This window comes from Novosphingobium clariflavum (genome assembly GCF_026420865.1).
GTDB lineage: Bacteria > Pseudomonadota > Alphaproteobacteria > Sphingomonadales > Sphingomonadaceae > Novosphingobium > Novosphingobium clariflavum.
In genome coordinates, this window is sequence record NZ_JAPCWC010000008.1 from 1 (window position 1) to 52,902 (window position 52,902).

The following is a 52,902-nucleotide window of genomic DNA, read 5'->3' on the forward strand; positions in this document are numbered from 1 at the left end:
AAAGGAAGTGGTTGTCAAAAAATGAGCGTTCAGCGAGTTAAACCCACTTCAAAGCGCGGAAGCAGTTCAATGCTCCGCGACAGGACATCGACCGGCCACTCCCCATAGGATTCTCCAACACTGCGTGGTGCGTGCCCTTGAAGGGCATCACGGACCTCCGGTTCAATACCTGCACGGCGAGCAAGCGTTTTGAACAGGTGCCGCCAACCGTGGTTCGGCTGCACATTCGGATCATCGACCCCAATCTCACGCACCCACGCCGCCAGCCTCTCCCCAACCTTCTTGCTATGTGCATTCCCCGCAGACCCACCGCGACCGCGAGCAGGATCGTAGAAGATTGGCCTATGGCCCGCACGCTGTGCAACCTTCAACACACCCTGCTCCAGCAAATGAGAATGCAATGGCACAATGCGGGCCTGCCCGCTCTTGGTCGATCCAGCCTCCGGGGTGATACGCATCGACCAGACACCCTCAATCACAGCGACATCAGAACCTCGCATCTGGGCGATCTCGCCAACGCGCGCGCCGCTATATGCGCATAGCCAAGGTATCCAACGCCGAGCGAGGGCATGTTCAGGGGCAATCCGGCCCTGATCATGCGAAAGCGATGCCAGCAATATCGTGCGTGCTTCAACCGAGGTGAAGCTGGCCCCCCGTGATCTCACACGCTTGGGCACCCGCACAGACACGCCAGCCGCCGGGTTGGTGCCGAGCTTCCGATTTTCGACAGCCCATGCGAAGACGACCTTAGAAGCGGCGAGGTAAACCTCCCGGATGGTGCGCCCACTGACGCCTTGATTCGCAAGAGCCTCTTTCCACCGGACGATGTCATCTGCACAGACACGCCCTCCGTCATCATGCCCGAGATGGCCGATGAGATGCGCGATTACAGGACGCCATCGCTTGATCGTAGAAGGTGCGGGCTGACGCTCGCGCACATAGCCATCGAATAGCTCCATGAGCTTTGACGACGATGAGCGACGCAAAGGTGAACTGACTGGCGTGATTGCACCGACGACGATAGCCGATGGTAGTGGAAGCATCTCATCCACCACCCCGAGCCTTGCCCGCTCGATCCGTGTCCGAAACTGATCAATGATGGGCGCAGCGAGACGATTGGCTTCGGACTTCGAAAGCCGCCCAAGGCGCTTCGTCAGACTCGATTTACCAATCGTGGATCGAAGCTTTTCAGGGACGATAATGCGGACTTCGAATCCGCCATCATTCGTCCTTCTGACATGCGTCATCAACCGCATTTTGTCGCACCACTTTGTCGCACCGGGGTGGTGAAAAGCGACGCTTTGTCAAAAGGTTGTGGTTCGACAATCCCTTAGGAAGTCGTGGCGGAGAGGGTGGAATTCGAATTCATGATCATTCACCGTCGGAAATGCGTGTAATTTGCATCCGGATTGCCCCCCGAATGCCCCCGTGGATGCCCCCGATTTCAGGAGCGAATTGACCTCGTCGACTTCCATTTTTCGATATCGGAGAGCGGCCACGCGACGCTGCGCCTCCCAATCCGCAGGGGTTTGGGAAACGTGTCTTCCTGCATGTATCGATAGATCGCGGACCGACTCAGGCCGGTTTCACGTTCGACCTCGGGGCGTCGCAACAGCGGGCCAATGCCCCCAGCCCGGGGAGCGGGTTGAGTGGTTTCAGCCATTGGCCTTCGATCCTTCTGATTTTGGAAAATGGTGCGCGACCAGGCCGCGCTTCAGGGGAGGCCGGTCGCAAGCGGCCTCCCCTTCCGCTTGAGGGCTCATTCCCTCAAACTCGAATTCTGTGTGGCACTCGCCCGTCATATCGCCGCCTTCGCCGGCACGGGCGCTTCGACGCGAACGAAGTCCATCACCAGCACTTCCGGGTTTGCGTCCCAGCTGCACGGCTTCTTCGAAAGCGAGAGGTTCTGGTTCCAGGCGCGCGCAAACGCGGTGGTATGGGTGAAGCCCTGGGCGCGGATCTCGTCGATCGTGATCGAATGCAGGCGCGCGCGGCCGACCCAAATCACCTGCAGATGCTGGCGGTGCCAATCGCGCAGGAGCTCGCGCGCGAATCGCCGGCGGCCGAGGCCGGGGCCGACACCTTCGACGTCGGTCACAAACGTCGGCCGCGCGCGCTTCAGCTGCGCCTGCGCCGACGAAATGTGATCGAACTCCAGCGGCAGGTGGAACGGCTCACGCACCCAAAGCAGTACGCCCGGCCGAATGTCGGCCAGGCGTCCGCCGATCGGGCGGTAAAGGCGAGAGAGGTAGCCATCAACGAGCCGCTCGATCTGGGGCTCGATGATGGTGAAGGGCTGGGCTTTCACTCAGCTACCTCCCTGCTTGCACTCTGTCCGGTTGCCCCGTCTTCGGGGGCGGTTGCGACACCGAAGGACAGCAGTGGATGAACCCAGCCCGGGTTCTGTTGAAGCGCGCCGGCCGTGGCGCCGGTCAGCACTTGATCGTTGAGCTTGTGCCACTCACGGAACGAGGCTTCCTCTACGTGCGGCTGTGCGAGCTCGAGGCGGCGCATCTTGGGAAACAGCGCCATGAACCTTGGCGTGGGCGACCAGTAACGGCGGATCTCGGCATCATCGACGCACGCGAGCTCCGCGATCGCGTCATGTGCGGCTACACGCCAGCCCGGCGTGTTTGCGGAGCGCAGAAGTGCAAGGCCCGCCAGCACAGCAGCGGCGCGCCGCTTCGTATGCTCAGGCGCCGAATGGAAGGCTGCGAGCGATTCCTCCGGCTGTTCCATCCGCATGAACGGCTCGGCCACGATGCGGTCGAGGGCATTTTCCCAGATGGCATGAGCCTCAGCATCTTCCACGAAGGGCGCTACGAAGTCCGCCGGCTCCTCCTCGTCGGATCCGCGCCAGGTCGAAGTCAGCCCCCGCGCACCGACATGGGTTTCGCCCACCGTCTTGCCGAGTTCGATACGCAGCTGGGCCCACACGATATAGTCGCGACCGATGGTGCCCGCTTCCTCGGCATCGTCCACCAGGATAGCGCGGAGGATCTCGCGACGAATCGAGCGCATGACATGCAGGCCCTCGGCCTTGACCCCATGCTCTTCCTTCGCGGCCGCCCGGGCAGCCATTGCATAGCCCGGGCTTGCCGAGGCATTGAATCCCGCTCCTGCAACAACCGTAGTGCTGATCGACGCCGCAGCCTTTGCCGCACTGGCGACCTGCCGTGGCTTTTGCTCGGCATCCCGCTTCGCCTTCCGGCTTGCCCACCAGTAGTGCGCTTCGGCCGCACCATCGTTGCCGATCTCGACGGTTGCAACGATGTCGCCGTCCGGAAGCTCAAGCTCCGAATCACTTTTCCCGGCGGCGGGAAAAAGCTCGAGGGCCGTATCTGCAAATCCATGGCTGCCCGGCGCGCTCGCCACGAAACGTAGCCCTGGCCGGCAAGTCATTGCCTTGATGCTCTCGCGGAAGTCCGCCAGCTTGCTCTCCGCGAGATCACGAAGAATGCCCTCGTCACTCACCCGGCCGCGCTCCGGACCATCGGCGAAAAGGTCGAGTTCGATCCGGCCGCCCTGCCCTTGGTAGATCTGGGGCCCGACGAACCGCAGAAGCCGCTCGAGCTCCGCATCGCCGACCTTCAGGTATGCGCGGATCCGCGACGGCGTGCGATCGTAGTCGCGCAGAGCAGAAAAGTGCTTCCAGGCCGCGCGCTGAAGATCCCGATCTTCGGTTGCCGCGTAAGCCTCTGCGACCTCGCTTGAAATGGTGCGATCGGCATAGGCAGCAAAAATCGCCGGCTCCAACTGCCCGAGGCGAAGCTGGCGCGCGACCCAGACCGCTTCCTGCCCGATGTTCGCAGCGATTGTCTCAACTGCAGCGCCTTCAACGTGCGCGCGCGCGATCGCCGCGTTGATTTCGTACGGCCGAAGATCCCGCCGCAGCAGGTTCTCGTGGAGAGACATCTGCGTGATCTGGGCCGGTGAAAGGTCCCGCAGGACGATATCGGTTTCGTGGTCTTCGGGCAGCGCGCCATCAGCGATCAGGCCTTGAAGCGCACGTAGCCGGCGGCCGCCCGCCAGCACACCATAATCGGCCTCGCTGCCTTCAGGCATGTGATGGGCGACCATGGGCAGCATCAAGCCGACAGTGCGAATCGACGCCTTCAGTGCGTCGACGCTCTCCGCGTCCTCCTGATTGGTGCGGACATTGGCAGGCGAAACAACCAGCTGACTCACTCGTACGGTAGCGTACGTCATTGCACGGCACTCCGGTGATTGGCCGCTTGGTCGCGCCTGGTGCGCTTGCGGCGGGGTTGGGGCTTCAGGGGAAAGGCGAGCTGCCTGCCCTCGCCCGGGAACTCGAGATCGAGCTCCGCGCATTCGGCGCAGGTGCAGAGGCGCTCGCGGCGCTTCACGGGCGGCGAACCTTCCGGCGCCGGTCCATTTCGTCCCAGAAGTAGCGATCCTCGGCCGACATGGGGCCGAGCGTGGTGCGGCGCGCGCGGCGCCGGCGGCCGATGATCTTCAAGACCATGGCCGCCGCGATCGCGCGGAGGATTGTCGAGCCGCCCCTGCGCATCAGTCGATGCCCAGCGCGGTTTTGTAGGTGTCCATGAGCATGTCCATTTCGCGGCGATCGTCCGGCTTCATCTTCCGGACGCGCACGATCTGGCGCATGATCTTCACGTCGTACCCGACGGCCTTGGCCTCGTTGTAGACGTCGCGGATATCGTCGCCGATGCCCTTCTTTTCTTCCTCCAAGCGCTCGACGCGCTCGATCAGAAGGCGGAGACGGTCGTTGGTGGTTTCAGCCATGAGCCGTCTCCACCGCGGGCAGATGGCGCACGTGCATCAGCTTTCCGAGAGAGCCGATCTTTCCATAAACGACATCGTCATTGATCGGATCGCCGTCGAAGCCTGACCGCATTGCGAATTCAAGGCAGGCTGGATTGCCCTCGCAATCCATCCAGGATTGCCCTGTAACCCGGTCCCACCAATCCTCGATCCAGTATGAAAAACCTTCGAATGAGCCGCTGGCGATCACGACCTTCTGACCCGCAAGCGGGTGCGCCTTCGAATGATGATGAGCGGCCCTCATGACTTGATCGTCACCACCGCGCCCATCTGCGGTGCGCCAAGGCCGGCACCGATCTTATGGGTCTTTTCAAATAGGTCCTGCATGCCAGCCATGGCGAGTTGCAGCGCAAGTTCAAACGACATCATCTTGATGCCGAAATCCGCCCCGTTGCTGGTCAGGCTCATGATCGTTTCCATCGCCTGCTCAGCGGCGTGGCAGGCAAGATCTGCAATTTGCGAAGCGCGATCAGCTGCAACGCCATTCTGAGTAAGCATGGCCCGCAGATCCCGCCGGGTCTGGTCAGTGTAAGTCGTCACGCAAATTCTCCCTGTCGGGTCGTGTGAACGTGGTCGTCGCCCAGGCAGCCGGTGCAGAGTGTTGGATCGCCCGCCACCCACCCGCAGGAGCCCGGGCAGGCGTCGTGCCAGGTGCAGCCGCAACTGCGGCAGATCTGCGGCTCAGGCAGACCGCTCGCCGGATCGAAGTGGTGGTGAAGCAGGAGGAGTTCGTAGACCTCGAGGTCGAACACCATGACCTGGCGAAGCAGGCGAGCCTGTTCGACCCGAAGGCAAGGCTCGTCGGCCTCAGCTGCGAACAGCCGTTCCTCGAGCTTCAGCAGATCGGCCGACGTGATCGTCCGGACGCGATCGCCGATAACGATCAACGCTGCCGCGACTTCGACCATATCGAGACCGGCCGCCTCGCGGCGCTTCCGGAGGTATGTTCCGGGTGACATCGGCATCGTAGACTCCGGACGCAGGAAAGCGCATCGAACAGCGAAGGCTGTACGAGCGCAGGGCTATTGGATTGCTTGCTTGGGGATCGCGCCGGTCAGCCGGGCGGCCCGGTCGCTTGCGTCATCATCTCGAGAAGGGTCAGGGCGCTGTGTAGCGCCTGGATAGCTTCCTCGACCTCTTGGATAGCCGCGCGCTTCTGACGCGGATCCACACCCGGTTGCGATGCCAGCACAAGCGCAGCGTGCGCTTCTCCGCCTTCCCGGATCGCATCAACAGCCAGACGGCCGAGAGCAACCTCGTTCGTAAAACGGAACATGCCGGCTTCATCGAGCAGATAGCCGTAGGTTTCGAAAAGCGGGGCTCCATCGCCACCGGCAGCCCGGTAGGCCAGATCCAGCTTAATAGCGTCGTCCAGCGGGATCTTCTCGCGCCGCAGCGGATCTCCCCAGGCGCGGACCATGCTCTCGCTGCGCGGCTTCCCATTCGGATTGCAGAGCAGTGCGGCCATAGCCGACCACCCGCCAGGGATCTCGCCGGCGATGCGCGCCAAAGCAGCATCGATAGTCAGCGGGGCGCGGCCTTTCGTCATGCCACTGCTCCGGGGCCGCCGAGAAGAGCGACGGCCCCTTCGGCTGACCAGCCTCGGGAAGTGGCGGAATCAGCAACGCTCAGCACAGCAGCGGCTGGAGCGACTGTGTGCAATTGCAGCATAAGCGACGGACGGATCGCGATAATTCCATGCCCCATGGTCGCAATCACCGTTCAAGCCCTCGAAGCGGATTATGGATGCCGTCAGCAGCGGCGGGGGTTTGCACTGCTGACGGCAATCCGCCCGACATGGGGACGGGCTTGGGTGAATCGGTTTCGAATAGCGCAGCAGCATCTGGGCGAAGTTCAGCCATCGGAATTCCGGTGGCTTCAGCCACCGTGGGGACATATTCCAATGGGAGAGGCTTTTCGCTCTTCAGCCATCCAAACACCACTGACTGGCGCTTTCCGATCAATCGCGCGAATGCGGATTGCGAGCCTATGGCTCTAACGGCGCGCGCCAAAGGCGTACTGGATGAGTGCTCTATCGGCATTCCGTTTACTAACGACATGCCGATAGATGAGTCAACGGAATACTTGCGTTGGCGCTATCGCGTTTTCGATAGATAGCGGTTCGATGGGCCTCGGCGAACGAATAAAAGACCAGCTTGCGGTCATCGGCATGTCGCAGTCGGAGCTGGCGCGCCGAATCGGCGTGAGACAGAGCACAATAAATGGACTGATTCGCGGCGAGCAGCGCTCCACGACGAAGCTCCACCTGATTGCACGTGAGTTGCAGACAACTTCCGCTTTCCTTTCTGGAGAGACGGACGATCCGGAAGCTGAAGGCTCGGACTCCGCAATCACCTCAGAAGATCGAGAAATTCTGGAATTGATGCGCGCCCTTCCCCCAAAGGAACGCGCTGCAGCCCTGGTATTGATTAGGTCACTGGCCACCAGCGCGAAGTCGCCGAGCGTCCATGGATAGGGGCATCATGCCATGGGGGTGGGGTACTACATGCTGAAATCTCGATCTGCGCTCTGCGGAGCTATAGGTTGCGCACTATTTTCAGTGGCTGTAACTGGCTGCAATTTTCTCGGCATGCCGGATGATCCTGCTGCGATTTGCTCAAATCCGCAGGTACTTCAAGACTTGGTAAAGCCGGGTCACGATCCAGAATTCAAACGCCCAGAGTTGGCGACCGCATGGGCGGAGGCCACAGAACGGATTGGCGCGAATGGCTTATCCAATATTCTTCTGGAGAAGTTCGATCCCCAGACGAAACGGGCCGAATGCTCGGCGTCTGTGAACCTGGCTGGTATTCCTGAAGATACCGCCAGACTACTCTTAGCGAGCGACTTCGCGAACAACCCCGCAATTCAAGTTGGTTCGTTGAGCGGAAAGCTGGATATCCGTGTTCACTATTCGGTCGCCCCACTGGCCAATGGCAGCAGTGCACTGATCGGCTTCGATGACCCTGAAGGCATGGCGAAACTTGCGCTTGATATGGCCATCCTGCTGGCTGGGCCGCTAAAGAAGCACGACTACCCTGAGCCGACTGATGGCGGGACCGAGGACACACCGACTGAGCCTGGATCGTTGTTAACGACGCCCCTAAGCACAGACGAACCCACCTTGTATCATTCTCCGACCGACGGAATCACGGAGAGCCCGACAATATGAACCGATACAAAGGCGTAGAACTTTCTAGCCGCTACGAGCTCGAAGCCGAATTCGCCGAGATGATGCGAGTGGTCGATGCATTGAGCCCACTCCTGTTAAGCCGTGTCCAGCAAATCTGGTGCGACTCCAAGGCTGGTGCCTGCTACGCAGTCACGATGCGCGCCGGCCCATGGGACGATAGTTTCGCCACCGGAATCCACGCCGTATTCATGACCCAAGGCGGGCACAACGGCATCGCCATTCAAGGCGGACCGCGAGAGATTTTCATCGAGCCGGAATGGGAAGGTGACGAGTTGGACGACCCAGATCGGTAGCACTATTTTCGTATAGTATGGGTTTACATCACCGTAAATCCATACTATACACTCCTCATGGAAATCGAAACCGTCTCGCACAAGAACCTTCGCAAGTTTCTCGAGACCGGGAAGGCGAAGGGCCTGATCGAGCCGGAGCGGATCACCGACATGATCGCCTTCATCGTTGCGGCCGCCACTTTCAACGAACTGACTGTCCCGCCGAACTTTGGTTTCCATGCCCTGACCGGCGATCGCGCTGGCACTTTCGCCATGACCGTAACGCGGAATTGGCGCCTGACATTCACCAAGGTCGACGAGCAGACAATCGCCGACCTCGATCTCGAGGACTATCACTGATGGCGATCAAGGTTCACCACTCGATCTTCGTCCACCCGGGCCCCTGGCTTCGGCGCCAGTTCATCGAGCCGTATCACCTGACCGTCCAGGCAACGGCGACCGCGCTGGGCGTGACCCGCGTGGCAATGAGCAACCTGCTCAACGGCAAGGCCGCCCTCTCCGCCGAGATGGCACTGCGTTTCGAAAAGGCATTCGGGATCTCGGCCGATACGCTGATGCGCATGCAAACCGCCTACGATCTTGCCCAGGTGCGAGAGCACGGGGACGAGCTCGTCGTCGAGCGCATTGCCAAGGCCGCCTGATACTGGTGAAAAGCGGGGGTACATCCCGGGGGTACCGGCCGTTTCCGGCTATCGCCGAAACCGCAGAACCCTGCGGCTTTGAGCCTTAGGCACGGCGGACGGACTATCCGCCGTTTCGGTCCTTGGGGCACGGTTCAGAGCGCCAGTTCAGTTACCCCAACTTCACACACCGATTCTGGAAGACCAGGCTCGAAAGGCACAACCAAGGCGCCGTGCGCAGACTGATGTGCGAAGTCGATATCGACCGCGCAGGTCCAGGTGCTCATTCGGTCGGCACTTAATGCGAACCCACCGCCGGGGCTTATCAGGCGAAATCGCCCGTCTGCCTTCTGCACCAACGCATATCCATCGCCACCATAAGCATCAACAACGGACGCGCGCCCCTCATTTGGGATATTCAGCACCCGAATGTTCTGCGAGGTTGCACTTACGCCTTCAATGATCAGCAGCGTCGTACTGCGCTCGGCTTGGAAAACTTGCTCGATCGAAATGTACGATGTGCTGTTACCCGGCTCACATTCGCTGCTGAGCGCGGGGATAGTTTTGCCCGCTAACTGATATTCGTATCGCCCTTCGTCGGCACCATTCTCAGGCTCGCAACTAACAGATAATTGCCCCCTCACAGTGTGAGATGAACTGGATTGAGCATGCGCAGGGACCGAGGCGCTCACCACTACTTGCGCGCACACTGTGAGCAACGCAGCGAGCAGCTTGAAATGCGCAGCATTCATGCAGTTTGGCTTTCCTCTGAGAACTGCGTCGAAGTCGAACTTTCCTGCGATTACTGGCGTGCGACGGGACTGAATGACGCCCTCAATCACTCGCCAACCCCTTTTCAACCAGTTCGCGGAGAGCGGCCGATCTCGGCTGGGATCGAAAAGCGGCATAGGCGTCTATTCGGGCCGTGAGGTCCGATGGTGAACGGAACGATAGCATGGGGTCGACGCCGGTTGCTGGGCGCCCCCTATTTTTCGTATTACGTTTATTCGTTGACGCCATAGATTAAACGTAATACGAAAAATGCGGAGCGACGCAAGGGGCCTAATCCTTGCGCCGCTCCTTACCAACACCGATCAACTGGAGATCGAGCATGGCTACCGCTGCCTCTACCATTCACGCCGTTTCCGCCAATGCCCAAACGTGGCTGCACCGTATACTTGCGCCATTCATCCACAGCGACACCCCGGCTGCACCCACATCAATCTCCACGACAATCGTCGACATGCGTCTGATTCTCCGGCGGATCGAGCATGCGCGCCGCGAGCACCCGCGCTGGGATAGCCGTTACCTGGCTCAGACTGTGCGTCGGGCCGTAATCGCACCGCTTGAGGAGTTGGACCTGGCCGACAATCTTCACCGGCTGCGGCACGGCGCTATCTTCGCGTTGGCACCGATCGCAGAGATTGGACGATCCCATGCGCGCGCTGCAGTCAATATCGAGCGAGAACTGGAAGAAGCTGCACAACTGGTGCGCGCTGCGATCGCCGACGCCGAAGCTTCGCGAGACTAGCCCCTGTAAATCCCCTGAATTCTTGCTATGTTCTGCTCTGCGGGGCCGGGGCAAACCACGATGACAACAGGGAAACATGGCGCCGATGCGCGAGGTGGCAACTGACGCCTCGCTTCGGCTGAGGCCTGAGATGACGAGCCGGCGCCTGCTGGTGTTGGCTTTCGTCCGGAACTACATCGAACGATGGGGCGAAAGCCCCTCCTACGGCGAGATCGCGAACGGTCTGGCCATCAGCGCCACGCGGGCGCGGCAACTTGTGAAGGCGCTGGTCAAATCCGGCCAGCTGCTCCGCAAGGCCGGCCCGCGTGGCCTTTCCCTTCCGACGCAAGTTGAGGACGCAATCCGCCAACTGCGCGAACTCGGCTGGCAGGTCGATGATGCGATTGGCCTTGCCCTGCCCCCCTGCGCAGATTCGTCTCTGCTCGCGCCACCAATGCTGGACTACCACCCTGATCCTTAGGCGGAGACACAGGGTAAATGGGGAAAGCAAAAACACGGCGCATACGTGAGCGGGCCAAAGAACCGGCGCACCTGCAATCCCCCGGTTACAGACGATGGGCAGAACGTCATCCGCGCCAGGCGCGCGCCGAGGAACAGCTTCAGCGCTACAACGCCTCGACGAAAAAGAACTGGGCGCACCAAACCAGCGGCACTCCGGAAACCCATGCAAAGGCCGCGGCAACGCGCCAAGGCGCCGTCGCCCGCCTGTTCGAAACCGGCGACATCGATGCATTCCAGCTGTCGGCCGCCGTTTCGATCGCCGCGACGCACGCGCGGATAACTGGCGATGTCACCGTCAGCACTGTGAGCTTCGAAACGCGTGTTGACCAAAGCGGACGAGCAGATGCCGCCTTCTTCGAAAAACTCGGCACCGTAAGGGCCGAAGTTGCGTACACAAATTGGCGTCGAAGCATCGAGCACCAGGCACTGGTGTTCGCGATCCTCATCGATGACGTCGGGATCTCTATCGCGGCCAAGCGCTTCGGAATGCGCAATTCGCGGGCCAAGAGGATCCTGATCGACGCGCTCAACGCATGGGAGCGATTTTCGATCGAAGCCTGCAAGGCCATCGACAACGCAACCTTGGCCGCTGCCCAAGCGGGAATTCTCTAACCTTCAGCCCGGCGTTGCCACATTGCGCGGGAGGCGCACTCACCATGAAGTTTGCGAAATCCATTATGTCCGCGCTTGCCGTCGCGGTCCTTACTGTTCCACTTGCGGCATGTGACACGGATCGCTGCCAAACAGCCAGCAACCCCGCAGAATGCCGGCAGTGGAGCGACGCCGGCGGAGACATCGACGATTACTTGATCGGTGGCATGGCCGGCTACGCTATCGGCCGCATCACATCTGGCGGCCAACAGCAGACGTATCTGTATCGTGATCCGGGGTATCATGGCACCTACCGCCCGATGCATTCGCCGATCGGCGGACGCGATCTGCAGATCAGGCGCCTGGAGAGCAAGGTGCGAGCGCAACGGGCTGAACTGACCCGCCAACAGGCGGCCAACGCCGCAAAAAAGCGCGAGATCAACAATCTTCGGTCCGCGAAGGCATCGAGTTGGAGATTCAAGCCTAGCCGGTCTTCCCCCTCCTCCCGATCATCGTTCCGGAAAAAATAGGCCCCTGCGCAAAAACGACCCTGCCATTTCGTCACCTGAAGCGGCAAATCCGACCCCGCGATAGCTGCGTCCATCCTCGGTGGGCGGCAGTCTGAAGCCCGAGAAAGCCCGTCGACCATCTGGTTGGCGGGCTTTTTGCGTCAACAGGGGAAGTACATGACGAAGAAGGCCCATATCCTCGACAAGCGTGCGAGGCAGCGTGCCTCCGTCGGCTTCTCGCCGGTCCCGAACGTGCGCGTCGCGCAGGCCCTGCAGATCGCCTACCTGGAGCAGATCAAACTGGGCCTGACGCCGACCCAGGCGATGGAAGAAGCAGAGCGCGCCGTTGCGCGCCAACTGCCGCCAGTGCCGTTCGGGCGCCGCAGCTATCGCCTTCCCAAGCCTTCCCGCAGCGATGATCCGGCCTATCGCAAGCCGATCCGCGTCAAGCGTCACCTGTCGTGCTCCGCCGCGTAGACGCCCGGCCGAGCCTTGCGGCTCAGCTAGATGAGCAGCGCTGCCAGCTCGACGAGATCCTTTCGGAGCTTCAACTGGGCGTACGCAGCGCTGGCCATTACGACGCGCTCGAGGAGCGCGCCAGTTCAGTAGCACGCGGCATCACCGCGGCATTTCGAAGCAATCGGAGTTCTCCGACATGATCGACCTTCAACGCGCCGCGCTGCTTGCCAAAGGCGATGACAAATTCGCCGTCACCGTATCCCGCAGCTGGCTACGGGAAGTTGTTGCCGAGCTTGCTGCGAGCCGCGCTGATGCAGCGCGCCGGCAGCCGATCGTGCCTCACCTCGATGTTGTCCCGCTCGCCGCAGCCCTCACCCAGTAGTCGTGTCGGCCGTCCTTTCGTATGTGACCGATCTGGCCGGCCCTGCCGGCAACGTCACGTTCCATCGTGAGCGCCAATGGGGACACGGCACCTTCAGGGGACATCGGCACACAATAGCGCTGGAGTTTGTCGGGGGTGCAAAAGTTACCGCCGCCGAAGCGTTCATCGTGGCGTTCCCCGCCCATGAGTTTGGCCTCGCCGACGTACTCGTTGCCGAAGCGGCAGTCGTTCATGTCGATCGTGACCTTCGGCCGGCGCCCAGCACTCTCGTCACGATCTGCATTCTCACGCTTGAGACTGCCTGAATTCCGCCGCCCACAATTTCGAGGAACCCGCACGTGAGCGACCAGGACAAGCAATTACCCGGCCGCCGATCCATCGACGGCCATACCTACTTTGTCGCTGGCGACGGCTCCCTCATCCCGGAGGGTACCGTCAAGACGGCTGACAAACTGCAAGACGAGATCGTTCGACGGATCATCGGTGGCGCGCTGCCGCTCTCGACGTTGGTATCCGACTTCCGCCAGAAGACGCTGGACGAGGTCGACGAGTTCGTTGTTCTTCTCGAACAGGAATACGGCGCACGCCGCGGTGGGTCGAAGGGCAACCTGACCTTCACCAGCTTCGATGGCCTCCTGAAAATCTGCGTGCAGGTGAGCGAGAACGTCGTGTTCGGACCGGAACTGCAGGTCGCCAAGGGCTTGGTCGATCAATGCCTTCGCGAATGGTCCGCCGGCAGCCGTGATGAGATCCGCGCGATCATCAACCGCGCATTCGATGTCGACAACCAGGGCCGGATCAACCGCAACGATCTCTTCAGCCTGCTTCGGCTCGAAATCGAAGATGCCCGCTGGCAGGACGCCATGCGCGCCATCCGTGACAGCATCCGCGTGGTTGGCTCCAAGCGCTACGTTCGGATGTATCAGCGTACCGACCCGAAAGCAGGCTGGTCCGCGATCTCGATCGACGTTGCCGCGGGATAGGAAGACCGGATGACCGTCATCCGTGCTGATTTCGATCTGTCCGTGCTGCAGCGCGCCGCTCGCGCATTCGGCACCGAGCAGATGCCTTTCGCCGAGGCGCTCGCGCTGACGCGGCTCGCCAAGGGTGTTTCGGCAGAGGAAAGCCGGGCTGTCGTCGACACATTCGACAATCCGACGCCCTTCACCCAGAAGGCGTTTACCGTCCGCGCAGCGACCAAGGCAGTGCCCATCGCCTATGTCAGCGCCAAGGACATAGCAGCACAGTACCTCGCGCCCTATGTCTTCGGCGGCGAACGCTCCCTCGGGGCAAAGCGCACTATGCTCGTTCCCAAGGCGTCCGGCACGAACCAATACGGGAACCTGCCGCGCAACAAGCTCAAGACCCTCAAGGGCAAGCCTAACGTGTTCGTAGGTACGGTCGCGACGAAAGGCGGGCAGCAGATCGCCGGCGTGTGGCAACGTCCCAGCGCCAGCGCCGGCCGGGGTAAACGGAACTCTGGGCGCGCTGCCCAGTCCGGACTGAAGCTGCTCATCCGCTTCAGCGACACGACTGAGGCTCCCAAGCACCTTCCATTCTTTGAGCGCGCCAGGGCGTATGTGGCACGGCACGCTGCCGACGAGTTCCGCGCGGCCCTCCGACAAGCGCTCGCATCATCTCGGAGACGTTCATGATCCCTTGGTTTATCGTCAACCTCATCGGAAGTGTTGCCAATCTGTTCGGTTACAACGTGTATTGCCGGGCAACGGGCAACAGCTGGCAGTGGGGAGCCGATCGCGTCTACTTCTTGAAGCGCGAGCCTGGCGAACCACGCCCCTCCTTGATGCCCAGGTCCGACAAGGGACGGTCCCGATGATCCATCGCCTCCCTCCATGGCTCGTGGCCCTTCTCGACCTGCTCGCACTGGTCTGGGCCCTGAAGGCCGCGGGCTGACACCCCCGACCATGCCCAGCCCTTCGGGACCATCCCCATGCCTTTTGGGTCCCTCCCGGGGGTCTGACTACGTGGGTATTGCGCGACCGCGTTGTGTGCCCAGCTACGGGTTCAAAAAGTTGGTTGCGGGGGCAACCTGATCCTCACGGGGCGCTATGACGACGGTATCGCTGACCGCTTACGCCGCCATGCACGGCGCAAGCCGCCAAGCTGCGGCGAAGTGGAAATCCCGCGGCGTTCTGGTCTTTTCCGGAGAGAGCATCGACATTGCAGCATCCGATGAGAGGATGCGTAAGGCTGGCCTAGGCCGGTTCAAGGACGGGGCGCAGACGGCGCAACCGACACCCGCAACCGCAACCCGCAACCGCAACCCGGTTGCGTCTGAGGTTGCGGTTGCGGTTGACGAGGTGGTCGACGACCTGCGCGCCGCCGCTGACGGTGGAGAGATCGACGAAGACATCGCCGGCGGCTTCATCGAGCAGCTGCTCGCCGGCCAGTTCAGAACCAAGGTTCAGGCCAGCGCGATCAAGGAAAACGCGCTCGCGCTGAAGCATCTCCTCGTGGCCCAAAAGGAGGCCAGCAAGCTTATCGAGATCGAGGTCGCAGAGTCGGTCATCTTCGAAGACCGGCGCGCGGCGCGCGATGCCTGGATGGCATGGCCCGGCCGCTTCGCTCCGCTGCTGGCCGCAGACCTCGACATCGATAGCGCCAAGCTCACGGAAGCGCTGAAGCCGTATGTCCATCAGCAGCTCGACGAGCTCGGCGAGCCGCTGCTCGACTTCACCGGAGACGGAGAAGGCTGAACGGCTGCGCCGGGCAGCGCGCCGAGGCTGGACGCCGCCTCCCCGCATCAGTCTGCCAGAGTGGGCGGACCGCTTCCGCGTCCTGGCGCGCGAAGCCGGCAGCACATCGGGTAAATACCGAACTGGGCGCGTGGAAATTGCGCGCGGACCGATGCTCGCAGCCACCGAGCCCGGGGTTCGTAAGATTTCGGCGATGGTCGCCACGCAGCTGCTGAAGACCACGCTGATCGAGAACATCGTGGGCTTTCATGTCCACCTCGATCCCTGCCCCATGCTGATCGTGCAGCCAAAGGATGCGGCAGCAGAGCAGTTTTCGAAGGAACGCGTAGGACCATTCATCAAAGCCACGCCGGCTCTCCGCAAGCTGGTAGGCCAGACCAAAAGCCGCGATGCCGGCGACACGATCGACTACAAGGCCTTTCCCGGTGGCTTCCTGGGCATCGTCGGCGCCGGCAGTCCGGACAACCTTGCACGCCGCCCCGTCCGCATCGTGCTTTGCGACGAGGTCGACAAATACCTTCCGCTGAAGGAGGGCGATCCCCTCGCGATCGTCGAGGAACGTCAGGCCACCTTTGATTCGAACTCGCTCAACGTTGCGGTCTGCTCGCCGACCGTTACCGGCGAGAGCAAGATCGAGGTTCGCTACCTTGCTTCGGACCAGCGCCGCGCTTCGGTCGAATGTCCGGAGTGCGGGCACCGTCAGTTCCCCGACTTTTTCACCCACGTTCACTGGGACAAGGGCGCTGACGACAACTCACACCGGCCGGAAACGGCGCGGGTCTACTGCGAGAAGTGCGGCGTTGGCTGGACTGAAGGGCAACGCCTCCGCGCGTTGACAACGATCCGCTGGCACCAAACGCGGCCGTTCCAATGCTGCGACCAGTGGCAGGTGCCGCAAGAGGCCTACACAGCTGCCGTAACCGAAGGGCATCCGGATCCGCTCGGCCTGGTCTGGGATTGGTGGGAAAGCCCCCGCCACGCGGTTTATCGGGCCCGATGCCGCGAATGTGGCGACTGGGCAGTTTCGAACGAGCACGCGGGCTTCCAGGCCGGCAAACTGTTCAGTCCTTGGGCAAACGATGCCCCGCCGCGCCAAGCGGCAAAATGGCTGGCAGCGACCGACGAGGACGGAAAGCAGACCTTTTACAACACGCAGCTTGCGCGGACCTACCGGCAGAACGTCGGCAAGGCCATGAACCCGGATACGCTCACTGCAAGGCGCGAGATCTGGGCCGCTCAGGTTCCCGACGGCGTTGCCGTCATCACCTGCGGCATCGACGTCCAGGACTACCGTGTAGAGCTTGAAACCGTCGGTTGGGGGCGCGACGAGGAAAGCTGGTCGATCGACTACGAGATCTTCGACGGCGAGTTCGACGATCCTCGGCTCCAGGCCCGCCTGGACGAGTACCTGCAGAAGAAGTTCTACCGTGCTGACGGTCGCCCTTTCGCGATCCATGCAGCGTGCATCGATACCGGCGGCCACCATACCAACGCCGTCTACGAATTCGCAAAAGCTCGCCTGGGCCGCTTCATCTGGGGCGTAAAAGGCGAGAGCGCGCGAACAGGACAGCGTAACCCGGTCTGGCCTACCAAGCGGCCATCGTCCCGGAGCAAAAAGACCTACCGGCCGATCATCGTCGGCGTGAACGCGGCAAAGGACACGATCCGCAACTATCTCGGCAAGGACCAACCCGGGCCGGGGTACATGCATTTCAACGTCGATCGAGATGCGATCTACTTCGCCCAGCTGACAGCCGAACAGATCGTCCTGAAAGTCATCGGCGGCCAGAAGTTCCGGATCTGGGAACTTCCAGGCGGCCGCGCGAACGAAGCGCTCGACTGTCGTGTCTACGCCTACGCGGCACTGCACGGCCTGATGCACCGCAATTTCAAGCTGAACCGCGAGGCTGATCGGGTCGGCGCAACCGTCGAGGGTCAGACCATCTTGCCGCCGCCGGACACGCCGGCCGTCGCCACGAACACCGAAGCCACCGGCCCAACAATCACCGCTGCCCCAGCAGAGCGGCCGAAGAAGCGATCACTGGGCGCGATGCTTGCCCGAGGAGCATAGAATGAGCGTATTTGCGGGCATGCCGCGCGAGCAGCTGCAAGCCGCTCTCACCGCCGCGCAGCAGGCGCTGATCGAGCTTCAGACCGGCAAGGCCTTCGCCTCCGTCTCGTACTCGCAGGGCGACGGCGCGAAGGCAGTGACCAGGCGCGTTACTACCGTGGCCGAATGCACGGCCCTCATCGCCCAGCTGCAATCGGCCCTCGGCATGCGCCAACGCCGACGCGCCTTCAGGTTTGTCTTCTGATGGAGGCTCCTGTGAGGATCCTCGATGCGCAGGGGAACCCGATGGCGCCTGCCCGCCGGCCGGCCATGGGTCTCGCCGGCGGCGGCCGCAGCGTACCCTACGACGCGGCAGATCTGCTCGGTTCCCATACCCGGGAGTGGCAGCCCTATCTGTGGTCGCCGGATGGCGAGCTCAATCCGTGGCGCGACACCATCGTCGCCCGCATGCGCGACCTGGTGCGAAACGATGGCTGGGCATCCGGCGCGGTAACCCGCATCTTGGACAATGCCGTCGGCGCCAACTTCCGGCCGATCGCAAAGCCAGACTATCGCGCGCTCGCCATTCTGACGGGCATCAAGGGCTTCGACGAACAGTGGGCCTATGAATACTCGAAAGCGCTCGATGCCAGCTACCGCACCTGGGCGAACAGCCGGGGCCGGTGGTGCGATGTTCAGCGGCGGCAGTCGGCATCGCAGCTTTTCAGGCTCGGCTTCCGTCACAAGCTGATCGACGGCGACGCGCTGGCGATGCTCCAGTGGCGACCGGAGCGTCTCGGCCGCGGTCGAGCGCGCTACGCCACCGCGCTGCAGATGATCGATCCGGATCGGCTGTCCAACCCGAACTACAAGTTCGACGATCAGCTGATGCGCGGCGGCTGCGAAGTCGACGACGATGGCGTTACCGTTGGCTACCACGTGCGCCGGGCTCATCAGGGGGATTGGTTCTCGGCGGCAGACAGTCTGCGTTGGGACCGCATCGAGCGTGAGACCGAGTGGGGCCGCCCCGTCATGGTCCACGATTTCGACACGGAACGCTCCAACCAGCACCGTGGCGGCGTAGGGATCCTCGGCCCCGTCATGACCCGCCTGAAGATGCTCTACCGCTACGATATCGCGGAGCTGGATTCGGCGATCCTCAATGCAATTCTCGGGGCTTGGCTTGAAAGCCCCTTTGACCAGGAGTTCGCTCAGGAAGCGCTGGAAGGTGGCGACAAAATTGGCGCGTACCAAGACGCACGTCTGGACTATCACGAACAGGCGAATATCCGCGTTCCTGGCACCGGCTCGATCCTTCCCAAGCTGTTCCCGGGCGAAGGCATCAAAACACTTGATGCCAAACGGCCCTCAACCAACTTCGCCACTTTCGAAAAAGCGGTGCTTCGCAACGTAGCGTCGGCCGCCGGCATGTCCGCGCAGCAGGTCAGCAATGACTGGAGCGACGTGAACTATAGTTCGGCGCGCGGTGCCATGCTCGAGTTCTGGAAAACGATGACCCGCCGGCGCGACGATTTCGCCGCCGGCTTCTGCCAGCCCATTTTCGGCGCAGTCGTCGAGGAAGCGCACGAGGTCGACGATCTCCCCCTGCCCGCAGGCGCGCCGGAATTCCTCGAACATCCCGAGGCCTATTCCCGAGCCAAGTGGATCGGTCCCGGCCGAGGCTGGATCGATCCGGTGAATGAGGTGAAGGGCGCCATCCTCGGCATGGATGCCGCCGTCATGGATTACGACGAGATCTGCGCCGAGCAAGGCGTTGACGGCGACGACATGATCCTCGCGCGCAAGAACACCATCCGCCGGTTCAAGGAAGCCGGGCTCGAGCCGCCCAGCTGGGCCGGCATGGGCCTCAACGACGTCCCGGCCAACAAGACGATCGAGGATCCGTCCCCGCAATGACCCGCTTCGCCAACCTCGCCACCCGTCTGTTCAACACGCCGCTCGCCATCCACCCTCGCAAGGCCGAGGTTGTGATGGCGGGTCTGGCCGAGCGCCTCGGCATCACCAGTATCGCCCACCTCGACGGCGCGCCGGTGCGGCCGCAAGCGTGGTTCGACGACGATGATGATTTCTTCACCGGCGGCCGCGAAACGCGTGCAGACCCGGGCTATGACGTCTTCAACGGCGTTGCCGTGCTGCCGGTTTCAGGCACGCTGGTCCACAAACTGGGCTCGCTCCGCCCATGGTCGGGCATGACCGGCTATGACGGCATTCGCCAGGCGTTCCTTACAGCGCACGATGATCCGGACGTTTCGGCGATCGCCTGTGTCTATGATTCCGGTGGCGGTGAAGTCGCAGGATGCGCCGACCTCTTCGAAACCATGCTCGACATGCGTGGCAACAAGCCCTGCTGGTCGATCCTGTCTGAAAGTGCCTATTCGGCTGCCTACTGGCTTGCCTCGACCGCGGACAAGGTCATCGTGCCCCGCACCGGCGGTACCGGCTCGATCGGTGTGATCTGCATGCACGTCGACTGGTCCGAAGCGCTTTCGAAGGCCGGTATGAAGGTCACCTTCATCACGCCGGAGTGGGCCGAACGCAAAGCCGACGGGCACGCTGAGATCCCACTCAGCGCCGAAGCCCTGGCCAACTTCCAGGCGGAGATATCCGCCATGGGCGAGATATTCGCGGACTCGATTGCACGTGCCCGCGATCTCACAACAGACAAGGTCAAGGCCCTGAAGGCCGGGACTTTCATGGGCGCACTCGGCGTCACCCACGGCCTGGCCGATGCGGTGATGGCGCCCGAGCAGGCCTTCGCAGCCCTGCTGGCCGAGGCCGCCTGACCACCAGTACTTACCGGAGACACCCGATGTCGAAGAAAACCCTGGCGACGGGAACGTCCCCGTTCGCCCACCTGCTTTCCGGCTTCCGCGGCGCCAAGCGCGCGGAGGACGATGAACCCGAAATCCCCGGGGGCGAAGAGACCGAAGAGGAACGCGAAGCCTCGGAAGACGACGAGCAGCCCGACGACGAGGCCAAGAAGGCCCGTCGTGCCCGCAAGGCCAAGCGCGCTGAAGACGATGACGAAGATCAGGATCCCGAAGCCGACGACGGCGACGAGGACGAGATCGGCGCCGAGGAAGACATGGACGAGGACGAGCGCAAGGCATTCCGTCAGGGCGTTGCCCTCGGCCGTGCGCGCGAGAATTCGCGATGCGCCCGCATCTTCGGCCATCAGGGCGCCGGCCCGCGTCCGGATCTCGCTGCCACCCTCGCCTTCGGCACCCGCAACAGCAGCGCTGAAGCGGGCCGCATCCTCGGCACCGTGGGCGAAGGCAAGCAGCCACGCGGCTCCGGCCTCGATGCCCGCATGAACGCCCGCCGCGAGGCACGCCCCGGCGCCGACGTGTCTTCGTCGACGTCCTCCAAGCCCAATTTCGGCGAGCGCGTTGCCGCGGCCGTGAAGAAGGCCGGCCGCTAAGGCTGGCCCCTCAGGAGTAACACCATGGTCACCCCCACCAACTACGGGAACAACCCGTTCCAGCCCGGCATGCAGCAGGACGTGTTCGTCCCCGACCAGCTGATCGCTGGCGATCTGAAGGTCGTTACCAAGACCGGGACGATCGCGGCCGGCGCCGGCGTGCTGAAGCGCGGTACCGTGCTCGGCCAGATCTCGTCCGACGGCACCTACAAGACTGCCCTGCTGGCCTCGAGCGATGGCTCGCAGACGCCGGTAGTCATTCTTGCCGACGACGTTGACGCCAGCGGCGCTGCCGTCCTGGCCGGCCTCTATCAGATGGGCGAATTCAACGGCAATGCGGTCACCCTGGGCACGGGCATCACCCTTGCCGCCGCAACGGCCGCGCTCGAACTGAAGAACATCTATCTGAAGACTTCGGTCTCGGCCGCCGACCCGACCTGATCGGGCCTTTCATCCCAACACCATTGTAGGGCGCCTCCGGGCGCCCTTTTCTATTTCAGGAGGGCTGAATGGCCGACTCTCTCTCGTATACGACCGCGGAAATCGTCCAGGTCGTTCCCAACCTCAAGGTTGCGCAGAACTTTCTGCTCGACCGCTTCTTCCCCAATCTCGTCGAATTCGACACCGAGGAAGTCGCGATCGACGTCGATGTCGGTCTGCGCCGCATGTCTCCGTTTTGCTCTCCCCTGGTCGAAGGCAAGCTGGTCGAACAGCGTCGCTACCAGACCAACAAGTTCAAGCCGGCCTACATCAAGGACAAGCGCGCACCGGATCTTCGCAAGCCGGTCCGTCGCCAGATCGGTGAACGCATCGGCGGCGAGCTCTCCGGCGAAGAGCGCATGATGGCAAATCTCAACTTCGAGATGAGCGATCAGGTCGACATGGTGAACCGCCGCCTCGAGTGGATGGCCGCCAGCGCCCTCACCTCCGGCACCATCACGATTTCGGGCGATGGCTTCCCCACCACCGTCATCGACTTCGGCCGCGCATCCATTCTGACCGTCGCACTCACCGGCGCCGCGCGCTGGGGCCAGACCCTGAACCCCGCCGGCCGTGACACGAACATCGTCGGCCAGATCGACGGTTGGGCTGCCGCGATCCTGAAATCGTCGGGCGCTGTGGTCACGGACCTCGTGTTCACCACCACGCCCTGGTCGAAGTTCACCATGGCGGAAGGTGTCCAGGGCGCGATCTACTACCCTGCCCTTGCCAGCCAGGGTAACGAGATCAACCCGGGCTCGCAGGTCAAGGCCGGCGCCGTCTACAAAGGCCGCTGGGGCCAGTATGACCTCTGGGTCTACAACGACTGGTACATCGACGCGAACGGCGTTGAGCAGCCGATGCTTGCCGACGGTACCGTCATCATGTCGGGTGGCGATGCCCTTATGGGCACCCGCGCCTTCGGCATGATCATCGATCCGCGCTTTGCCTATGGTGCCATGGCTTACGCGCCGAAGACCTGGATCCAGGAAGATCCCGCACAGCAGATGCTGATGATGCAGTCGGCTCCGATCGTCATCCCGAGCCGCGTCAACGCCTGCCTTTGCGCAACCGTGCTCTGAGCCCGGCCCACCACCTCCCTCGCATCTGAAGGAACACCACTATGGCAACTGCCAAGAGCACTTCCGCGACCTCGGAAGACGATACCGCCGCCGATACGGCCGAATTCACCGTGGCACCCCGCCGCACCGTCCATATCGACGGTAAGGATTTCGGCCCGGGCCAGACCGTCTCGCTCGATCCGACCGAAGGCGAATATCTGCGCGCCCGCGGCTTCTTCACCGAGGATGACGGCACCGTTGCGGTTTCGGCCTCCGGCCCGGCCGTGAATCAGGAAGACGGCGTCCGCAAGGACGAGGCCTGATCCGTGTCGATCGACTGGGATGACCTTGTCCTCGGCCCGGCGATGGGCCTCTTCGGAGAAAAGGTCATCTACACACCGCGCGGGGGCGCCCCTGTGACGATCCCCGACGCGGTGTTCGACGAGGAAGCGATCGAGCTTCAGCTGGACCAGGATGGCCAAACGACCACCCAACGCCGTCCCGTTCTGGGAATTCGCGCAAGCGCCCTGCCCGTCGAGCCGAAACAGGGCGACCGGGTGCAAATCGTGAAGACCGGCAAGGTCTACGTGGTGCGCGAGCCCATCCCCGATGGCCACGGCCACGTACACCTCAAGCTGATGGCCACCGCATGACAACCTCCCTGGACCTCCTCGATCTCGTCCACGCCGCCATTTTGGCTGCCGGTACCGACGCAGATGACCGGATTTACCGACCGGGCGACTGGCCGTCGCAGCAGTCAACAGCGCCGCAGATCAAACTGCGGTTGCTGAGCGAGAACCGTGCATCGATTTCGCGCAGCGGTGCACCACAGTTCACCACGACTGCAACGATCCGTGCGTTTCTTGAGCTCCAAGAACCGGCTTCGGAGGATGACGCCGGCGCCGGCATCGCTGAAGCCGCCGTCTGGAAGCTGAAGCGGCAGGCCGAGGTCGCAGTGGTCAACTCCTATCCGTTGATGCTGCAGATCCAGCAGATCGCCAGCATCCGCGCGCAGTTCGCATTCAAGGCCGAAGCCGCGATGCACCTGGCCATGGTCGTCCTCGATCTGGATCTCGAGTTCTACGAAGGCCCCGACAACTTCGCGCCAGTGCTTGCCGAGGATCTCGATGAGATCTCGCTCACCGCCACCAATTACCCGCCCGTCACCCTGACCGCGGGGCTCACCGAGTAAACAGGAGACCGCCATGCGCGTAGTCAGCGTGCCGGGACGACGCATCGTCGACCCGGTGACCCGCCGCGTCGTCGACGAGCGAGGAATCGTCGTCAATCCCCACGATCCGCACTGGACCCGCCTCATCGATGACGGTGACGTCGCGATCGGCGCCGACGAACCCGTCAGCACCGCCGATGCCGAGGGCGAGAAGGAGTAAGCCCCCATGAGCATCAACTTCTCAAACATCCCGTCGAACCTGCGCGTCCCGCTCTTTTATGCCGAGCTCGATCCGCGGTTCGCCAACACCACTCCAATCGCCCAGCGCGGCTTGCTCGTCGGCCAGATGACCGCAGCCGGGACCTATACGCCCGGCGTGCCCGTCCAGCTGACCTCGGTCGCTGACGGCATCGCTGGCGCAGGCGCAGGCTCGGTGCTTGCCGGCATGATCCAGGCCTGGCGTGAGAATGACAAAACCGGCGAGGTATGGGTACTCCCAATCTCGGACGCCGGCGCCGCTACCGCTGCAGCCGGGACGCTTACCATCACCGGCACCGCCACCGGCAGCGGGACGATCCCGCTCTACATCGCCGGGACGAAGGTTTCGGTAGCCGTCGCGGTGGGCGACACCATCGCGGCGATCGCCACGAACGTTGCCGCGCAGATCAATGCCGCCCTGGTACCTGTGACGGCAACGGCCGCCGCCGGCGTCGTGACCCTCACCGCGCGCAACAAGGGCCTGGTCGGCAATGAAATCGACGTTCGCCTGTCCTATCTTGGCAGTGCCGGCGGCGAGACGCTTCCGGCAGGTGTCGCGGTCGCGATCGTTGCCCTGACGGGCGGCGCGACGAACCCGACAATCACGACGCAGCTTGCTGCACTGGGCGACAAGACGTTCGACTTCATCGTCTCCGGACTGAATGACGCGACCTCGCTCGATGCACTGAAGGCCCTGCAGCTTGATACGACCGGACGCTGGTCGCCGATGCAGCAGCTTTACGGGCACGTCTTCACGGCGGCGCGTGGCACTGCTGGCACGCTGGCGACACTCGGCGTGGGTCGGAACGATCAGCACCTCTCGATCATCGGCTTCAACGACAGCCCCTCCCCGTTCTGGGTCTGGGCAGCTGCAATTGTCGGTCAGGCCGCGGTCAGCCTCCGGGGCGACCCCGCCTTGCCGCTGCAGTACCTGACTGTCTCGGGTGTCCTGGCGCCGCCGATCGCATCGCGCTTCTCGATCGGCGTTCGCAACTCCACGCTGCTCTACAGCGGAATCTCGACGTGGCAGGTCGATGCCAGCGGCAACATCGTGATCGAGAACATCATCACGACCTACGTCACGAACTCGCAGGGCAACAACGACAACTCGTACCTCGAGGTCGAGACGATGTTCACCCTGATGTACGTCCTGCGTTTCATGCGATCGCGCATCGAGACGAAGTTCGGCCGCATGAAGCTGGCGGCGGATGGCACGCGCCTCATCGCCGGCAGCAAGGTGGTCACGCCCTCTTCGATCCGCGCTGACCAGATCGCCGCATATCGAGAGCTCGAGGAAGGCGGCTACGTCCAGAAGTCCGACGAATTCGCGGCGAACCTGATCGTCGAGAAGGACGCCAACACCCCCAACCGCGTGAACGTGCTCTGGCCGGGCACCCTGATCGAACAGCTGCGCGTCTTCGCGATGCTGGTCCAGTTCCGCCTGACCTGAGGAGCCCACCATGGCCACCAACAACCTTATCGCCGGCTTCGCCTTCATCACGATCGACGGCACCTCTTACGCGATCGCCGGCGAAGGCACCTACCGGATCTCGACCAACAAGCGCGAGACGCTGATCGGTCAGGACGGCGTTCACGGTTACTCCGAAACGCCCACCGCCGGCATGATCAGCTGGCAGGGCCGCGACAGCGGCGCTCTCAGCATTACCGACCTGAACGATGCCGTCGACGTCACCGTCCAACTGGAGCTCGCCAACGGCAAGAACGTGATCGCCCGCAATGCCTGGCGCGCCGGCGATCCCGTCGAAGTCAGCAGCGAGAACGCAACATTCAACGTCGTGTTCGAATCTGCCGACGTGAAGGAGGTCAAGTGACATGAGCGCCGAAACTGAAACCCTGGACGAACTTGTTCTGACGCTCCGGAAGCCCGTTGAACACGGTGGCATGACGTACACCCAGCTGACGCTGAAGGAACCCACGGCCGCCCAGTGGAACGAATGGGACGGAAAGAAGGGCGTCGACGCGGATATCACTGCGATCTCCGTAATCGCCGGCGTCCCGAGCCAGGCCGTCGCTAAAATCGGTGCTCGCGACATCATCACCGCTTCGAGGTTCATCGCCCGTTTTTTGGAGTGAAGCCGCCGGACTGGCGCCGGCGCTTGATCCTGATCGGCCGCATGTTCGGTAAACTTCCCGACGAGGTCGCTAACCGGCCCTGGTCGGTCCTGAATGCATGGCTGGAATGGGCTGATGACTGACGAAGTTGCCAAGATCGGCGTCGCGATCGTCGCCAACGATCGCAGTGAAGCGGGCTGGAAATCGGCAGAAAAACGGGCCGAACAGTCGCAGAAGCGTGTCGGCAGCCTCAACCGCAAGGCCTTCAACGACAACGATCGCGCAACTGCCCGCAGCACGAAGTCGATGGTCAGTTCGCTCGCCAGGATCGAGCAGGCCGCTGCTCGGGCCCTCGGCGGCCGATCGCTGACTGCAGGCCTTGCTGGCCGGTTCGGCGCGGCCGGCCAGGCCGCCTCCGCCATGGGCGAAGGACTGGCCAGTGCATCTGCCGCCGGTGGCCTCCTCGAAACGGCTGCCGGCGGCGTGACGATGGCTGTCGGCGGCACGATCGCGGTCCTCGGCGCCGCGGCCTATGCGGCATTCAAGTTCACGGACAGCTGGGCACAGGGCGCCGCTCAGCTGGCCCGTACGGCCGAGATCATCGGCATTTCGACGAAGGCTCTTACGGAGTTTTCGTCTGCTGCCGAGCGCGCCGGCGTGGACAAGGGCGCTGCGGTGGGTGCGGTCGGCAGTCTGTCTCAGACGCTGAACGATGCGCGCTATGGCCGGAACACGCAGGCGCTCGAAGTACTTCGGCGGCTCAATGTCGGCATGAAGCTGAACAAGGATGGTACCGTCGACACGGCCGCCATGCTGCCGGCGATCGCTGACGCCATCCAGCGTCAGAATTCCAGCGGCCGCCGCACCGTCGCACGCCTTCTCGGAATTCCTGAATCGACCCTCCCTGCCTTCAGCCAAGGCGGCAAAGCGCTGAGCGCTGACATGAAGGATTCCGATGGCACCGGCGTAGTCATTGACGATACGGTCGGCGACCTGGCGAAGAAGGCCGCCCGAAAGAGCGTGCTGCTCGGACAGGCCAAAGACCGCATGCTCGATTACGCCGGTCGCAAAGCGGCCGAGCAGCTGAGCGGTCGCGCGGCGGATGCGGCCGTTGATGCCGCCCAGGCGATCGACGAGGCGGTTCATGGGAACTTTGCGCCGGCGGTAGATAAGTTCGGCCGTGCCGTGGACAACCTCGTCGACGGTGCCCGCAACCTGTTTGGCGGTAGCGGCGGCGGCGCTCCAACCGTCGGGGGCATTGCAACGCGCATCGAGAAGCTGGGCGAACGTTCCCGGCAAAACCAGATCAGCCCCAAGGGCGCGATTGGGGTCATGCAGGTGATGCCGGGCACGGCGCGGGCGACCGCGTCGCGGCTAGGCATCCCATTCGATGAAAGCCGGTACCGCAAGGACGAAGGCTACAACCGGATGCTCGGCCAGCAGCATTTGGGCTTTTTACTTCGCCGGTACGGCGGAAACGAAACCCTCGCCACAGCGGCCTACAACGCCGGCGAAGGCCGCGTGGACAAGTGGCTGCAGTCGATCGGGGACCCCCGCAAAGGTGGGATTTCCGAGCAGCAATTCGCGGCGCGTATCCCGTTCAAGGAAACTCGCAATTACGTCCAGCGCGTCATGGAAGGCCATTACGGCGAGCGTGGCCAAATCCCAGTGAAGGTCGACATTCAGGTCAACCAGCACGGCAAGGTCACCGGCGTAAAGACCACCCAGGGCAACGGGAACGCCCCGGCTGTCAGCCACTCCATGAACGTCGGCGCCTACCGCTACTGAACCCGGCCATCGGGCCAACGAGATTTTCCTATGCTGCTTCCGGCATCCTTCCGCGGCGTTCCGTTCGCGGTGACCGAATCTGACGCGCTGGGCGGGCGCCGGATCGCGCTTCACCAGTATCCCGGGCGCGACAAGCCGTGGGCAGAAGACATGGGCCGCGCTCCACGCCGGTTCCGGCTGCGCGGCTTCGTTCTCGACGGCGATGTTCGCCTGGGCGGCCTTCCCGTTGTTCTGCTCCGCGCAACACTCATCAGCGCTATCGAGAAGAAGGGTTCCGGCACTCTCATCCATCCCACCCTCGGCTCGATGGAGGTGGTAGTCGAGCGTGCGTCCATCAGCGAAGGCCTAGGCGCGAACAGCTATTCCGAAGTCGAACTCGAATTCGTTGAATCTGGTGCCCAGACCTTCCCGACAACCTCGGTCACCGCCAAGCTAAACGAAATCGCGGCAATCGCGCTGAAGGCCGCTTCGGCCGTCGAAACGGCGGCGCTTCTTTACAGCACCTACCTCTCCGGCGGATCCCGCGACGAAGCCGTCACTGCCGCAGCGAACTGGTCAGGCACTGTTAGTTCCGCCGCAGTTGATGCGACTGCAATGCACCGAATCGTTGCCCAACTCAGCGGGAATTACGGGCGATATTCCGCAGGTGCCAACGCCGGTCTTTCGGGCAGCAATTCCTCTCCCTACACCTCCGGTACCTCGGTAGCGGACATCATCCCAATTGCTTCGGCAAATCGGCAGGCAACGATCGATGCCGCAGCGACGTTCGTTGAGGCTGCAACCGAGGTGGACCTGTCGGCCGCCTCCAGCGTGATCAATGCGGCCGACAGCATGTTCGATGCTCTGGTCACCTCCTGCGCTGACCCGGCGGATGCCATTCGCCTGCTGCTCGGCATCATGGGTACGGCGACGCTCGGCCTTGGAAACGCCATGTCCGACGCCATCGCACAGGTTGTCCTACGCTCGGCAGCTGCAGCCTTGACCACCGCAGCGGCAAGCTATCAGCCGCAGAGCGTAGACGATGCCGCAACCCGTATTTCGGAAATCGGTTCGGTACTCGATGCTTTGATGCTAACCGCTGCCGACGCCCGCGCCGATGCCTGTTCCGCAGCGCTCCGTCAGTGCCGAGGCGCGATCGCCACGGATCTGAGGAACCGTGGCGGTACGCTCGCTCAGATGCGGACATTCAAGTTTGCAGCCGCTCTGCCCTCGCTTGTTCTGGCGCAGTCGATCTACGCGGATGCCACTCGCGCCGCCCAGTTGGTCACGCAGGCAAACCCTCCGCATCCATTGTTCATGCCCGCCAGCTTCCAGGCCCTCGCATCATGAGCGATACAGAGATCATCATCAGCGGCCGTGATAAGAACGAACTTCGGCTTCAGGTCGCGGGCTTGCTCTTCGAAGGGTGGGAGCAGGTCGAAGTCACACTGCGGGCTGAAGGCTTCCCAAATTCATTCGATATCCGGGCAAGCATCCCTCCCAATCAGAAAAACCCGTGCAGTGCTGGCGACGAATGCGTTGTCCTGATGGGTGCCGACACAGTGATATCCGGCTACGTCGATCGTGTTATCAACGCAGGCGACTCTGACAGTCACACTATCAGTATCGTCGGTCGCGGGCGCACGCAGGATCTGGTCGATTGCGGAGCGGAATGGCCCTCTCACCAGCAGATTGGCGGCAATGCCCTCACAATCGCATCCAAACTTGCTGAGCCTTACGGCATCAAAGTTGCGATGGGCGAGGACGCGTCACCCGGTGCTGATGTTCCGCAATGGGTTCTGAACTACGGGGAAAGCCCGGCGGAAATCATCCAGCGTGTGGCTCGTAATGCCGGCCTGCTGGCGTACGAGAATTACGAGGGGAAGGTCCTGCTTTCATCCGTAGGAGACACGGAAGCATCAAGCGGCATCGAATTTGGCACAAACGTCGAAAGCTGGAGTGTCGAGCGTTCGATGGATCAGCGGTACTCTCATTACGTCTGCTGCTCCGCATCCATGGATGCCATGATGGAACTTGGCGGAAGCGACTTCTTCCACACCGAAACCGACCCCAATGTGCCCCGCCACAGGCTTACCTATCTGATCGTGGAGAACGTTGCGACTGACCCGCAGGCGTTCACGATTCAGCGCGCAAAGTGGGAAGCGCAACGGCGCGCCGGCCGATCGTTCGTACTGCGAGCAACTATCGATAGCTGGCGCGATAGCGAAGGAACGCTTTGGACCCCGAATACTTTGGTGCCCGTCAATCTGCCGGGAACAACTGGTGGCATCCAAATGGTCCTTTCAGAAGTCACTTACCGGCGCGACGAAGAACGCGGCACGACGGCCGAGCTCTTATGCATGCCTAAGGAAGCGTTCACACCGGAGCCCATCACGCTGGTGCCGGTCAACCTTGCCGACGTCGATACAGGGGCGAGCCAATGATCCCGCAATTCCTGGCCAACCTCATGGGCATCGGCCGCGCCACCACCATCGACGACAGCGGCGAACTTCAGTTGATGCAGGTAACGGAGGGCGCAGCGGGATCCGGTTTTGCCGATCGGGTGACGGACAACGTTCGCCGGGTGACGGAATTCGGATTCGGATCAGTGCCGCCGATCGACAGCGAGGTTGTGATGCTCCGCCGCGGCGCCGATCGCTCCTGCTCCCTCATCATGGGTACGAGCCATCGACCATCCCGACCGCGCGATCTGCAGCCCGGTGATACCATCATCTACGACGTCCGCGGCGCAAAGGTAAAACTCTCCGCCGATGGCATCGAGGTCGACGCGGCGGGGCTCGAAATCATGGTTTCGAATGCCAGTAAGGCGACGCTCGACGTGCCTGACGTCTATCTGACCGGTAACCTTCACGTCGCTGGCGACATCGATACCGAAGGCGACTTTGCCGCCGCTGGCGCCATCACTGGCCTAACTGGCGGTACCGCGATCGAACTCGGCGCGCTCCGCGACGCATACAACGATCATGGGCACACCGGCATCAGCACCGGTACCGCGACCTCTGGCAAGACCGATCACGCCGTATGACCGACATCCTCACCTCCTGGGATACCCAGACAGGATCCGGCGACTGGCTGTTCACGCCCGAGTATCCGATGCTCTGGACGGACGAGAACGGAGATCCGATCGTCGACGAGAACGGCGGCCTCATCAATGCCGTGGTCGCCCCGACCTTGCCGTCATCGCACGACCTGGCCACGGCCGTCCTTATCAGCCTGTTCAGCGATGCGCTTGCCAGCGACGACGACACGCTACCAGATCAGTCTGGCGATCGGCGTGGGTGGTGGGCAGGCGAAATCGGCTCCAAACTCTGGTTGCGCCAGCGCTCAAAGCAAAGCGAAACACTGCTCCAGCTAGTCAAGGACGACATCAAAGCTGGCCTTGCATGGATGATCGAGGATGGCGTTGCCGCCTCGATCAACGTTGAAGCCGAATTCACGAAACCAGGAATGCTTGGAACTCGGGTTGTGATCCACCGCCCTGACGGAACGAACGTTGCCCTGCGCTTCGCCAATCTCTGGGACCTGATCTGATGGTTTTTTCCCGTCCCACGCTCACCAGCTTGCGCAGCCAGGTAGCGGCCGACATTGCCGCCGGCCTCCCGGGGTTGAACGCGCTGCTCCGCTACAACAACCTGACCATCCTCGGCGACGTCGAGGCCGGACTGGTCGATGGCTGCTATGGCTATCTCGACTGGATCACCAAGCAATCTGTGCCTTTCACCTCAGAGGACGAGTTCCTCGAGGGTTGGTCGGCCCTGAAGGGCGTCACGCGCAAGCCGGCCGTCGCCGCTACAGGAAAGGTCACATTGAACGGTACTGGCGGGACTGTGCCTGCCGGAACGGCGCTCACGCGCTCGGATGGCGCCAGTTTCACCGTCGACGCTGACATAGCGCTGATTGGCGGCGTCGCGGTCGTGCCCGTCACCGCCGCCGCGACAGGGTCTTCGTCTAACACGATCCTCGGCACGACATTGTCGCTGGCCTCGGCTATTTCCGGCGTGAACTCGCTGGGTACGGTCAGCGTGGCGATCGCCGGCGGCACCGATGTCGAACGTGACGATGATCTACGGTCACGGATGATCACGGAATACTCCCGGCCGGCTTCGGGCGGCTCAGCTAATGACTATGTAAATTGGGCGCTAGGCATCCCAGGTGTGACGCGGGCATGGTGCGAACGCACCGTGTTCGGCGCCGGTACCGTGGGCGTCCTTTTTATGATGGACGAATCGCGCGCTGACTACGGGGGCTTCCCGCAGGGAACCAACGGGGTCGCCACCGCCGAGAGTCGAGCCACGGCCGCCAGCGGCGATCAGCTGATCGTCGCAAACGCGCTGTTCGAGCTTCAGCCCGTTGGCCCCATTGTCTTCGCCCGGGCTTGTACCGCCAACACGATCGACCTTACGATCGCCGGGATCTCGGACGCAACGGATACCACCAAAGCCGCAATCGCCGCCGCGTTCGCGGCGGCCCTCCTTGCAACGGCCGTCCCGGGCGCCAGCACACCGCTCAGCGCAATCGAAGGCAAAATCGCGGCCGTGTCCGGAGCCACAGGTTTCGTCATCACTGAGATTTTCGCTTCAGCCGGCGCTGTCAGCCCAGGTCCTACCGGCAACATCTCGTCCAACGTCGGCGCTTTGCCCGTTGCCGGCAACATCACGTACATCTGATGGCACGAACTTCTGAAGATTATGCTGGCGCAATCCGCGCCCTACTCCCGCGCGGCCGCGTGTGGCAGGCCGAAACAGGTGGCGGCCAACAGAGCCTTATTCTCGCGCTTGCGCAGCAATGGGCTCGCCTAGATGCCGATGCGACCGAAGTTCTCGATCAATCGCTTCCGGGTAGCAATCTCGACCTGATCACCGAGTGGGAGGAATCACTCGGCCTTCCGGATCCATGCGCCGGCGAGGACGCCACGATCGAGCAACGTGCTGCGCAGGTGCTGGCCCGCTTCGTCGGTGGCGGCGGCCAAAGCCGATCATTCTTCACCAGTTACGCCGCGGCACTGGGCTTCGAAATCTCGATCACCGCGATTTCGCCCTTCAGGGTGGAAACCAGCACCGTTGAAACCCCGCTTTACGACGAAGATTGGCTCTTCGTCTGGGTGGTGACCGTGCTGTCGAACACCGGCGGCCTCAGCACCGATGTGCTCGTCTGCGAGTTCGAGGCGCTCAAGCCCGCTCACACTTACGTCCTCTTCCAGTAACGAGGTCCCTCCGTGTTTCGTATCGACAACGCCAGTGCCGTTTCGGCGCTTCCGGCGGCGCTTGCCGCTGGCACACCCGGCTTCTTCGGCCGCGGTGACCCCGCAACCGGACAGATCCCGACCATTCTGACGGCCGACTGGGCAAACATGGTTCAGGAGGAGATTGTAGCGGTCATCGCCGCCGCCGGCATCGCGCTCGACAAGGCAAGCCACGTACAACTGCTCGCAGCGCTTCAGCAGATGTTCCAGGCCAAGGACGGGACTACAGTCAAAATTGTTTCCGCCAGTCTGACGTTGAACGGCCATATCGTTCTTTCGGACGGGTCCCGGTCATTCATGGTGGCATGGGGGAGATTCACCGCGACAGCGAACGGTGCGACCTCCGTTACCTTCCCTCTGGCATTCGCGTCAGCTTGTTTTTCGGTCGTTGTAAGCGGCGTGATCAATGCTGGAACCGGTTCGCAGGACAATACGCCTGCAGTGGTAGCTTCCACGATCACCGCGACCGGTTTCTCAGTGTTCAACGCCGACGATGAGAATGACCCGACCTGCTACATCGCCGTGGGATCCTAATCATGACATTCTTCTATTCCGCTATGACAGGCGGCTTCTATAGCGATGCCGTTCATCCAACGCGTCCTGAAGACTGCGTCGAGATCTCCGACGCTGAGCGTCTTTCCCTCCTCGATGGGCAAGCGAACGGCGGAACAATTTCGGCATGCACGACCACCGGCATGCCAGAGGTCGTCGCCCCGGTGAACGATCCCGCAACGACCCGCGCGCGTCTGCTCGCCTCGGTCAAGCGCGAGGCGTCCAGGCGGATCCTGATCATCAGTCCGGAATGGCGCCAGTTGAACGACCTGCGATCGCCGAGCGATGCAGCGACCAATCGGTTCGCGGCGATCGACGCGGTTCGAAGCGCCAGCAACGCAGTCGAACTGCAGATCGGCGAAACTGCTGACGAGGACCTCGGCGACTTTGACGTCGGCAAGAACCCGCTGTGGCCTGAATCCGTCGCCGCATCCTGACGGCTGACACCTGGCGATCGCCAGCACTCGATTGCGAGAATTTCCAATGACGACTCTCCCCAATTACCCGCCTGCGGTTGAGCTGGCGGGCACCGACATGATTCCTGTCTGGCAGGGCGGAAGCCAGAAATCGGCAACCACAGACCAGGTGCTGAAGCCCGGCCTCGATCTGATGCAGGAATACGTTGGCGCCGACATCCAGTTGAGTTGGGCAGCCCTCGAAACCGTGATTGGCTCGGCTGACCGCAACGCGGTGGTGCCGGTTGATGTGGGCAACCACACTGACCCCGTCACCGCGGAGCTCGTTCCCAATGCCGGCTTCTACAAGTGGGACGTTACGGCGCTCGCTTGGCAGTGGATTTCCGACACGCAGGCAGGAAACGCCGCGACCAGCGCAACCAAGGCTCAAGCATGGGCTGAAGGCGTGGAGCCGGGTGGTTCGGGCACGAGTAGCGCTCTTGAATGGGCCGGTATCGCACAAGAGGCCAGCAATCAGGCGGCAGACCTTGTCCGCGCAGAAAACATCTTTGTGGATGTACCTCTCGCAACCGCCGAAGCATCGGTCGTAGCGGGAACCTATTTCAAGCTAGTGGACAGCGCTGGCGGCACCGCGGAAGTCCGCCTGCGCAATGCTGTCGGCTCCGATTTGCTTTATGTGGAGAATACCGCTTCCGCCTTGCGTTCATCCGATCCGTTGAAGGGGGCGGCGCTTATCGGTCTGCCCGACGGCAGCACCGCGCAGGACGCCATTCCGCGCAAGGTACGTACCCTCAAGCAGATGGGGGTGAACTACGCCAGCACGGCCGACCAGCAGACCGCGCTGATGAATGCGCTGACCATCGCTAGCGAAGACATGCTCAACCTCGTGGCCGAACCGCATTCGATCTACAAGCACGGCGACATGCTGGCGTTCGACGGGGTTGAGTTCGACGGGCAGGGCTGCAATTTCCAAGCGATCAATCCAGCGCGCGCGCGCATCCAGCTGACCGGAGCGCGGCCGATCCTGCGCAACCTGCACAAGTCATCGCTCAACGTCACCGGCCGCACCTCGGCCTATGATGCGATCGGCGTGCTTGTCCGCGACGCCACCGACTTGCTGCTGGAAAACATCATCATCGACAGCGGCGGGAACGCCGGGATCCTGCTCGACAACGTGCAGCGCTTCGAATCGCGCGGCACGCTGGTGATGGATACCAAGGCCGATGCCTATCACTGCACCAACGGGACGCGCGACGGTTCGGTTTACGGCCACACCGCCATCCGCCCGGGCGATGACGGCTTCGCGGTCGTAACCTACGGCGGCAGCGAACTTTGCGAGAATATCCGCGTCTACGGCGCCCGTGTGAGGCAGGGCAATCAGCGCGGCATGACCGTGGTGGGCGGCCGCGACGTCTGGTTCATGCAGCCGGACATCGACGAGACCGAATGCGCGGGCATCTACTTCTCGTCCGAAAGCTCCTACGGCACCTTTGGCGTGCGCAATTGCGGCGTGATCGGCGGTACCATCAAGAACGCGGTGTCGCGCGCGGGCATCTCCCAGGGCGCGATCCACTGCAACGGCCGCTCGGGTTCGCTCACCACGCCCAGTGGCGAAGTGCTGACCAACACGGTCGAAGACATCGTGCTGTTGGCGCCGAAGATCCGCGGTGCCGCGGGTGGCATCCGCGCCGGCATCACTTTCGATGAGTACACGAACGGCCTTGATGCGATCGACGTCGACATGAAAGACGTTCGTGTCAGCTCCACCTATCAACCGCGCGCCTTTGCCTTGGGCGGCAAGAACATCAATATCCAGGGCGGCCGCTTCACGAACATCGGCGGCCAGTTCGTCACTACGGTGGCCGCGCTGGCGGGGTATGTGCGCATCAACGACGCGATTATCGATGCCCCGTGCATCGATAATCCTGATGCAAAAAATGTGTTCCTGTTCAACAGCGCCGCGCCTGCTCTCGAAGTGGTTGAGATCGAGCGCGTCCACATGTGGAAGCACGGCGTCACCATCACGGCGCCTTTCAACTATACGAACCTGACGCCGGGGCAGCGCCGCATCCGCAATAACCTGCTGGATGGTGTGAAAGCGCCGGAGCCGCCCACGCTCGTCCAGTCGGTCAAGACCTATCAGATCGATCTGGAGGGCGGCGGATACGCGGAGGGATCGACCGGCGTATCCGCTGCCGAGGCGACGACGATCGCGGCGGACGAAATGCTGGCCATCATCGTCAAGCCGGGGCGCAACATTCGCTACACGTGGATGGCCAATCGGCAATCGGACTATTCCAAGCTGGCGGACGTCACGATCTCGGGGGGCTATACCTACTCGGCGCCTGGCGGGACCGCTGGCGTCGATTACGTGGCGATCGGCACCGGTTACTACAAGCTCACGGTCGTCAACGGGTCGCTCAATTCCGCCAACGTCGCCTCGCAAGCCATTGCTTACGATGCCGGCACCGGGCGGGTCACCATTACCTACACGCCGCTGGGCGCGCTCAACGCGCGCATGCAGGTCGCCGGGGTCGGCTGATGGCCACCCCCTCCTTTTCCAGAGATCGCAAGGAGCCAGCCAATGGCCGTGAGTGAAAACGGGTTCGTTCTGGTCCTCGTTCCCGAGGGCACCCTTCATTTCAGGGACAGGCTGGCCTCGGGCGAGGCTCTGCGCACCTGGGATGCTGAACCGGGCGACACGGCCGCGCTCTTGTCGGCGGTCGCGGAGGCGCGCCCTGTCGTGGAAGACTATCACTCGCTGCTGCCGTTCGTCGCGGAATGCCTGGGCTGCAATGAAGACGTCGCGCAGGCGCTTGGCATTACGCTTGATCGGCTCTCCATCGATCTTGGCTACGCGGTCGAGATCCCCGCTGAAGACGTCGAAATCCCTGACGAAGACGTCGAACCATGACCCCCCAGGAGGAAACCCGCAGCGCGATGACGAAACTCGAATGGGGCGTGGTCTTCTCTGTCCTGGCCAGCGCCTGCTCGATCGTGTTCTCGGCCGGCGTCGTCTGGTCGAAGCTGCAGATGCACGAGGCCGCGATCGCGGAGCTCAAGGGCAAGGACGGGGCCACCACGGATCGCCTCGCCCGCATCGAAACCAAGCTGGATATCATGCTGGCCGATCGGGAGGCCAAGCAGAATTCACCTTCAAGCCAATGAAAGGACTTGGGCAGTGAAGATCATCGCAGCCATCCGCGCCCGGCTGATCGCCGACTGGCGCCTGTTCTTCCGCTTCTGGTCGGTGCGCCTCAATGGCCTTGGCCTGCTGCTGCTGACCGGCTGCCAGATCGCGACTGACGCCTGGAACTCCATGCCGGCCGACCTGCGCCACGCCATTCCCTACGCCCAGGGCATCTCGATCGCGCTGCTCGTCGGCGGCCTGATCGCGCGGCTCTTCGTCCAGCCCAAGCTCGAGGAGAAGCGCAATGGCAACCAGTGACCAGAACTCCGCTCGCAAGCCCCTCGCGGCGCTAATCGGCACCGGCGCCGCGGCGGCGCTGGTCGCGCTGGTCGGCGCGTGGGAGGGCAAGAGCAATGATCCGTACCGCGACATCGTCGGCGTCTGGACGGTCTGCTACGGCGAGACGCAGGCGCCCATGCGCCGCTATACCGACAAGGAATGCTCGGACATGCTCGCCGCCCGGCTGGCTGACTATGCCGGGCCGGTCCTGCAGCGGAACCCAGAACTGGCCGGCCACGACAACCAGGTCATCGCCGCCAGTTCGCTCGCCTACAACATCGGCGCGGCCAACTATGCGAAGTCCACGGTCGCCCGGCGCTTCTCCGCGCGCGACTGGCGCGGCGCCTGCGACGCCTTCCTGATGTGGAACCGTGCCGGAGGCCGGGTGGTCAAGGGCCTCGACAATCGCCGCCGCGCCGAGCGCGCCGTCTGCCTCAAGGGGCTGTGAGATGAACCCGATCCCGATCGGCTGGTGCCTCACCGGTGCCGGCGCCGCGGCGCTGCTCGGCGCCTGGGGCGGCTGGACCGTCAACGACTGGCGCCACGACAGCAAGGCACTGGCCGCCGTGGAGACGGCCGCCAAGCAGCTGGACGCGGCCCGCGCCACGGTCGACCGCGCCGCTACCGCCTACGAACAGGAGAAGCCCATTGCAGCCGCTCAATCCTCTGTGCGCGAAAGCACGATCCGCGAGATCTACAAGGATCGCCCTGTTCCTGCTGACTGCGCCGTGCCTGATGCTGCTCGTAGCGTGCTCGACAACGCGGTCGACGCCGCCAACGCCCGAGCTTCAGGCCAACCTGCGCCAGGCGTGCCCGCCGCTCCCTAAACCGCCGGCACCGCTCAATGATCCGGAGCGGGGCGTCTGGGAAAACACGATGATCGCGATGTACGGCGATTGCGCGGCAAGGCATTTTCGGAGCGTGGAAGCGCGGCCTTAACTGGGTGAGTTGGAGCAGTCTAGGATCCCCGCGAGATGGGCTGCCTCCCAGTATTCCTCGGTGATTTGGCATCCGGTTGCCGCCTTGACCGCAGCCTTGAGTCGTTGCCCTGCCTCGGGAGAGCGCTTTGTGAAGGCTGACTTGTCAAAGACCTCCACCGTCCTGCCCTTCACCTCCACACGGTAGGTTTTTCCATCGATCTCAACCTTGTGATTCACGGTCGCAGTAGCCGCCGCTGCCGCAAGGATTATGATCAATTTCATTTCGGTCTCCTGCAGCCAGTTCCCAAGTTAGATGGAACGGCAATAGCACAATGAGCGGGGGTATCACGCGGGGGTACCGACCAGATGCCTACCCCGATAACACCCCAGAATTTGGCCAGTGTTTTCGCCATGACGGCGGAGGGATCATCCGCCGTGTTCGTCCTCATTGATCTCTAGAAGCCTCCGGCCCTCTTGCTTCAACTCGATAAGCGCTTGGCCTACGAGCGCCCCTTCCTCGAGATGTATGCTACCGTCCGATGGCCCCCTGACCCGCGATGTTCTGTCAAACCAGCGTTGAAGATCATTGAGAACATTTTGCGAGCGGCTGGGCATGATCAGCCATCCCACCGCTAGGGCATCACGCACTCTGCGGCGTGCCGAAGTGTAGGAAGCAATTTGCTCCTGGGTTGTCTCTTCATCAAATGTGGAGCCAAGCGCCTCCTCGAACCACAGCTCATTGAGCCTTTCAAGTTCTGCAACGGCACTGATGACGTCTGCATACGCAGCAAGTCGCCTGTCCCACAGTTTCTCAGACTTATAGCGAGCGAGTGCCCAACGCACTGCCAGCCAAGCAATCAACACCGCTCCGCCAAACTGGAAGAGCAGCTTCGCGAACTCGAACACCATCTGCGCGCACGTCATAAATCTCGCCTTTTTGAACGCGCCAGGTTCGCGTTCGCCATTACTCGACAGGAAGTAATATGTTGACAATCGGCGCAGTGAAAGCCGCCGCCGCCCAAACTCGCGCCTACAAGATGAGCGATGCTGGCGGCCTGTACCTCTATGTCACCGCACGCGGCACGAAGTCCTGGCGACTGAAGTATCGTTGGCAAGGCCGCGAAAAGCTGCTCGTGATCGGTCGCTTCCCGGAAATCTCGCTCGCCATGGCTCGAGCCTATCGCGACGAGGCAAAGGCGAAGCTGCGCCAGGGCGAAGATCCATCGTCGATCGACGAGAAGCTCGACACTTTCGAACAGGTTGCCCGCGCTTGGTATCGACATAACGAGAACAGCTGGTCGCCGGCGCACGCGGCCGACGTCATGGCCAGCCTGCAGCGCGACGTCTTTCCGGCGATCGGCGCGCGGCCGATCGCGTCGATCGAACCGCCGGAAATCCTCGAAGTACTTCGCCAGGTGGAAGACCGGGGCCGGATCGAAACTGCCCGCCGGCAGCGCCAACGCCTATCTGCGATCTTCGGCTACGGCATCGCCAATGGCCTGACCGACAAAGATCCTGCACTTCACGTCGGTCGCGCCATGACCGCTGCACGCCCGGTGCGACCGCAGCCGGCGCTGACCACGGCCGCCGAGTGCCGTGATCTGCTCGACGCAGCCGATCGACAGCCTGGACGGGCCAGCACGCGCCTCGCCTCACGTTTCCTCGCTCTCACCGCCGTTCGCCTCGAGGCGGTGCGCGGCATGCGCTGGAGCGAAGTGGAGCAGCTGGACGGCGCCGAGCCGCTGTGGCGCGTGCCGGCGGCGCGTATGAAGCTGAAGCGCTCGAAAAAAGGCGATGATCGTTTCGCCCACGCGGTGCCCCTCTCACGCGCGGCAATCGCTGTACTGCGCCTGGCCGCGCACGAGTTCGGGTATGATGCCCTTTCCTCCTGCCCCGATGAGCTCGTTTTCCCTGGGCGAGATCGGGGCAAGCCGATCGGCGAAAGCGCGATCGGCGCGCTGTACGATCGCGCCGGCTTTTCTGGCCGGCATGTACCCCACGGCTGGCGATCAAGCTTTTCGACGATCCTCAACGAAACGCTGGGCCCGGACGCAGCGAGCGATATCGACCGGGCGCTTGCCCACACACCAAAGGACAAGGTCGAAGCCGCATACAACAGGGCCCAGCTGCTGGGCCGACGCCGCGCCTTGTTCGATACATGGGGCGATCTTCTAGCCCCGCCCGCTGCCTAAAGCCGGCGGAGGGCGGGGGTTTCCGGGATGCACCCCGGCCACCGACGAGTATTGGCTCGCCACGACACAGCTGGCCTGCCGGCCGCCCCGCACCCGCTCGCGGGTGGGGTCTTGGATACCAATACAAAAATCATGTCAATACAGAGTGTTAAACCAGTTTCCCCAGCAGCTGGTTACCAAGGTGGCAAGCGCAATCTCGCTCGCCGAATCTGCGCCCTGATCGATCGCACTGCGCACGAAACCTACGCCGAGCCGTTTGTCGGAATGGGCGGGATCTTCCTACGCCGGTCCAGGCGGCCAAAGGCCGAGGTCATCAATGATATCTCGGGCGATGTCGCGAGTTTCTTCCGAGTGCTGCAGGAGCACTACCCGTATTTCATCGACATGCTGAAGTGGCGAGTTTCAAGCCGCGCCGAATTCGAGCGGCTGCGTGGGATGGACCCCGATCGCATGACGGATCTGCAACGCGCTGCGCGATTCCTGTACCTTCAACGCTTGGCATTCGGCGGCAAAATCGTGGGCCGGACCTTCGGCGTGGACGCGGCCAATGGCGCGCGCTTCAACCTCACTAAGCTCGAGCCGCTCCTCGCCGAAATCCATGAGCGGCTCGCCGGCGTTGTGATCGAGCAGTTGCCCTATGAGAAGTTCATTCCGCGCTACGATCGGCCGGGCGCCCTATTCTATCTCGATCCGCCCTACTTTGGCTGCGAGACCGACTACGGCGCCGGCGCATTCGATCGTGCCGACTTCGAACGCCTAGCCGCGATCCTCGGCGCCGCGCGCGGCAAGTTCCTTCTCTCGATCAACGATACGCCTGAAGTGCGGGAGATCTTCTCGGCCTTCGACATCAAGGACATCGAGACGACGTGGTCCCTGTCGACCGCCTCGACCGGCGGTGCAAAACGCGTGAACGAACTGATCATCAGCAATTTCGCGCCCGTTTGACAGAGCGCCAGTAGATGCCGGGGCAAGGCCGCAGCTTGGCACGGCTTTCGCTCCCGGCCCCCTGGACACCCCTGGGCGGCGCAGCCGCCCTCACGCGCCGGTGCGACCGGCGCTACGTATAGATACGGATATGACCTAGAGGCCTCGGGGGACGGAACAAACCGGGGCGAAGCCGGAGCATTAGGGCGCCGAAGCGCCCTAATTCGTCATTGGATCAGTATGATCCCCCGGTCTCTCCGTTGGTGGACGATTCGCCCCTGCGGAGATCACGCGCGTCGAGGGAGGCCGCCAGCCTCCTCAGCGTCTCGCCCAGCAGGCTGTCGCCGTTCCAGGTCGTCACGTGGCGCTCCTCGGCCGTCAGGCCCACAAGCATCGCCTCGTAGGCTTCCTTGTCGCTTTTGCGGCGGTCCTCTTCACAGCCCGGCGTAGGCGCCTTTCTGAGAAGCGATGCCAGCCACGACTTCATGCCTTGCGGGATCAGCAACGCATAGGCGTTCTGTATCTGTTCCACCTGCTGGCCGCCCGGCTCCGGATTGTCGACCGGACGCGAACGCCGCATCCAGTGGATGAAGCCTTCCTTGCGCAAACGACACAACCCCTTGTGGACGGCCGAATAGGAACGACCGATGTCGTCGGCGATACGCTGGATGGAAGGCTCAAGCCGCCCGGTTGCATAGTCGACCAGTTCGTAGAGATACTCGAGCACGGCAATACCAACTTCGCCCAGGGCGCCGTTGCGCACGCCGGGCTCCTTTTCGCGGCGCTCACGGCGCGTGCGGTTCTCGAAATCCTTCGCCGCCTTGAGCAGCGCTTTGGTCCAGCGCTTGCCTCCGCGCTTCGACCCATCGTGAATCGGCTTCCAAACCCGATCCTCGATCGTTCCTTCGGTGTACGAGTTGCGCCAGACCCTTTCGCCGGAACGCGGACTGTCGCCCCGCTCGAGCAGGGCGCGCGCCTTCCTACAAAGCGTTGTCTTGGCTACGCGGGCGGCGACCAGGCCAAACGGCGACGCGTCGTGCCGGGGAGTGGCGGCCGTCATGCGCGGCCGTCCTTCGTCAGCGCACGCGGCGCTTGATATCGATCAGCACCGCGGCTGGCTGCATTCCATCCATGAGCAGATCCGCCCACTCCTGTGCGAGCTCGCGCCGGCGAACCATGTACGCCGCTCGGTTGTAGGTGGCCTCCACCCCTTCGCGCTGATGGGCGAGCATCAGATCGATGATCGCCCGATCGGCCGGACGATCGAGATCGACGGCACGCTCGTTCATGATCGTGGAAAAGCTGGACCGCCACCCGTGCGGAACATGCCGGCCGGCGAATAGCGGCAAGCGCCGATACGCGACATTCAACGTGTTCTCGGTCATCGGCCGATGCGAATGCCTGGCAGACGGGAACAAGTACTTCCGGTTGCCGGCGAACTCGGCCGACACTTTGATCGTCTCCACTGCCTGCCGTGATAGCGGAACGATGAACTCGAATTCCTCGCGCTCGGACTTCGCCCGCGAGAGCTTCATCTTCTGCGCCGGTATCCGCCAGATTGGCGATTCGCCGTCGAGATCCTCGAACTCGTCCAGTTCGGCCATATGCACCGTCCCCGGCCGCGCGGCCGTCAGCGCCAGTAGCCGCGAGGCCAGCTTCGTCTGCGGATGGCCGGGTTCCTGTTCGAACGCCCGAATGAAGCCCTTGCAGGCCTTCAGCTTCAACAGCGCCGGTTGCTTCCCCTTGACCACGGGCTGAAGCGCATCGCTGATTGCTGACGCCGGATCGCTCTCGGCCAGGTCGTGCGCGATCGCGTACCTGAAGATCGCCGAAATCCGCTGGCGAAGGCGATGCGCCGATTCGATTGCGCCCTTGGCCTGAACGGCCTGGAGCAATTCGCGAATCTGCGGTGCACGAATGTCGCCGATCGGTATGTGCCCGATCACAGGGAACACTTCCCGCTCCAGGCTTAGCAGCACGTCGTTGAAGTGCACCGGCTTCCACAAAGGCTTCTGGAGCTCGTGCCAGCGCAGCGCCATCACCTTGAACGCCGTCGATTCGTCCGGCGCCGTCGTTCGGCGTGCGGATCTGCGCTTGTACTCGTCCCCCGGATCGCGTCCCTCGCGCAGATCCCGGCGCGCGTCGTCCTTGAGCTCCCGCGCCTGCTTCAGCGAGATTTCCGGGTACGCCCCGAAGACGATCCGCCGTTCCTTGCCGCCGAACCGATACTTGAGGCGCCAGCTTTTGTAGCCGGACTTCGTAACGTACAGATGCAAGCCCTGTGCGTCGGCGAGCTTCAGGTCCTTGCCATCCGCCTTCGCATTCTTGCACTGCTGATCGGTTAGCACCCGATGCCCCCACTCGTCGGTTCCGGTGCCCCAACAATGCCCCCGGATTGCTGTCGCACTCCTGGGTATTACTGGGAACAACTCCACCCGCCAAATCCGCTGAAATCAGCGCTTTGTAAAGGGGTTGAGGAACTTCTGGGAACTTGTGGGAAAGGCTCTTGGCGGAGAGGGTGGGATTCGAACCCACGGTACGGTTGCCCGTACACTGCATTTCGAGTGCAGCGCATTCGACCACTCTGCCACCTCTCCGCTAGAGATGCGATAGCGATGGAAGGTCTCCATCGGGTCGGGAAGCGCGCCTCTAGCTGGCGCAATCGCTCTTGCCAAGCCCTCTTTTTTCAAAAAATGGGGAACAATCCACAGGCAAACTTGTGAGCCCCCACCCCCACCTCTATATTGTGTCCATGAACAGGGCGTCGTTTTTCTCACCACAGGCCGGCAAAATCATCGACGCACCGCGCCAGACGAAGGCGCGTTTTGCGATCGGCGACGTCGTCCGCCACCGCAGTCACGACTTTCGCGGCGTCATCTTCGACATCGATCCGGTCTTCGCCAATAGCGAGGAATGGTACGAATCGATCCCCGCAGACATTCGTCCCGAGCGTGACCAGCCTTATTACCACCTGCTCGCCGAGAACGAGGAATCGAGCTACGTAGCCTATGTCAGCCAGCAGAACCTGACCGGCGATGCCGAGGGCGGCCCGGTGGACCATCCGACGGTCCCGCAATTGTTCGAGGCCTTCAAGAACGGGCGCTACCGCCTGCGCCACGGTCTCGCGCACTAGAGCGTTTTCCGATCTGATTGAATCAGATCGGGCTCTCCAGATTATTTGTTTTCCGCGTTTTTCCGAGTCACTGCGTGTTCCACTCCGTTCGAAAAACGCTCTAGTGGTTCGATTCTGACATTTGCCACCCTATCGGCAAGGGCGCGCTCAAATGTCGGAATCAATCCACGCCGCCGAGCCACTGACACAAAAAAAGCCCCGGACGCTGCCTGCGTCCGGGGCTTTTTTCTGCCCAAACGAGCGGCAGGATCAGCCCTTCAGCTTCCAGCCCGAACGCAGCACCCGGTAGACCGCAAAGGCGAACAGGGCATTGACGACACCCAGGCCGATCGCGCTGTGCAGCACGGCCTCGTTGGAATTGCCGATGTCGCTCTGCCCCAGGAAACCGAATCGGAAGCCCGAGATCACGTAGAAGAACGGGTTGAAGCGGCTGACCGCCTGGAATGCGGGCGACAGGTTGTCGATCACGTAGAACGTGCCCGACAGCAGCGAGAGCGGGGCGATGACAAAGTTGGTGACGGCAGCGTTGTGGTCGAACTTCTCCGCCCAGATCGACGAGAGCAGGCCCAGCAGCGCCAGGAACACCGAACCGCACAGGCCGAACCACACCACCGCCCAGGGGTGATGCACGGTCAGGTCGACCCCCGGCCACAGCAGCATGGCGGCACAAAGCGCAAGGCCGACCAGCACCGCGCGGGTGACGGAAGCACCGACCAGCGCCAGCATCAGTTCGCCCTCGCTCAGCGGCGGCATCAGGTAATCGATGATGGTGCCCTGGATCTTGCCTGCCAGGAACGAGAAGCTGGAATTTGCAAAAGCGTTCTGCATCATCCCCATGACGATGAGGCCCGGCGCCACGAACGTCGCGAAATTGACACCCAGCACTTCACGCCCGCCGCGGCCCAGCGCCACCGTGAAGATCACCAGAAACAGCAGCGTGGTGATCGCCGGTGCCCAGATCGTCTGGGTCTGGACCTTGAAGAAGCGTCGCACCTCCTTCATATAAAGGGTCTTGAGCCCCTCCCAGTTCACCTGGTGTATCAGGGGTTCTCCCTTTGCCGGGAAGTGGCGTGGCTGCACGATGCCCTCTGGGGTCTGCAGATCGGACGAATTCGTTTGATCGACCATGGAGCGGCGAGTATCGGCTGCGACTTCCCAACGCAAGTCGTGGCTAGGAATTTCGGGGCGATTCTCGCGTATCGCCCCTGACGAACGAGATGGAACAGGAATGAGCTGGACGGACGAGCGGATCGATAAGCTGACCAAGATGTGGGAAGGCGGTGCCACCGCCAGCCAGATCGCGGACGAGCTTGGCGGCGTCAGCCGCAACGCGGTGATCGGCAAGGCCCATCGCCTCGGCCTCAAGGCCCGCCCTTCGCCGGTGAAGGCGAACGAGAAGCCGGCGCGCCCTGCCGCACCGAAAAAGGTGAAGCCCGCTGAAGAGCGAGCACCCGCTCCGGCCCCGCAGGCCGCGGCGCCCGTCGTGCGCGCCGCCCCCGCAGCCCCGGCAACCCCCGCGCCAACCCCGGCGCCGCGCGCGCCCGAACCGGCACCGGCAGCTCCGCAGGCCGCCGATGCGCCGCCGCCGGCGCCCACCGGCCCGCGCGTCGTTTCGGTCGGCCCCGGCGGCTTCCTGCGCCAGGGCCCCGGCGATCAGCAGCAGCCGATCCCGCCGGCCCCGCCGCGCCGTCTGGTTCCGGCCAAGCCGAGCCCGGAAATCGCCGACAAGACCAGCCTGCTTGACCTTAGCGACCGCGTCTGCCGCTGGCCGATGGGCCACCCGGGCGAACCGGACTTCCACTTCTGCGGCGAGAAAGTGAACCCCGGGTTCCCCTATTGCGTCGAGCATTGCGGCCGTGCCTATCAGGCCCAGCTGCCGCGCGGTGCGCGCCGTCCCCCTCCGCCGCTGCCGTTCGGCGGACCGCGGGTACGCTGATCCGATGACCACGACGGCACGGCCAGGCGCCCGCTTCCACCGGCGTCTTGCCGTGCCCGTCATGGCCGCCGCGCTGGCCATGACACTTGCCGCAGTGGCTCCGGCCATGGCGCAACCGGCCGCGACGACGCCTGCGACAACAACGACAACGACAGGGGCCACGCCGCCTGCCCCGGCGGCAACGCCGATCGAATACGCCTATGTCGCGATGGTCACCAGCCAGGGCACGATCCTGCTGGCGCTCGACAAGACTCACGCGCCGCTCACCACCGCCAATTTCCTGAAGTACGTCGACGCGAAGAAGTTCGACGGAACCACGTTCTACCGCGCCATGCATCTCGACTGGGGCGATGAGCCCTCAGGCCTGCTGCAGGGCGGCCTCCAGGGCATCAAGGTACTTGCCCCCGTCGCGCACGAGCCGACCAACGTGACCGGCCTGCACCACACTTCGGGTACGATCTCGATGGCGCGTTATGCCCCCGGCACCGCCACCGCCGACTTCACGATCATGATCGGCGACGTGCTGTCACTCGACGCCAGCCCCGCGTCCGAAAATCCCGACCTGCGCCCCGGCTTTGCCGCGTTCGGCCATGTCGTCTCGGGCATGGATGTCGTCCGCAAGATCTGGGACGCGCCGCGCTCGGCCACCAAGGGCGAAGGCGTGATGCGCGGCCAGATGCTGGAGCCGCCGGTGAAAATCCTCAGCGCCCGCCGCGCGCCTGCCCCCGCACAATAGCCCCTTTCCTGTCCCGGCCAGCAGGATCCGGGATTATCCGGACTTAATTTCACGCGTTCACGGCCGTTGACGCATGGGATGACCGCCTACGATCCCTCCATGGCCCGCAGCGGCCTGCGCCGCTGGTTCGGACTGGGCGGCGCCGGCTCCCGCCCGGTCCATGCCCCCGAGGACCAGGCCCCGGCGCCGCTATTCCACGAAACCTCGCGCGACAAGCGGCGGCGCCAGACGCTGGAAGACATCGCCCGCTTCCTGCTCACCCACCGCCTGCCGGTCACGCCCTTCACGCTCGAAGCTGCCCACGACATCATCACCGGCGCCGACCCCTGCCTGGGCAAGGACGTGGCGGAGCGGGTCGGTCAGCGCGAACCGGTGACGCTCTACTGGCTGGAGGACCGTATCAGCGAACTCGGCCGCCGCGACGGTATCGAGCAGATCCACGTCCTGATCCATCGGCTGGAAGCCACGCTGTGCGAATTCGCCGCCACCGCCAGCGCCGCACGCAGCGCCACCAGCGATTACAACTCCGCGCTCGAGGCTCATGCCGATCACGTCGGCCTCCACGGCGCCTCGGCCCGGCGCGGCGCGGCGCGCAGTGACGAGGAGGCCCAGCGCACGATCCTCGAACTCACCGCGCTCGCCAAGGACATGATCACCCGCACCCGCGACATCGAGCGCGCACTGACTCGCTCGGAACGCGAAACCCAGGTCCTGCAGAAGAACCTGATCGACGCGCGCCGCGAGGCCGAGATCGATCACCTCACCGGCCTGCCCAACCGCCGCGCCTTCGAGGCCGTGCTCAAGCAGCAACACGCCGAATGCCATGCCTCCGGCGAGCCGCTCTGCGTCGCCTTCTGCGACATCGACCACTTCAAGCGGATCAACGACATGCATGGCCACGATGCCGGCGACCGGGTACTTCGCACGGTCGCCCAGACCCTCGCCAGGATTTCCAGCGACACCTGCCATGTCGCCCGCCACGGCGGCGAGGAATTCGTCGCCTTGCTGCGCGGCAAACGCCTGGACGAAGCCTTCGCCACGCTCGACGCCCTGCGCGAGGACATGGCCGCCCGCAAACTGGTCAATCGCTGGACCGACACGCCGTTCGGCCGCGTCAGCTTCTCCGCGGGCCTCGCCGATGTCCACGCCTACGACAGCCCCCGCGCCGCCCTGCGCGCCGCCGACGAAGCGCTGATCCGGGCCAAGGATGCCGGGCGCAACCGCGTGTTCATTGCCAGCCTCGAGGATCCGGGCGAAGGCATTGCAACTTGAACATGGTTAACATCAGTATTTTGCAAGACCGCCCTCACCATATGCAAGTGTCGAAAATGTAATCCGAAAATCCCGTTTCGAAAGTTACTGTTTATTAGCGACTCCTACCTAGGCTTGCCTTGAAACGAACCTGGGTGAACGATCGTGCAGCACGAAAGTATCCTGTCGCCAAAGGAAAGGACCGCCTCGGCCCGGCGTTTCACGCTCCACCTCGTGCAGGCCGTCTGCACTGCCTGCGCTCTCACCGCCATGTTCGCTCAGGGCGAAACCGCCCGCGCCCTTGCCACCGTCGCCGCCGCCTGTTCGCTCTTCACGCTCTTCGTGGGGGTGCTCATGGGGCGCCGCGCGGTCGCCGAACTGGACGACCACATCCGGCTGGTCGACGAGGCGCGCAACGCCCACAGCCAGGTCGAGGAGCTGTTCGCGATGACCGACATGCTCCAGGCCGCAGAGGACTACGACGACGCCGGTGCCGTGCTGATGGCCACGGCCTTGCGCCTGCTGCCGGAATTCGGCGGCGCCCTCTACGTCTTCAACAATTCGCGCGACCGGCTGGACCTTGCCAAGTCCTGGGGACACTCCGATTCGTTCCAGCCCGCCGCCAGCCTGCTGCCCGGTAACTGCTGGGCGCTCAAGCGCGGCAAAGCCCACGTCAATGCGCCCGCCCACGGCACCCTGAGCTGCATGCATGCGGTCGGCTCGGGCACCACGATCGAAAAACCGATGATGGCGCGCGGCCAGGTGGTCGGCCTGCTGATGCTGGCAAGCGCGGCGGTGGATGCCATGGAACGCAACACCGACATCCACCGCATCGCCCGCGCCCTGGCCGATTCGATGTCGCTCGCGCTTTCCAACATCGCCCTGCGCGAAAAGCTGCGCACCCAGTCGCTGCGCGATCCGCTGACCGGGCTCTACAACCGCCGCTACATGGAAGACGCGCTCGAACGCTACATCAGCCTTGCCGAGCGCACCGGCACCGCCACCTCGGTGGTCATGGTCGATCTCGACAACTTCAAGCGCGTCAACGACGAGTACGGCCATGCCAAGGGCGATGCTGTTCTGCGCGACGTCGCCGCACAGCTCGTCGGAGCACTGCGTCCCTCCGATGTCGTTGCCCGCTACGGCGGCGAGGAACTCGTCCTGATCCTTCCCAAGTGCAGTCTCGACAACGCGGCAACCAAGGCGGAAGTCCTGCGCAAGCGGATCGAGAGCCTTTCGGAGGCGCACGGCGTGGCGATCAGCGCTTCGTTCGGCATCGCCTCGGTGCCGGAGACCGCGACCAAGGCCGCAGATGTCGTCCCCGGCGCCGACTGCGCGCTTTACGCCGCCAAGCAAGGCGGCAAGAACCGCGTGGTTGTCGCCGAACGGCGCGGCAAGCGGGACGAAGTTCCGGCGCCGCGCCTGACCGTCACCGGCTGATCCGGGCAAGAGCCGGGTTAAAGCAGTTTCCGAGTCATCAGGTAATTCCACCTGATTAGAAAACGCTCCAAGCGGCGCGGCAGAGCCGCCAGATCGGCGTTCACCCCCCGGGCAGATGTCACGCTCTTTCGCGGCAAGGCCGAACAGCATCGTTCCGGTGCTGATCCCCTCGCCCTTGCCCTTGGGCGGACCGTATCCATCGCAGACCCGCAACCCATCGCCGGGCAGAGGCGCGGCAGCGCACCTTGCATGCACATGAAAACGCGCCCGAACTCCAGGAGTCCGGGCGCGCTTCATGTTCCGAGCGACCTCGGAGCACCGACCGCTTTACCGTCAGTGCCCGTCAAAGGCCACTGATCGCCTTGCGATCAGTCTTCCTTCAGGAACGCCGGCATGTGGTCGGGGTCACCGCCACCGTTGTCGCCGCCGCGCGGACCGCGGGGACCGCGCCCTTCACCACGGGGACCACGATCGTTGCCGCCACGGCCACCATCACGGCGCGGCCCACGACGGTCGCCACCACGTCCACCTTCGCGATCGCCGCGCGGTTCACGCGGTTCGCGGGCCGGACGGGTGTCTTCCAGCTCGGCACCGGTTTCCTGGTCGACGACGCGCATCGACAGGCGAACCTTGCCGCGCGGGTCGATCTCGAGGACCTTGACCTTGACTTCCTGGCCTTCCTTGACGACGTCGGTCGGCTTCTCGACACGCTCGTTCTTCATTTCGGAGACGTGGACGAGGCCGTCCTTGCCGCCCATGAAGTTCACGAAGGCACCGAAGTCGACGATGTTGACGACCTTGCCGGTGTAGATCTTGCCGACTTCCGCTTCCTCGACGATGCCGAGGATCCACTTCTTGGCGGCTTCGATCTGGTTCACGTCCGAAGACGAGATCTTGATCACGCCTTCGTCGTCGATGTCGACCTTGGCGCCGGTTTCGGCAACGATCTCGCGGATCACCTTGCCGCCGGTGCCGATGACGTCACGGATCTTCGACTTGTCGATCTGGATCGTCTCGATGCGCGGTGCGTGGGCCGACAGTTCGGTGCGGGCCGAACCCAGAGCCTTGTTCATCTCACCCAGGATGTGCGCGCGGCCGGCCTTCGCCTGCTCCAGCGCCTTGCCCATGATTTCCTTGGTGATGCCGGCGATCTTGATGTCCATCTGCATCGTGGTGATGCCGTTCTCGGTGCCGGCCACCTTGAAGTCCATGTCGCCGAGGTGATCCTCGTCGCCCAGGATGTCCGAGAGGACCGCGAACTCGTCGCCTTCCAGGATCAGGCCCATGGCGATGCCCGAAACCGGACGGGCCAGCGGCACGCCGGCGTCCATCATCGAAAGGCAGCCGCCGCAGATCGTCGCCATCGAGGACGAGCCGTTCGACTCGGTGATGTCCGAGAGGATGCGGATGGTGTAGGGGAAGTCTTCCTTGGCGGGCAGCACCGGGTGCAGCGCGCGCCATGCCAGCTTGCCGTGGCCGATCTCACGACGGCCCGGGGCGCCGAAGCGGCCCACTTCACCGACCGAGTAGGGCGGGAAGTTGTAGTGCAGCATGAACGACGAGTACGACAGGCCTTCGAGGCCGTCGATCATCTGCTCGGCGTCCTTGGTGCCCAGCGTGGTGGTGCAGATCGCCTGCGTTTCACCGCGGGTGAACAGCGCCGAACCGTGGGTGCGCGGCAGGAAGCCGACCATCGATTCGATCGGGCGGACCTGATCGAGCTTGCGGCCGTCGATGCGCTTGCCGTCCTTGAGGATGGCGGTGCGAACGATTTCCGCTTCCAGCTTCTTCATGGTCTTGATGGCGACCATCTGCGTCTGCGGGGTTTCGTCCGAGAACGCTTCCTTCGCCTTGGCGCGCGCGGCGTTGAGGGCGTTGGCGCGGGCCGACTTGTCGGTCAGCTTGTAGGCAGCGGTGACGTCCTTGCCGACGGCCTTCTTGAGCTTCGCCTTGATGTCGGCGGTGTTGTCCGACAGGTCGATTTCCCAGGGGTCCTTGGCAGCCTGCTCGGCGAGGTCGATCACGAGGTTCACGACCTTGCGGCATTCGTCATGCGCGAACATGACGGCGCCCAGCATCTCTTCCTCGGTCAGCTCCTTGGCTTCCGATTCCACCATCATCACGGCATCGCCGGTGGCGGCGACGACGAGATCGAGGCGGCCATCGGCCAGCGCAGCGGTCTGCTTGGGGTTCAGGGTGTATTCGCCATCGACGAAGCCGACGCGGCAGGCACCGATCGGGCCCATGAACGGCACGCCCGAGATGGTCAGCGCAGCCGAAGCGGCGATCATCGCCACGATGTCGGCCTCGGTTTCGCCGTCAAAGCTCAGGACCTGGGCGATGACGTTGATTTCGTTGTAGAAACCTTCGGGGAACAGCGGACGGACCGGACGGTCGATCAGGCGGCTGGTCAGCGTTTCCTTTTCGGTGGCGCCGCGTTCACGCTTGAAGAAGCCACCCGGAATGCGGCCGGCGGCCGAAAACTTTTCCTGGTAGTGCACGGTCAGCGGGAAGAAGTCCTGGCCTTCCTTCACCGACTTGGCGGCGGTCACCGCGCAGAGCACGACCGTTTCGCCATAGGTGGCGAGGACCGCGCCGTCGGCCTGACGGGCCACGCGGCCGGTTTCGAGAGTGAGCGTCTTGCCGCCCCACTCCATGCTTACGGTTTTGACGTCGAACATAAGAGGTTTTCCTCAGCCCACCGGCCCTATTGCGCGGCGGGGTTTACTGCCGGGTATGCCGTCCCGGTCCGGTATGGGGCCGTTT

General features: G+C 63.2%; 69 protein-coding genes and 1 tRNA gene. 51 read left to right on the forward strand and 19 right to left on the reverse strand.

Features of this window, described 5'->3' with window-relative positions; translation table 11 throughout:
• Positions 1-29: 29 nt before the first annotated feature.
• The 11 genes from OKA11_RS12495 to OKA11_RS24680 form a co-directional block, all read right to left on the reverse strand.
• Entirely contained in the window at positions 30-1,256 is a 1,227-nt protein-coding gene (locus tag OKA11_RS12495; RefSeq protein ID WP_267220704.1) for a site-specific integrase, read from the reverse strand.
• A gap of 188 nt (positions 1,257-1,444) precedes the next feature.
• Positions 1,445-1,663 (reverse strand): helix-turn-helix transcriptional regulator, encoded by a 219-nt coding sequence (locus tag OKA11_RS12500; RefSeq protein ID WP_207079096.1) that lies wholly within the window; start codon positions 1,661-1,663, stop codon positions 1,445-1,447.
• 135 nt (positions 1,664-1,798) lie between these two features.
• A complete protein-coding gene (locus tag OKA11_RS12505; protein ID WP_267220709.1) occupies positions 1,799-2,308 on the reverse strand; it encodes a hypothetical protein in 510 nt (169 codons plus the stop codon).
• Positions 2,305-4,209 carry a ParB/RepB/Spo0J family partition protein gene (locus OKA11_RS12510; protein WP_267220711.1) on the reverse strand — a complete coding sequence of 635 codons (1,905 nt, stop codon included), beginning with the start codon at positions 4,207-4,209 and terminating at the stop codon, positions 2,305-2,307. The genes OKA11_RS12505 and OKA11_RS12510 overlap by 4 nt, the downstream gene beginning before the upstream one ends.
• 154 nt (positions 4,210-4,363) lie before the next feature.
• Positions 4,364-4,486 carry a hypothetical protein gene (locus OKA11_RS12515; protein WP_267220713.1) on the reverse strand — a complete coding sequence of 41 codons (123 nt, stop codon included), beginning with the start codon at positions 4,484-4,486 and terminating at the stop codon, positions 4,364-4,366.
• Between the two features lie 44 nt (positions 4,487-4,530).
• The gene (locus tag OKA11_RS12520; protein ID WP_267220715.1) at positions 4,531-4,767 is read right to left on the reverse strand and encodes a DUF2312 domain-containing protein; all 237 of its coding nucleotides are present in this window, start codon (positions 4,765-4,767) and stop codon (positions 4,531-4,533) included.
• A complete protein-coding gene (locus tag OKA11_RS12525) occupies positions 4,760-5,050 on the reverse strand; it encodes a hypothetical protein (RefSeq protein ID WP_267220717.1) in 291 nt (96 codons plus the stop codon). Before OKA11_RS12525 ends, OKA11_RS12520 begins: the two co-directional genes overlap by 8 nt.
• Positions 5,047-5,346, reverse strand: coding sequence for a hypothetical protein (locus OKA11_RS12530; RefSeq protein WP_267220719.1), 300 nt, complete (start codon positions 5,344-5,346; stop codon positions 5,047-5,049). Before OKA11_RS12530 ends, OKA11_RS12525 begins: the two co-directional genes overlap by 4 nt.
• Positions 5,343-5,771 (reverse strand): RodZ family helix-turn-helix domain-containing protein, encoded by a 429-nt coding sequence (locus OKA11_RS12535; RefSeq protein ID WP_267220721.1) that lies wholly within the window; start codon positions 5,769-5,771, stop codon positions 5,343-5,345. Before OKA11_RS12535 ends, OKA11_RS12530 begins: the two co-directional genes overlap by 4 nt.
• Positions 5,772-5,860: 89 nt before the next feature.
• Positions 5,861-6,355, reverse strand: a complete 495-nt coding sequence (locus OKA11_RS12540) for a hypothetical protein (RefSeq protein ID WP_267220723.1) — start codon at positions 6,353-6,355, stop codon at positions 5,861-5,863.
• Between the two features lie 166 nt (positions 6,356-6,521).
• Positions 6,522-6,866, reverse strand: coding sequence for a transcriptional regulator (locus OKA11_RS24680; protein ID WP_379489246.1), 345 nt, complete (start codon positions 6,864-6,866; stop codon positions 6,522-6,524).
• A 65-nt stretch (positions 6,867-6,931) separates the two neighbouring features.
• Here OKA11_RS24680 and OKA11_RS12545 point away from each other — a divergent pair, with 65 nt between their 5' ends.
• The 5 genes from OKA11_RS12545 to OKA11_RS12565 are packed head-to-tail and all read left to right on the forward strand — an operon-like array spanning position 6,932 to position 8,933.
• The gene (locus tag OKA11_RS12545; protein ID WP_267220725.1) at positions 6,932-7,282 is read left to right on the forward strand and encodes a helix-turn-helix domain-containing protein; all 351 of its coding nucleotides are present in this window, start codon (positions 6,932-6,934) and stop codon (positions 7,280-7,282) included.
• Between the two features lie 30 nt (positions 7,283-7,312).
• A complete protein-coding gene (locus OKA11_RS12550) occupies positions 7,313-7,978 on the forward strand; it encodes a hypothetical protein (protein WP_267220727.1) in 666 nt (221 codons plus the stop codon).
• Positions 7,975-8,292 carry a hypothetical protein gene (locus OKA11_RS12555; protein ID WP_267220729.1) on the forward strand — a complete coding sequence of 106 codons (318 nt, stop codon included), beginning with the start codon at positions 7,975-7,977 and terminating at the stop codon, positions 8,290-8,292. The genes OKA11_RS12550 and OKA11_RS12555 overlap by 4 nt, the downstream gene beginning before the upstream one ends.
• Positions 8,293-8,349: 57 nt before the next feature.
• Positions 8,350-8,631: a type II toxin-antitoxin system RelE/ParE family toxin gene (locus tag OKA11_RS12560; RefSeq protein ID WP_267220732.1), complete on the forward strand. Its 282-nt coding sequence runs from the start codon at positions 8,350-8,352 to the stop codon at positions 8,629-8,631.
• Positions 8,631-8,933 (forward strand): HigA family addiction module antitoxin, encoded by a 303-nt coding sequence (locus tag OKA11_RS12565; RefSeq protein WP_207079113.1) that lies wholly within the window; start codon positions 8,631-8,633, stop codon positions 8,931-8,933. Before OKA11_RS12560 ends, OKA11_RS12565 begins: the two co-directional genes overlap by 1 nt.
• A gap of 134 nt (positions 8,934-9,067) precedes the next feature.
• On the opposite strand, the gene OKA11_RS12570 is transcribed toward OKA11_RS12565, so the two are convergent.
• Positions 9,068-9,754, reverse strand: coding sequence for a hypothetical protein (locus OKA11_RS12570; protein WP_267220736.1), 687 nt, complete (start codon positions 9,752-9,754; stop codon positions 9,068-9,070).
• Positions 9,755-10,023: 269 nt separating this feature from the next.
• On the opposite strand from OKA11_RS12570, the gene OKA11_RS12575 reads away from it, so the two are divergent.
• The 39 genes from OKA11_RS12575 to OKA11_RS12765 all read left to right on the forward strand — a co-directional run bounded on the left by OKA11_RS12575 (position 10,024) and on the right by OKA11_RS12765 (position 38,431).
• Positions 10,024-10,443 carry a hypothetical protein gene (locus OKA11_RS12575; protein WP_267220738.1) on the forward strand — a complete coding sequence of 140 codons (420 nt, stop codon included), beginning with the start codon at positions 10,024-10,026 and terminating at the stop codon, positions 10,441-10,443.
• A gap of 76 nt (positions 10,444-10,519) precedes the next feature.
• Positions 10,520-10,903, forward strand: coding sequence for a LexA family protein (locus OKA11_RS12580; protein WP_267220740.1), 384 nt, complete (start codon positions 10,520-10,522; stop codon positions 10,901-10,903).
• 17 nt (positions 10,904-10,920) lie between these two features.
• A complete protein-coding gene (locus OKA11_RS12585; RefSeq protein ID WP_267220742.1) occupies positions 10,921-11,556 on the forward strand; it encodes a hypothetical protein in 636 nt (211 codons plus the stop codon).
• A 44-nt stretch (positions 11,557-11,600) separates the two neighbouring features.
• Positions 11,601-12,065, forward strand: coding sequence for a hypothetical protein (locus tag OKA11_RS12590; RefSeq protein WP_267220745.1), 465 nt, complete (start codon positions 11,601-11,603; stop codon positions 12,063-12,065).
• 156 nt (positions 12,066-12,221) lie between these two features.
• Entirely contained in the window at positions 12,222-12,521 is a 300-nt protein-coding gene (locus OKA11_RS12595; protein ID WP_267220747.1) for a hypothetical protein, read from the forward strand.
• A 178-nt stretch (positions 12,522-12,699) separates the two neighbouring features.
• Complete coding sequence (locus tag OKA11_RS12600; protein WP_207079122.1) at positions 12,700-12,885, forward strand: hypothetical protein; 186 nt, start codon at positions 12,700-12,702, stop codon at positions 12,883-12,885.
• A 23-nt stretch (positions 12,886-12,908) separates the two neighbouring features.
• Positions 12,909-13,190 carry a hypothetical protein gene (locus tag OKA11_RS12605; RefSeq protein ID WP_267220750.1) on the forward strand — a complete coding sequence of 94 codons (282 nt, stop codon included), beginning with the start codon at positions 12,909-12,911 and terminating at the stop codon, positions 13,188-13,190.
• Positions 13,191-13,223: 33 nt separating this feature from the next.
• On the forward strand, positions 13,224-13,868 hold the full coding sequence (locus OKA11_RS12610) for a DUF3164 family protein (protein WP_267220752.1): 645 nt from the start codon (positions 13,224-13,226) through the stop codon (positions 13,866-13,868).
• Between the two features lie 9 nt (positions 13,869-13,877).
• Positions 13,878-14,540 (forward strand): hypothetical protein, encoded by a 663-nt coding sequence (locus OKA11_RS12615; RefSeq protein ID WP_267220754.1) that lies wholly within the window; start codon positions 13,878-13,880, stop codon positions 14,538-14,540.
• Positions 14,541-14,954: 414 nt separating this feature from the next.
• Positions 14,955-15,602, forward strand: coding sequence for a hypothetical protein (locus tag OKA11_RS12620; RefSeq protein WP_267220756.1), 648 nt, complete (start codon positions 14,955-14,957; stop codon positions 15,600-15,602).
• A complete protein-coding gene (locus OKA11_RS12625; RefSeq protein WP_267220758.1) occupies positions 15,535-17,673 on the forward strand; it encodes a phage terminase large subunit family protein in 2,139 nt (712 codons plus the stop codon). Before OKA11_RS12620 ends, OKA11_RS12625 begins: the two co-directional genes overlap by 68 nt.
• Position 17,674: 1 nt before the next feature.
• Positions 17,675-17,917, forward strand: coding sequence for a gpW family head-tail joining protein (gpW, locus tag OKA11_RS12630; protein WP_267220760.1), 243 nt, complete (start codon positions 17,675-17,677; stop codon positions 17,915-17,917).
• 11 nt (positions 17,918-17,928) lie between these two features.
• On the forward strand, positions 17,929-19,569 hold the full coding sequence (locus tag OKA11_RS12635; RefSeq protein WP_267220762.1) for a phage portal protein: 1,641 nt from the start codon (positions 17,929-17,931) through the stop codon (positions 19,567-19,569).
• Entirely contained in the window at positions 19,566-20,456 is an 891-nt protein-coding gene (locus OKA11_RS12640; RefSeq protein WP_267220764.1) for a S49 family peptidase, read from the forward strand. The genes OKA11_RS12635 and OKA11_RS12640 overlap by 4 nt, the downstream gene beginning before the upstream one ends.
• 26 nt (positions 20,457-20,482) lie before the next feature.
• Positions 20,483-21,094 (forward strand): hypothetical protein, encoded by a 612-nt coding sequence (locus OKA11_RS12645; RefSeq protein ID WP_267220766.1) that lies wholly within the window; start codon positions 20,483-20,485, stop codon positions 21,092-21,094.
• Between the two features lie 24 nt (positions 21,095-21,118).
• Positions 21,119-21,535: a head decoration protein gene (locus OKA11_RS12650; protein WP_267220768.1), complete on the forward strand. Its 417-nt coding sequence runs from the start codon at positions 21,119-21,121 to the stop codon at positions 21,533-21,535.
• A 68-nt stretch (positions 21,536-21,603) separates the two neighbouring features.
• Positions 21,604-22,656: a major capsid protein gene (locus OKA11_RS12655; protein WP_267220770.1), complete on the forward strand. Its 1,053-nt coding sequence runs from the start codon at positions 21,604-21,606 to the stop codon at positions 22,654-22,656.
• Positions 22,657-22,697: 41 nt separating this feature from the next.
• A complete protein-coding gene (locus OKA11_RS12660; RefSeq protein WP_207079133.1) occupies positions 22,698-22,958 on the forward strand; it encodes a hypothetical protein in 261 nt (86 codons plus the stop codon).
• A 3-nt stretch (positions 22,959-22,961) separates the two neighbouring features.
• A complete protein-coding gene (locus OKA11_RS12665; RefSeq protein WP_267220773.1) occupies positions 22,962-23,288 on the forward strand; it encodes a head-tail joining protein in 327 nt (108 codons plus the stop codon).
• Positions 23,285-23,827: a hypothetical protein gene (locus OKA11_RS12670; protein ID WP_267220775.1), complete on the forward strand. Its 543-nt coding sequence runs from the start codon at positions 23,285-23,287 to the stop codon at positions 23,825-23,827. Before OKA11_RS12665 ends, OKA11_RS12670 begins: the two co-directional genes overlap by 4 nt.
• A gap of 13 nt (positions 23,828-23,840) precedes the next feature.
• Positions 23,841-24,026 carry a hypothetical protein gene (locus tag OKA11_RS12675; protein WP_207079136.1) on the forward strand — a complete coding sequence of 62 codons (186 nt, stop codon included), beginning with the start codon at positions 23,841-23,843 and terminating at the stop codon, positions 24,024-24,026.
• A gap of 6 nt (positions 24,027-24,032) precedes the next feature.
• Entirely contained in the window at positions 24,033-25,514 is a 1,482-nt protein-coding gene (locus OKA11_RS12680) for a phage tail sheath subtilisin-like domain-containing protein (RefSeq protein ID WP_267220777.1), read from the forward strand.
• 10 nt (positions 25,515-25,524) lie between these two features.
• The gene (locus OKA11_RS12685) at positions 25,525-25,896 is read left to right on the forward strand and encodes a phage tail tube protein (RefSeq protein ID WP_267220780.1); all 372 of its coding nucleotides are present in this window, start codon (positions 25,525-25,527) and stop codon (positions 25,894-25,896) included.
• A gap of 1 nt (position 25,897) precedes the next feature.
• Positions 25,898-26,158 (forward strand): phage tail assembly protein, encoded by a 261-nt coding sequence (locus OKA11_RS12690; protein ID WP_267220782.1) that lies wholly within the window; start codon positions 25,898-25,900, stop codon positions 26,156-26,158.
• A 114-nt stretch (positions 26,159-26,272) separates the two neighbouring features.
• Positions 26,273-27,925, forward strand: coding sequence for a lytic transglycosylase domain-containing protein (locus OKA11_RS12695; protein WP_267220784.1), 1,653 nt, complete (start codon positions 26,273-26,275; stop codon positions 27,923-27,925).
• Positions 27,926-27,955: 30 nt separating this feature from the next.
• On the forward strand, positions 27,956-29,254 hold the full coding sequence (locus OKA11_RS12700) for a DNA circularization protein (RefSeq protein WP_267220786.1): 1,299 nt from the start codon (positions 27,956-27,958) through the stop codon (positions 29,252-29,254).
• Positions 29,251-30,348: a phage baseplate assembly protein gene (locus OKA11_RS12705; protein WP_267220788.1), complete on the forward strand. Its 1,098-nt coding sequence runs from the start codon at positions 29,251-29,253 to the stop codon at positions 30,346-30,348. The genes OKA11_RS12700 and OKA11_RS12705 overlap by 4 nt, the downstream gene beginning before the upstream one ends.
• Positions 30,345-30,950, forward strand: coding sequence for a phage baseplate assembly protein V (locus OKA11_RS12710; RefSeq protein WP_267220790.1), 606 nt, complete (start codon positions 30,345-30,347; stop codon positions 30,948-30,950). The genes OKA11_RS12705 and OKA11_RS12710 overlap by 4 nt, the downstream gene beginning before the upstream one ends.
• Positions 30,947-31,456: a phage GP46 family protein gene (locus tag OKA11_RS12715; RefSeq protein WP_267220792.1), complete on the forward strand. Its 510-nt coding sequence runs from the start codon at positions 30,947-30,949 to the stop codon at positions 31,454-31,456. The genes OKA11_RS12710 and OKA11_RS12715 overlap by 4 nt, the downstream gene beginning before the upstream one ends.
• Positions 31,456-32,592 carry a baseplate J/gp47 family protein gene (locus OKA11_RS12720; RefSeq protein ID WP_267220794.1) on the forward strand — a complete coding sequence of 379 codons (1,137 nt, stop codon included), beginning with the start codon at positions 31,456-31,458 and terminating at the stop codon, positions 32,590-32,592. Before OKA11_RS12715 ends, OKA11_RS12720 begins: the two co-directional genes overlap by 1 nt.
• Positions 32,592-33,128, forward strand: coding sequence for a YmfQ family protein (locus OKA11_RS12725; RefSeq protein WP_267220796.1), 537 nt, complete (start codon positions 32,592-32,594; stop codon positions 33,126-33,128). Before OKA11_RS12720 ends, OKA11_RS12725 begins: the two co-directional genes overlap by 1 nt.
• A gap of 12 nt (positions 33,129-33,140) precedes the next feature.
• Positions 33,141-33,701, forward strand: a complete 561-nt coding sequence (locus OKA11_RS12730; protein ID WP_267220799.1) for a gp53-like domain-containing protein — start codon at positions 33,141-33,143, stop codon at positions 33,699-33,701.
• 2 nt (positions 33,702-33,703) lie between these two features.
• Positions 33,704-34,156, forward strand: coding sequence for a hypothetical protein (locus OKA11_RS12735; protein ID WP_267220801.1), 453 nt, complete (start codon positions 33,704-33,706; stop codon positions 34,154-34,156).
• Positions 34,157-34,202: 46 nt separating this feature from the next.
• Complete coding sequence (locus OKA11_RS12740; RefSeq protein WP_267220803.1) at positions 34,203-36,677, forward strand: hypothetical protein; 2,475 nt, start codon at positions 34,203-34,205, stop codon at positions 36,675-36,677.
• Between the two features lie 42 nt (positions 36,678-36,719).
• Positions 36,720-37,049: a hypothetical protein gene (locus OKA11_RS12745; RefSeq protein ID WP_267220805.1), complete on the forward strand. Its 330-nt coding sequence runs from the start codon at positions 36,720-36,722 to the stop codon at positions 37,047-37,049.
• Positions 37,046-37,303, forward strand: a complete 258-nt coding sequence (locus tag OKA11_RS12750) for a hypothetical protein (RefSeq protein WP_267220807.1) — start codon at positions 37,046-37,048, stop codon at positions 37,301-37,303. The genes OKA11_RS12745 and OKA11_RS12750 overlap by 4 nt, the downstream gene beginning before the upstream one ends.
• 13 nt (positions 37,304-37,316) lie before the next feature.
• Positions 37,317-37,583 (forward strand): DUF7940 domain-containing protein, encoded by a 267-nt coding sequence (locus OKA11_RS12755; RefSeq protein WP_267220809.1) that lies wholly within the window; start codon positions 37,317-37,319, stop codon positions 37,581-37,583.
• A complete protein-coding gene (locus OKA11_RS12760; protein ID WP_267220811.1) occupies positions 37,570-38,052 on the forward strand; it encodes a lysozyme in 483 nt (160 codons plus the stop codon). Before OKA11_RS12755 ends, OKA11_RS12760 begins: the two co-directional genes overlap by 14 nt.
• Before the next feature lies 1 nt (position 38,053).
• Positions 38,054-38,431 carry a hypothetical protein gene (locus tag OKA11_RS12765; protein WP_267220813.1) on the forward strand — a complete coding sequence of 126 codons (378 nt, stop codon included), beginning with the start codon at positions 38,054-38,056 and terminating at the stop codon, positions 38,429-38,431.
• Between the two features lie 108 nt (positions 38,432-38,539).
• Here OKA11_RS12765 and OKA11_RS12770 read toward each other — a convergent pair whose 3' ends face one another.
• Positions 38,540-38,806: a hypothetical protein gene (locus tag OKA11_RS12770; RefSeq protein WP_267220816.1), complete on the reverse strand. Its 267-nt coding sequence runs from the start codon at positions 38,804-38,806 to the stop codon at positions 38,540-38,542.
• Between the two features lie 144 nt (positions 38,807-38,950).
• On the reverse strand, positions 38,951-39,433 hold the full coding sequence (locus OKA11_RS12775; protein WP_267220818.1) for a hypothetical protein: 483 nt from the start codon (positions 39,431-39,433) through the stop codon (positions 38,951-38,953).
• A 74-nt stretch (positions 39,434-39,507) separates the two neighbouring features.
• Between OKA11_RS12775 and OKA11_RS12780 the strand changes: the two genes are divergently transcribed.
• Both OKA11_RS12780 and OKA11_RS12785 read left to right on the forward strand, forming a co-directional pair.
• Complete coding sequence (locus OKA11_RS12780) at positions 39,508-40,716, forward strand: tyrosine-type recombinase/integrase (protein ID WP_267220820.1); 1,209 nt, start codon at positions 39,508-39,510, stop codon at positions 40,714-40,716.
• 132 nt (positions 40,717-40,848) lie between these two features.
• A complete protein-coding gene (locus OKA11_RS12785) occupies positions 40,849-41,661 on the forward strand; it encodes a DNA adenine methylase (protein WP_267220976.1) in 813 nt (270 codons plus the stop codon).
• Positions 41,662-41,875: 214 nt separating this feature from the next.
• Here OKA11_RS12785 and OKA11_RS12790 read toward each other — a convergent pair whose 3' ends face one another.
• The 3 genes from OKA11_RS12790 to OKA11_RS12800 all read right to left on the reverse strand — a co-directional run bounded on the left by OKA11_RS12790 (position 41,876) and on the right by OKA11_RS12800 (position 44,237).
• Positions 41,876-42,700, reverse strand: coding sequence for a LexA family transcriptional regulator (locus tag OKA11_RS12790; protein WP_267220822.1), 825 nt, complete (start codon positions 42,698-42,700; stop codon positions 41,876-41,878).
• A 16-nt stretch (positions 42,701-42,716) separates the two neighbouring features.
• The gene (locus tag OKA11_RS12795) at positions 42,717-43,988 is read right to left on the reverse strand and encodes a tyrosine-type recombinase/integrase (protein WP_267220823.1); all 1,272 of its coding nucleotides are present in this window, start codon (positions 43,986-43,988) and stop codon (positions 42,717-42,719) included.
• Positions 43,989-44,147: 159 nt separating this feature from the next.
• Positions 44,148-44,237: transfer RNA gene (locus tag OKA11_RS12800), tRNA-Ser, on the reverse strand.
• A 155-nt stretch (positions 44,238-44,392) separates the two neighbouring features.
• On the opposite strand from OKA11_RS12800, the gene hspQ reads away from it, so the two are divergent.
• Positions 44,393-44,773: a heat shock protein HspQ gene (gene hspQ, locus OKA11_RS12805; protein ID WP_142632402.1), complete on the forward strand. Its 381-nt coding sequence runs from the start codon at positions 44,393-44,395 to the stop codon at positions 44,771-44,773.
• 249 nt (positions 44,774-45,022) lie between these two features.
• On the opposite strand, the gene OKA11_RS12810 is transcribed toward hspQ, so the two are convergent.
• On the reverse strand, positions 45,023-45,901 hold the full coding sequence (locus OKA11_RS12810; protein WP_142632401.1) for an ABC transporter permease: 879 nt from the start codon (positions 45,899-45,901) through the stop codon (positions 45,023-45,025).
• Positions 45,902-46,001: 100 nt separating this feature from the next.
• On the opposite strand from OKA11_RS12810, the gene OKA11_RS12815 reads away from it, so the two are divergent.
• The 4 genes from OKA11_RS12815 to OKA11_RS12830 all read left to right on the forward strand — a co-directional run bounded on the left by OKA11_RS12815 (position 46,002) and on the right by OKA11_RS12830 (position 50,136).
• A complete protein-coding gene (locus tag OKA11_RS12815) occupies positions 46,002-46,709 on the forward strand; it encodes a GcrA family cell cycle regulator (RefSeq protein ID WP_267220827.1) in 708 nt (235 codons plus the stop codon).
• Between the two features lie 4 nt (positions 46,710-46,713).
• On the forward strand, positions 46,714-47,445 hold the full coding sequence (locus OKA11_RS12820; RefSeq protein ID WP_267220829.1) for a peptidylprolyl isomerase: 732 nt from the start codon (positions 46,714-46,716) through the stop codon (positions 47,443-47,445).
• Between the two features lie 78 nt (positions 47,446-47,523).
• Complete coding sequence (locus OKA11_RS12825) at positions 47,524-48,717, forward strand: GGDEF domain-containing protein (protein WP_267220831.1); 1,194 nt, start codon at positions 47,524-47,526, stop codon at positions 48,715-48,717.
• 144 nt (positions 48,718-48,861) lie between these two features.
• On the forward strand, positions 48,862-50,136 hold the full coding sequence (locus OKA11_RS12830) for a GGDEF domain-containing protein (protein ID WP_267220833.1): 1,275 nt from the start codon (positions 48,862-48,864) through the stop codon (positions 50,134-50,136).
• Positions 50,137-50,504: 368 nt separating this feature from the next.
• Here OKA11_RS12830 and pnp read toward each other — a convergent pair whose 3' ends face one another.
• On the reverse strand, positions 50,505-52,817 hold the full coding sequence (gene pnp / locus OKA11_RS12835) for a polyribonucleotide nucleotidyltransferase (protein WP_267220836.1): 2,313 nt from the start codon (positions 52,815-52,817) through the stop codon (positions 50,505-50,507).
• Positions 52,818-52,902 lie beyond the last annotated feature (85 nt).

What these genes read in the sequence shown, in the direction of transcription:
- OKA11_RS12495 (WP_267220704.1), bottom strand. Translation starts at nt 1,256, where the DNA reads ATGCGGTTGATGACGCATGTCAGAAGGACGAATGATGGCGGATTCGAA.
- OKA11_RS12500 (WP_207079096.1), bottom strand. Translation starts at nt 1,663, where the DNA reads ATGGCTGAAACCACTCAACCCGCTCCCCGGGCTGGGGGCATTGGCCCG.
- OKA11_RS12510 (WP_267220711.1), bottom strand. Translation starts at nt 4,209, where the DNA reads ATGACGTACGCTACCGTACGAGTGAGTCAGCTGGTTGTTTCGCCTGCC.
- OKA11_RS12515 (WP_267220713.1), bottom strand. Translation starts at nt 4,486, where the DNA reads ATGGTCTTGAAGATCATCGGCCGCCGGCGCCGCGCGCGCCGCACCACG.
- OKA11_RS12520 (WP_267220715.1), bottom strand. Translation starts at nt 4,767, where the DNA reads ATGGCTGAAACCACCAACGACCGTCTCCGCCTTCTGATCGAGCGCGTC.
- OKA11_RS12525 (WP_267220717.1), bottom strand. Translation starts at nt 5,050, where the DNA reads ATGAGGGCCGCTCATCATCATTCGAAGGCGCACCCGCTTGCGGGTCAG.
- OKA11_RS12535 (WP_267220721.1), bottom strand. Translation starts at nt 5,771, where the DNA reads ATGCCGATGTCACCCGGAACATACCTCCGGAAGCGCCGCGAGGCGGCC.
- OKA11_RS12540 (WP_267220723.1), bottom strand. Translation starts at nt 6,355, where the DNA reads ATGACGAAAGGCCGCGCCCCGCTGACTATCGATGCTGCTTTGGCGCGC.
- OKA11_RS24680 (WP_379489246.1), bottom strand. Translation starts at nt 6,866, where the DNA reads ATGTCGTTAGTAAACGGAATGCCGATAGAGCACTCATCCAGTACGCCT.
- OKA11_RS12545 (WP_267220725.1), top strand. Translation starts at nt 6,932, where the DNA reads ATGGGCCTCGGCGAACGAATAAAAGACCAGCTTGCGGTCATCGGCATG.
- OKA11_RS12550 (WP_267220727.1), top strand. Translation starts at nt 7,313, where the DNA reads ATGCTGAAATCTCGATCTGCGCTCTGCGGAGCTATAGGTTGCGCACTA.
- OKA11_RS12555 (WP_267220729.1), top strand. Translation starts at nt 7,975, where the DNA reads ATGAACCGATACAAAGGCGTAGAACTTTCTAGCCGCTACGAGCTCGAA.
- OKA11_RS12560 (WP_267220732.1), top strand. Translation starts at nt 8,350, where the DNA reads ATGGAAATCGAAACCGTCTCGCACAAGAACCTTCGCAAGTTTCTCGAG.
- OKA11_RS12565 (WP_207079113.1), top strand. Translation starts at nt 8,631, where the DNA reads ATGGCGATCAAGGTTCACCACTCGATCTTCGTCCACCCGGGCCCCTGG.
- OKA11_RS12575 (WP_267220738.1), top strand. Translation starts at nt 10,024, where the DNA reads ATGGCTACCGCTGCCTCTACCATTCACGCCGTTTCCGCCAATGCCCAA.
- OKA11_RS12580 (WP_267220740.1), top strand. Translation starts at nt 10,520, where the DNA reads ATGGCGCCGATGCGCGAGGTGGCAACTGACGCCTCGCTTCGGCTGAGG.
- OKA11_RS12585 (WP_267220742.1), top strand. Translation starts at nt 10,921, where the DNA reads ATGGGGAAAGCAAAAACACGGCGCATACGTGAGCGGGCCAAAGAACCG.
- OKA11_RS12590 (WP_267220745.1), top strand. Translation starts at nt 11,601, where the DNA reads ATGAAGTTTGCGAAATCCATTATGTCCGCGCTTGCCGTCGCGGTCCTT.
- OKA11_RS12595 (WP_267220747.1), top strand. Translation starts at nt 12,222, where the DNA reads ATGACGAAGAAGGCCCATATCCTCGACAAGCGTGCGAGGCAGCGTGCC.
- OKA11_RS12600 (WP_207079122.1), top strand. Translation starts at nt 12,700, where the DNA reads ATGATCGACCTTCAACGCGCCGCGCTGCTTGCCAAAGGCGATGACAAA.
- OKA11_RS12615 (WP_267220754.1), top strand. Translation starts at nt 13,878, where the DNA reads ATGACCGTCATCCGTGCTGATTTCGATCTGTCCGTGCTGCAGCGCGCC.
- OKA11_RS12620 (WP_267220756.1), top strand. Translation starts at nt 14,955, where the DNA reads ATGACGACGGTATCGCTGACCGCTTACGCCGCCATGCACGGCGCAAGC.
- OKA11_RS12625 (WP_267220758.1), top strand. Translation starts at nt 15,535, where the DNA reads ATGTCCATCAGCAGCTCGACGAGCTCGGCGAGCCGCTGCTCGACTTCA.
- gpW (WP_267220760.1), top strand. Translation starts at nt 17,675, where the DNA reads ATGAGCGTATTTGCGGGCATGCCGCGCGAGCAGCTGCAAGCCGCTCTC.
- OKA11_RS12640 (WP_267220764.1), top strand. Translation starts at nt 19,566, where the DNA reads ATGACCCGCTTCGCCAACCTCGCCACCCGTCTGTTCAACACGCCGCTC.
- OKA11_RS12645 (WP_267220766.1), top strand. Translation starts at nt 20,483, where the DNA reads ATGTCGAAGAAAACCCTGGCGACGGGAACGTCCCCGTTCGCCCACCTG.
- OKA11_RS12650 (WP_267220768.1), top strand. Translation starts at nt 21,119, where the DNA reads ATGGTCACCCCCACCAACTACGGGAACAACCCGTTCCAGCCCGGCATG.
- OKA11_RS12655 (WP_267220770.1), top strand. Translation starts at nt 21,604, where the DNA reads ATGGCCGACTCTCTCTCGTATACGACCGCGGAAATCGTCCAGGTCGTT.
- OKA11_RS12660 (WP_207079133.1), top strand. Translation starts at nt 22,698, where the DNA reads ATGGCAACTGCCAAGAGCACTTCCGCGACCTCGGAAGACGATACCGCC.
- OKA11_RS12670 (WP_267220775.1), top strand. Translation starts at nt 23,285, where the DNA reads ATGACAACCTCCCTGGACCTCCTCGATCTCGTCCACGCCGCCATTTTG.
- OKA11_RS12675 (WP_207079136.1), top strand. Translation starts at nt 23,841, where the DNA reads ATGCGCGTAGTCAGCGTGCCGGGACGACGCATCGTCGACCCGGTGACC.
- OKA11_RS12680 (WP_267220777.1), top strand. Translation starts at nt 24,033, where the DNA reads ATGAGCATCAACTTCTCAAACATCCCGTCGAACCTGCGCGTCCCGCTC.
- OKA11_RS12685 (WP_267220780.1), top strand. Translation starts at nt 25,525, where the DNA reads ATGGCCACCAACAACCTTATCGCCGGCTTCGCCTTCATCACGATCGAC.
- OKA11_RS12690 (WP_267220782.1), top strand. Translation starts at nt 25,898, where the DNA reads ATGAGCGCCGAAACTGAAACCCTGGACGAACTTGTTCTGACGCTCCGG.
- OKA11_RS12695 (WP_267220784.1), top strand. Translation starts at nt 26,273, where the DNA reads ATGACTGACGAAGTTGCCAAGATCGGCGTCGCGATCGTCGCCAACGAT.
- OKA11_RS12700 (WP_267220786.1), top strand. Translation starts at nt 27,956, where the DNA reads ATGCTGCTTCCGGCATCCTTCCGCGGCGTTCCGTTCGCGGTGACCGAA.
- OKA11_RS12705 (WP_267220788.1), top strand. Translation starts at nt 29,251, where the DNA reads ATGAGCGATACAGAGATCATCATCAGCGGCCGTGATAAGAACGAACTT.
- OKA11_RS12710 (WP_267220790.1), top strand. Translation starts at nt 30,345, where the DNA reads ATGATCCCGCAATTCCTGGCCAACCTCATGGGCATCGGCCGCGCCACC.
- OKA11_RS12715 (WP_267220792.1), top strand. Translation starts at nt 30,947, where the DNA reads ATGACCGACATCCTCACCTCCTGGGATACCCAGACAGGATCCGGCGAC.
- OKA11_RS12720 (WP_267220794.1), top strand. Translation starts at nt 31,456, where the DNA reads ATGGTTTTTTCCCGTCCCACGCTCACCAGCTTGCGCAGCCAGGTAGCG.
- OKA11_RS12725 (WP_267220796.1), top strand. Translation starts at nt 32,592, where the DNA reads ATGGCACGAACTTCTGAAGATTATGCTGGCGCAATCCGCGCCCTACTC.
- OKA11_RS12735 (WP_267220801.1), top strand. Translation starts at nt 33,704, where the DNA reads ATGACATTCTTCTATTCCGCTATGACAGGCGGCTTCTATAGCGATGCC.
- OKA11_RS12740 (WP_267220803.1), top strand. Translation starts at nt 34,203, where the DNA reads ATGACGACTCTCCCCAATTACCCGCCTGCGGTTGAGCTGGCGGGCACC.
- OKA11_RS12745 (WP_267220805.1), top strand. Translation starts at nt 36,720, where the DNA reads ATGGCCGTGAGTGAAAACGGGTTCGTTCTGGTCCTCGTTCCCGAGGGC.
- OKA11_RS12750 (WP_267220807.1), top strand. Translation starts at nt 37,046, where the DNA reads ATGACCCCCCAGGAGGAAACCCGCAGCGCGATGACGAAACTCGAATGG.
- OKA11_RS12760 (WP_267220811.1), top strand. Translation starts at nt 37,570, where the DNA reads ATGGCAACCAGTGACCAGAACTCCGCTCGCAAGCCCCTCGCGGCGCTA.
- OKA11_RS12765 (WP_267220813.1), top strand. Translation starts at nt 38,054, where the DNA reads ATGAACCCGATCCCGATCGGCTGGTGCCTCACCGGTGCCGGCGCCGCG.
- OKA11_RS12770 (WP_267220816.1), bottom strand. Translation starts at nt 38,806, where the DNA reads ATGAAATTGATCATAATCCTTGCGGCAGCGGCGGCTACTGCGACCGTG.
- OKA11_RS12775 (WP_267220818.1), bottom strand. Translation starts at nt 39,433, where the DNA reads ATGGTGTTCGAGTTCGCGAAGCTGCTCTTCCAGTTTGGCGGAGCGGTG.
- OKA11_RS12780 (WP_267220820.1), top strand. Translation starts at nt 39,508, where the DNA reads ATGTTGACAATCGGCGCAGTGAAAGCCGCCGCCGCCCAAACTCGCGCC.
- OKA11_RS12785 (WP_267220976.1), top strand. Translation starts at nt 40,849, where the DNA reads ATGTCAATACAGAGTGTTAAACCAGTTTCCCCAGCAGCTGGTTACCAA.
- OKA11_RS12790 (WP_267220822.1), bottom strand. Translation starts at nt 42,700, where the DNA reads ATGACGGCCGCCACTCCCCGGCACGACGCGTCGCCGTTTGGCCTGGTC.
- hspQ (WP_142632402.1), top strand. Translation starts at nt 44,393, where the DNA reads ATGAACAGGGCGTCGTTTTTCTCACCACAGGCCGGCAAAATCATCGAC.
- OKA11_RS12810 (WP_142632401.1), bottom strand. Translation starts at nt 45,901, where the DNA reads ATGGTCGATCAAACGAATTCGTCCGATCTGCAGACCCCAGAGGGCATC.
- OKA11_RS12815 (WP_267220827.1), top strand. Translation starts at nt 46,002, where the DNA reads ATGAGCTGGACGGACGAGCGGATCGATAAGCTGACCAAGATGTGGGAA.
- OKA11_RS12820 (WP_267220829.1), top strand. Translation starts at nt 46,714, where the DNA reads ATGACCACGACGGCACGGCCAGGCGCCCGCTTCCACCGGCGTCTTGCC.
- OKA11_RS12825 (WP_267220831.1), top strand. Translation starts at nt 47,524, where the DNA reads ATGACCGCCTACGATCCCTCCATGGCCCGCAGCGGCCTGCGCCGCTGG.
- pnp (WP_267220836.1), bottom strand. Translation starts at nt 52,817, where the DNA reads ATGTTCGACGTCAAAACCGTAAGCATGGAGTGGGGCGGCAAGACGCTC.